The following is a 54,942-nucleotide window of genomic DNA, read 5'->3' as shown; positions in this document are numbered from 1 at the left end:
ATCGGGCCTCTGCTGGTCGTGATCATGATGTGGTGTCTAGATCACTAGCAGAGGCCCGACCCATACCCACCATCGGGATCACAGACAGGCTCTAAGAGCCGACAGTGCTTTAGGTGCCTACAGCGAGCAAGTCGGGACCGGGTGTCCGTGAAGGACTCCTTGAGGGACTCTGGGTCCCTCAAGGAGTCCTTCACGGATCTGGAAGGGCGCCAGTGACCGTTGGCTGCAGAGCCCGAATCGCCACTCACGAGCCATTTCACTCAGTAGAGCGTGTAGCCGCCGTCCACCGCGAGCGTCACGCCGGTGACGTAGGACGCCGCGTCCGAGAGCAACCACATCGCGGCCTGCGCCTGCTCGACCGGCTCACTGCCGCGGCGCAGCGCGTGCGTCGCCTCGACCGTCTTCACGTAGTCCGGATTGAGCTTGATGTACTCCAGGTACATCGGCGTCATGGACGTCGAAGGACCGATCGCGTTGACTCGGATTCCCCGCTCACCGTATTCGGCCGCGGCCGCCTTGGTGAGCCCCATCAGCGCGTGCTTCGACGCGGTGTACTCCGCCGCCTTGGGGATGTAGACGAACGCACCGACGGAAGCGGTGTTGACGATCGAACCCCCGCCGGTTTCGAGCATCGCCGGAATCTCGTGCTTCATGCACAGGAACGGCCCGGTGACGTTGATGGCGAAGATCCGGTCGAAATCGGCACGGTCGATGTCGGCGAGCAGTTTGCCCGTGTTCGGGACACCCGCGTTGTTGAACGCGCCGTCGAGCCTGCCGTAGGCGGACACGGCGGCGTCGACCATCGCCTTCACCTGGTCCTCGTCGGTCACGTCCGTCGCGACGAACTGGACCTCGTGTCCCTGGCCCTTCAATTCCTTCGCCAGGGCTTCCCCCGCGTCCTCCGTGCGGTCGGCGATGGTGACCTTGGCGCCGTTCTCCGCGAAAAGCCGTACGGCGGCCTCGCCGATGCCACTGGCCCCACCGGTGACGATGACGGATCTGCCCGCGATTCCGGACATGTCGTGCTCCTTCTGCCTTACCGGGCGGGACTTCAGACCGCGAGGTCCGTCTCGGGACCGATGTACTCCTCGGCCTGGACGACCTTGCCGCCCTCGACGGTCGCGATCTGGATGAGGTGGACCTTGACCTCGGGCCCGTCCTCCCCCTGCGGCTTGAGCACACCCGAGGTCTGGGCGAAGAAACCCTTCTCGGTCAAGGTCACGCGGGAGTTGATGAATTCCGGTAGACCGCCGCGGTCGTGCACCGCGTCGATGGCCGCCTTGAGCGACATCCACTTGTCGTCGGCGCTGTGCCACACCCGGCAATCCGGTGCGCAGATCTCGTAGAAGTGATCGACATCGGTCAGGGCCTTGAGCCAGCCCTGTGCGAGTTCTTCCTTGGTGGCTTCGGACATCGTCGTCCTCACTTTCCTGGGGTTACGGGGATCTGCTCCGACGATAGGGAGCCGACGAGGGCCTCACTGTCCAAGAATCTGGACACTCAGGACTCGTCCGCGTACAGCACTCCGGCCGTGATCAATTCTTCGATCTCTTCCGCGGTGAGCACTTCACCGGCCACCGCGCGGGTGTCGGCACCGACCTTCGGCGCGCGACCGGGGCGGTCCGGGCGTTCGCCGTCGAACGTCCAGGGTGGACGGAGAAGCGCGAGACCGTCGGCCTGGCGTTCCACGAGATCGAGATGCCTGACCTGTTCGTGGTCGAGGTAGCCGTTCATCGACAGCACCGGGGCGAACGGGACGTCGTGGTCGGTGAGGACCTGTTCCCAGTGCTTCTTCGGCTTGGCCGCGAACTCCGCTTCGACGATGGGCACCAGCTCGAAGTAGTTCGCCTCGCGGGCCCGGTACTCGGCGAAGCGCGGATCCTCCGTGAGATCCAACCGGTCCATCGCCCGGCACAGCGAGGTCCAGAACTTCTGCGACGACGACAGGTGCACGGCCAGATACTCACCGGTCGACGTCGGCACACAGAAGTTCTGCGCCTGCGGGTGACGGCTCGTACGGCTGGGATCGTGGCCGAGCTCGAAGGCCTGGGTCACGCCGTCAGTGATGAGGACGCTCACCGCCTCCATGATGGAGGTCTCCATCCGCTGCGGCTGTCCGGTCTTCAGCCTGCCCACCAGCGCGGCCAGCACACCGGTCGCCGTGCTGAGCCCGGTGACCAGATCCGCGCTCAGACCGCCGGCGAGTTGCGGATGGTCGCCGTCGCTGAACAACGAATAGAGGCCGCCGAACGCGTGGCCGATCGTGTCGTAGGCCGGCCGGTTCGCCAGCGGCCCGGAGGTGCCGAAACCCGTGACGGAGCCGTAGATGACGTCCGGACGCAGGGCCCGGCAGTCGTCGGGCCCCAGGCCCATCGCGGCGACCTTGCCGGGCCGGAGGTTCTCGAGCACGACGTCGAAACGCGGAACGAGCGCTTTCACCACGGCGACGCCGTCGGCCGATTTGAGATCGACCGCCAGACTGCGTTTGCCGGTGTTGTACTGACGGAAATATGAGCTGCGGTCGTTCTGGTGGCGGCGGAAGTCCTCGCCGGAGCCGGGGCGTTCCACCTTGACCACCTCGGCGCCGAGCGCGCAGAGCATCGAGGTCCCGAACGGAAGCGCGATGTAGCCGCCGATTTCGAGGATCCGGATGCCGTCGAGCGGCTTGTGCTGCATGCTTCCTGCCTTCCGGAGAATTCTACATATTTTATATAATCTACGGTAGGGTCGGTCAAGGCAGCGAACGACAAAGGAGCCGAACGCGATGAGTACGCCGACCGAACTCTGGCAAGGCCAGTACGACAAGTTGTTCATCGGCGGCCAGTGGGTGACGCCCGTGTCCGACCGGATCATCGAGGTGGTCTCCCCCGCTACCGAGCAGACGGTGGCGCGCGTACCGGAAGCCGTCGAAGCGGACGTCGACGCCGCCGTGGCCGCGGCGCGCGAAGCGTTCGACAACGGTCCTTGGCCCCGGCTGCCGCTCGACGAGCGCATCGCCGTTCTCCGCAAGCTCAGTGCGGAACTCGCCGCCCATGAGACAGAGGCTGCTCACCTGGTGAGTACCGAAATGGGCTGCCCGATAACGCTGTCGACCAAGATGCAGGCGATGGGCCCGCGCCTGCTGCTGGATTCCTTCCTCGACCTGGCTCCCACGTACCCCTGGTCGGACACCCGGCGGTCCGCCACCGGGCACGCCCTCGTCACCCGCGAGCCCGTCGGCGTCGTCGCGGCGATCGTCCCGTGGAACGCGCCGCTGCTGATCACCATGATCAAACTCGCCCCGGCCCTGCTCGCCGGCTGCACCATGGTCGTCAAACCGTCGCCGGAGACACCGCTCGACGCGTACCTGCTCGGTCACCTCCTGGAGCGGGCGGGACTGCCTGGGGGCGTGGTGAACATCGTGCCGGCACAGCGGGAAGTCAGTGAACATCTCGTGCGCCATCGCGGCGTGGACAAGGTGTCCTTCACCGGGTCCACGACGGCGGGTCGCCGGATCGCCGCACTGTGCGGGCAGGACTTGCGGCGCGTGACGCTCGAACTGGGCGGCAAGTCGGCCGCCGTCCTGCTCGAGGATGCCGATCTCGACGCCGCGATCGGCGCCGTCCGCGCGGTTTCGCTGCGCAACAGCGGCCAGGTGTGCAGCAACAAGACGCGGATCGTGGTAGCCCGGTCGCGGCGGGACGAACTGCACGACCGGCTCGTCGACCTCATCTCCTCGATGCCCGTGGGCGAGCCGCTCGACCCGGCCACCGAGGTGGGCCCGATGGTGAGCGCGGCCCAGCGAACCCGCGTCGAGGGTTACATCGCCGAGGGCAAGGCGTCGGGCGCGTCCGTCCTCGTGAGCGGCGATCGTCCCGAGGGCCGTGGCTGGTACGTCGCGCCGACGGTCTTCGCCGACGTCGACCCCGACGCGAAGATCGCGCAGGACGAGATCTTCGGCCCGGTGCTCACCGTGCACACCTTCGACACAGAGGCCGAAGCGGTCGCCATCGCCAACAACTCGGAGTACGGCCTCAACGGCTCGGTGTTCGCCGCCGACCCCGAACGCGCGCTGTCGGTCGCGCGGCGGATCCGGACCGGGACCGTGGAGGTCAACGGCAATCCGGTGGGCTTCACCGCGCCCATCGGCGGTTTCAAGAACAGCGGCATCGGCCGTGAGGCGGGCCTCGAAGGGTTCGACGCGTACGTCGAGCTGAAGTCCTACGGCCTCCCCCACTGAAAGGCGGCAAGCATGGGAAACCTCGAAACCGCGGTGGCGCGGCTCGTCACCGGACTCACTTACGACCGGATCCCGGCGGACGCGCTCGCCGGTGCCCGGCGCCTCCTGCAGGACCAGCTCGGGCTGCAGGTCGGCAGTGCGGCTCTCCCGTGGAGCCAGGCGATCCTCGACGTCACCCGCGCCGCGCACGTGCCGGGCACCGCGCATGTCACCGCGACCGGGGACGCGATGGGCGCCGCCGACGCCGCCTTCGTCAACGCGACGTTCGGGCACGGCTTCGAGTACGACGACGCGCACCGCGCGAGTTCGTCCCATCCCGGGAGTTGCGTCGTCTCCGCGGCGCTCGCCGTCGGTGAAGAACTGGGCGCCACTCTGGGCGAGGTGGTCACCGCCGTCGTCGCCGGGTACGAGGTCTACACCCGGATCGGAAACCTCGCCGCCCCCGAACTGCTGGAGCGAGGCTTCCACCCGCACGGACTGCTGTCGAACTTCGGTGCCGCCGCGGTGACGGCCAAACTGCGCGGGTTCGACGTCGAGACCACGGTGCACGCGCTCTCGATCGCGCTGAGCCACGCCTCGGGCACGACGGAGTACACGTCGTCCGGGGGATCGATCAAACGCGCGCACTCCGGTATCGGGACCCGCAACGGCATCCATGCCGCGGAGCTGGCCGCGGCCGGCATCACCGGCCCGACGACCTTCCTCAGCGGCCGCAAAGGCTTCTTCCAGACTTTCGCCGGACGCTCGGTTCCCGACACCGCCGCCTTCGACCTGGACCAGCCCTTCGAGATCACGCGGGTGTGGATCAAGCCGTACTGCTGCTGCGGGATCAACCACGCCTACATCGACGGCGCTCGCCAGATCGCCTCACACGCCTCGGAAATCGACTCGGTGCTGCTGGGCATCCAGACCGGTGGCGACATCATCATCGGTAACCAGAACGCGAACGCCTACGCGCCGAAGATCATCGAGCATCTGCAGTACAGCCTGCCGTTCCAGTTCGCGTTGTCGGTTCTGGGCTACGGCAACGGCTTCACGACTCATCACGACTACCTGGCTGGACGCCTCGACCTCGGTGAGGACAGCGACATCGCCACGATGGCCCGTCGGGTCAAGATCGAGGTCAAGCCGGAGCTGGACCGGGCGTATCCGGGCCGTTGGGTCGGCGACATCACCGTCACCTACCGGGACGGCGCCACCGAGCACGTGTTCGTCGACAATCCCGCCGGTACGGCGGAGAACCCGATGTCGCAAGAGGATCTGGACGCGAAGTTCCGCGACGTGACCGTGTCCACTATGGGCACCGAGCGGAGCGAAACGCTGCTGAAGGCGATCCGGACGCTGGACCCCGACCAACCGGTCGGCGAGTTCGCCGCCTTGCTGAGGGCCTGAAACGCGTTTAGTCCTCTGGTTGCGATGGAACGAATCGCAACCAGAGGACTAAACGCTAGGCGCGGAAGATCGTCTTGTACTCCAGGTAGGCGTCCACACTCTGCGGACCCAGTTCGCGACCGATCCCGCTCTGCTTCACCCCGCCGAACGGCGTCTCGATGGGCAGTGTCGAGGTGTTCACACCGATGCTGCCGCTCACGATCCGGCGGGCCACCTCCGTCGCCCGGTCGAGATCCGGCGAGAACACCCCGCCGCCCAGTCCGTAGTCCGAGTCATTCGCGATGGCGACGGCCTCGTCGACGCTCTCGTAGGGCATCACCACCAGCACCGGCCCGAAGATCTCCTCACGCGCGATCCGCATGTCGTTCGTGACGCCGCGGAAGATCGTCGGCTCGACGTAGTAGCCGCGGTCGAGTCCCTCGGGTCGCCCACCACCGAGGACGAGCTCGGCGCCTTCGGAACGGCCGAGTGCGATATAGGACTCGACGCGCTCGCGCTGGGTGGCGTTCACCAGCGGTCCGAAGAAGTTCCCGGGGTCCGTCGGATCCCCCTGCGGAATGGCGCTCATCGTCGCGCACAGCATCTCGATGATCTCCTCGTACCGTGACGCGGGTGCGAGCACCCTGGTCAGCGCCCGGCACGTCTGCCCGGTGTTCGGCGCGCACGCCGACATCACCAGCGGCCGGAAGGCGTCGAGGTCGACATCGTCGAGCAGGATCCCGGCGGACTTGCCGCCGAGTTCGAGGGTGACGTGCTTCAGCTGCTTCGCGCATTCGACCGCGATCGCCTTGCCCGCGACCGTCGAGCCCGTGAACGCGACCTTGTGCACACCGGGATGCGCGACCAGGGCGGCGCCGGTTTCACGCCCGCCGGTGACGATGTTGACGACGCCGTCCGGGATCCCCGCGGCGGTCAGGATCTCGGCGAACACGAACGCGTCCAGCGAGGTCTCCGGCGCGGGTTTGATCACCGCGGTGCATCCCGCGGCCAGCGCGGGGCCGAGTTTCCACGCGATCAGCGGCTGCGGGCCGTTCCAGGGAGTGATCGCGCCGACCACGCCGACGGGTTCCCGGCGGACGACGGCGTCTCCGCTCGCGGTCTCGACGTGGCTCTCCGTCTCCAGTTTCTCCGCCAGCGAAGCGAAATACCGATAGGTGATGGGGACCTGGCTCTGCATCGCGCGGGTGATGCTGATCGGTGTGCCGTTCTGGCGGGTGACCAGTTCCGAGATCTCCTCGGACCGGGCTTCGAAGGCGTCCCCGATCGCGCGGAGATACCCGGCGCGTTCGGCGGGCGTCCGGGCAGCCCACTGCTCCCCCGCCGCCGTCGCCGCTCCGACAGCGGCGTCGACGTCGGTCGCATCGCCGTCCACAATGGACGCGAAAGTCTCTTCGGTCGCCGGGTTCGTGACCGGGATGCGATCAGCGGAGTGCGCGGGGGTGAGACTGCCGTCGATGAAATGGTTCGTCATGGGGACTCCAGGGATTTCAGAACTCGATGACGGCTTTGCCGCCGGTCTGCCGGTCGAAGGCCTCGTAGGCCTTGACCGCGTCGTCGAGCCGCCAGCGGTCGGTGAAGACGCGGTCGACCTCGACGTCGTGCGCCGCGATGAACCGGGCGCAGTCGGCCTGCCCGACCACGGAGAACGTGTACGAGCCGAGCACGGTCAGCTGTTTGCGGATCAGATCCGGGCTGACGTCGAGGGTGACGTTCGAGCCCTCGCCGACGAAGGCGACCGTGCCCCACTTGGCCGCCGACTTCACCGCGGCGGCTCGTGCGGGCGGGGCTCCGGAGCAGTCGAGGGCCTTCGTCACGCCCTTGCCACCGGTGAGGTCCCGGATGGCTTCGATGGGATCGGTGGCGCTCGAGTCGACGGTCTCCGCGGCCCCGAAGTCCGTCGCCCGCTCGACCCGTGCGCGCTCGATGTCGACCGCGATCACCCTGGCGCCCATCGCGGCGGCGAGCTGCACCGCGGACTGGCCGACCGGGCCTTGGCCGAACACGGCGATCGAGTCGCCGGCACCGACGCGCAACCGGGTCAGCGCGCCGAAGGCCGTGCCGGTCCCGCAGGAGATCGCCGCCCCGGCGGCGAAACTCAGTTCGTCCGGCAGCGGGACGAGGGTGCGGGCGGGCACTTTGAGGAAGTCGGCGTGCCCGCCGTGCGCGGTCGCGCCGTAGATGACGTTCCCGCGTTCGCACAGTTGCGGCCAGCCGGTGCGGCACTGGTCGCAGAACCCGCAGCCGTCGTAGTGGTGGACCATCATCCGGTCGCCCACGCGGACCGCGCGGGGATCGACGTCCGCGCCCACGGCGGCGACCACACCGCAGGGTTCGTGTCCGCCGATGATCCCGGCGTCGTCGCCGGTCAGGCCGAACGCGGCGAGTGCCTGTCCGGCCGGGGCCCGGTAGAAGTGCAGGTCGCTGCCGCACATCCCGGACGCCTTGATCTCCAGCACCGCTTCGTCGCGGCCTGGAGCGGGGTCGTCGAAATCCTGGATCTCGACGACCCGGTCGCCCTTGAAAACAACTCCACGCATGTTCTTTTCCTTGCGCTAGAAGGGGTCAGTGCACGGCGGCGAAGATCAGGCTCTCCTCGTCCGCTTCCTCCGGGGAGAACTCGGCGGCGATGCTGCCCGCCCGCGCCACGAGCACGCGGTCGGACATCGCCTGGATCTCCGGGAGATAGGACGAGATGACCACGACCGCGACGCCGTCGTCGGCGAGTGCGCGGATCATCGCGTGGATCTCGGGAATGGTGCCGAGGTCCACGCCACGCGTGGGTTCGTCGATGATCGCGACGAGCGGTTTGCGGGTCAGCCCCTTGGCCAGCACGACCTTCTGCTGGTTGCCACCGCTCAGTTCTTCGACGGTCGCCTCGCCAGGTTGCAGGGTGCGCACCTGGAAACGTTCGACGAACCGTTTCGCGACCGACCTGCGGTCACCAGGGCGGTAGAAGAACGGCAGGCGCGGCGCGCTGCACAGGTGCCCGAGGTAGATGTTGTCCGCGATCGTGAGATGGCTGAAGAACCCCGAAGCCTTGCGGTCTTCGGTGATGTACACGATCCCGGCCTTGCGGGCGTGGCGAGGTGTGCGGAAGCGGACCGGTTTCCCGTTCAGCCGTACCGTTCCGCCGCGCAGCCGTCGCCGTTTCATGACACCGCTGACGATCATCGCGGTCTCGCTGCGGCCGGCGCCGACCAGCCCGTAGATGCCGACGATCTCGCCCGCGTACGCCGAGAACGCCATGTTGCGCACCACGGGCAACAGCGTGACGTCCTCCACCTGCAGCGCCGGGACGGGTTCCGGCGCGCGGCCGGGCGCCACGCGCCCCATCTCGACGGTGCGGCCGACCATCATCTTGACCACGCGTTCCCGGGTGAATTCGGGACGCGACAAGGTTCCCTGTGCGACGCCGTCCCGCAGCACCGTGATGCGGTCCGCCTGCTCGAACGCCTCGTCGAGCATGTGCGTGATGAAGATGACGCCGATCCCGCGGCGCTTCAGCCGCTGCATGGACAGGAACAGCTGGAGCCGTTCCTCGGGCGTGACCGAGGACGTCGGCTCGTCGAGGATGACCAGTTTCGCGTTCCGGTGCACCGCCCGCGCGATCTCGACCATCTGCTTCTGGCCGATGCCGAGCGCCCCGGCGGGGACGTCGGGCCGGATGTGGAAGTTGTGCGACTCCAGCAGTTCACGGGCGACGACGTTGAGACGCCCGAGGTTGTTGAACACCTTCTCGTCGCCCATGAACAGGTTCTGCGCCACCGTCATCGACTCGACGAGCGAGCCCTCTTGGTAGACCATCGCCACCCCGGCCTCGACCGAGTCGCGCGGGGTGGTGAAGGACCGCTTGCTTCCCTCGATCTCCAGCGTGCCGGAGTCGTGCGCGACCGCGCCGGAGATGATCTTGACCATCGTGGACTTGCCGGCGCCGTTCTCCCCCAGCAGTGCGTGGATCTCTCCCGGCTCCACGTCGAAGTCGACGCCGTCGAGGGCGTAGGTCCCGCCATAACGCTTGCTGACGTCGGTCAGCCGGATCACGGGTGTCACGCTCGCACCTCCAGAAGATTGCCGAAGCCACGCGCCGCCGCGAGCACGCGGCCGTCGCGCACGGCCACGCCGGTGACGCCGTGTCGCGCGCTGTCGACGCGGGCGTGGGCGCTTTCGGCCACCCGGCCCGCGCCGTCCACCCGGAACACGAGGCCGCAGGATCGGGCGGGCGCCCAGCTCTTCACCACGCCGAGTACGCGCAGCTGGCCCATCTGCATGGTTTCCGTGAACGGGCTCCCGCCGCGCAGACGGGGCACGAACCACTCCGCCGGACTGATCGTCCCGGTCATCTCGGCGAGTACTTCGGGCTCGTCGAGGAGCATCTCGGTGACCCGGTTGCGGATGTACGGCGCGGCGAACCACCGTCCGGAGATCCGGCCGGGATAGACGGGCAGGTTCGCGATCAACTCCCGGCCAGGCTTGCCGAGGGCGTCCGGCGTCCGTACCTCGACACGGTGCTCGAGACTGAGCGACACCAGCACTTCTTCGCCCGACGCCTCGATCCCCGACGGCCAGGCCAAACCTTCGGCCACCACCTCGGCGCGCTGGCCGTCAATCCGCACGATCGCCCCGGACCGGTCTCCCGTGACCAGCGCACGAGCCCAGTCCCGCTCCGCCGTCGATCCGACGGTGACGAGCAGCGAACCGTCCGGTGCCACGGTCAGATCGGTCACGCAGGATTCGACCGGTGCGGCGGTGCACACCTCCTCCGCAGTGCCGGCTGAGACGATCCCCACGCCGTCCACCGCGGCGAGGACCTCGTTGTCGCGGACCGCGAGAGCCGCGACACGGCCGCCCAGCTCGGCGACGCGCACCACGTCGCCCCCGCGCAGAGCGAGAACCAGGTTTCCACTGCTGAACACCACCTCACCGGCGCCGGTGATCACGACGTCGTCCGGCTCGAAAGCACCGGACGGCAGCAGCTCGGCCGCTTCGTCGAGCCGGAGATTCGGCCGCAGCCCGGTGTCCATCGGCGGCACACCCCGGCGCCGTGCCCAGTTCGGATTGATCAGTTCCTTGAGCGTGGAAAGACTCATCGGGCCACCTCCGAGACCTGGCGCGCGCCCGCCGTACCGGGTACGGCAGAAGGATCGATGTCGCCGATCTCGGCCGGGTCCAGCGGCAGCCGCCCGATCCGGTTGTTGCTGACCCCGCAGAGGTACAGGTATCCGTCGCGTTCCTTGACCGCGGTGACCATCGGGTAGTTCTCCATCGTCTCGTCCCACAGCACCGCGAGGATCTCCCCGCTGTCGCTGAACTTGATCGCGCACGACACGTTCAGCTGTGGCACCACCCAGTTGTCGACGGACACCTCTCGGGTCATCCGCCGTCGGACCGACGGGTACCGGCCGAGCAGGTCCGACATCTGAGTCCGCATGGCGCACAACGGCATCCAGTAGTTGCCGTCCGAGGAGCGGTTGATGTTGTCCGGGTAGCCGGGCAGGTTCTCCAGCACCGGTTCGAACTGTCCTTCCTTGGGCCCGGAGATCCACAGCCGGTCGACGCGGCACAGGCCGGTGCTGGCGATGAGGATCGACTCGCCGTCGTGAGAGGTGCAGACCCCGTTGGGGAACACGTAGTTCGACACGACCACCTCGGTGGTCCCGTCCGGTTTCACCCGCACGATCCGCCCGTTGGGCCGGAACTCGACCAGTTCGAGCAGGAAGTCCGCGGTGTTGGTCCGAGTGGAGAAGTCCGAGGCGTAGATCGACCCGTCGGGCGCGATGTCGAGGTCGTCGATCGCGCGCAGGCCCGAATCGTCGATCAGCGACAGCGGGCTGCGTTTGACCTGGTTGGCGACCAGTTCCGGTTCGCCGTCCTGACCGATGCGGTAGATCCCCATGCCGCCGACCGCGACGACGAGCCTGCCCTCGGCGTCCCAGACGTGTCCGCAGGGGAAGCCACCGGTGCGGGAGAAGACCTCGCCCTCGGTGTCCTCCAGCCCGCGGAAGCGCCACACCCAGCCACGCTGGTCACCGCAGTACACGTTGCCCTCGGCGTCGACGGCGCAGTCCTCCGCGCCGCGGATCTTCCCGAGTCCGACCGGCGGCGCGTCGGTCAGCCGCCGGTTCGGGGACCAGACGGTGCCCGGTTCGGTGACGTCGAGAAGCGGACCGAGCGAGAGCCGGGCGGGGTCGATCTTCAGCTTCTCGACCGCGCGCTGCCGGTACTTGCCCCATTTCAGGTCCAGGATGGTGAACACGGCGAGCACGGCCGCGAGCACGACGGTGTAGAAGGAACCCTGGGCGCCGTCGGAGACGGTCGCCTGCTGGATGATCGCCACCACCGCGACCCCGACGGTCGCCCGCAGCACCGAACCGCGGCCACCCTGGATGCTCACCCCGCCGAGGACGACGGCAGTGAGCACGATGATCTCCCACCCGTGTCCCACGTTCGGGTCGGTCCGGGCCAGCCGCGCGGAGGTCAGGATCGCTGCCGTGCCCGCCAGCGCGCCGGAGAGCACGTAGGTCCAGAACGTCACCGCGGTGACCGGGATGCCGTTGCGCCGTGCCGAACGCCGGTCCGAGCCGGTCGCGGTGACCCACCAGCCCCAGCGGGACCGGGTCAGCGCGAGATGCACGACGAGCAGCACCACCGCGAAGAGGAACCAGGCGGCTGGGACACCGATGATCCGGCCGTTGCTCAGGAAGTCCCACGCCAGGGAGTCCTTGGCGATCCCGATCCGGGTGCTGTTCGCGTTCTGCAGGACCGACGCGGCGCCGCCGAAGGCGATGAGCGTGACCAGGGTGGTGATGAACGGGCGCATCCGCAGGATTGCGATGAAGAACCCGTTGACCGCCCCGAGGAGGGCGCCGGTCACGATCGCCGCCGGGACGACCACGGCCGTCGGCCACAGCCACACCCGGTCGGCGACCAGCGCGCCGAGCGCGCAGACCCCGACCATGGAGCCGACCGACAGGTCGATGCCGCCGCCGACCAGGACGACCGTCAAGCCGATCGCCAACAGGCCGAACTCGGCCATTTCGTCCAGCACCAGCGGCGCGTTGTCGGCGCCGACGTTCGTGGTCATCAGGACGTACAGGCACAGTGCGAGCGCCAGTACCAGCGGGACGGCGCCTTCCATCCACCGTTTCTCGAACAGATCGGAGATCGTGCGGAACCGCGCGATCCTTTCAGTGGGCCGTCCGCCGGTCATGCCGAAGGCGTCGAGCCCGCGCCGCAGCGGGGAGAACCCGCGAGACGAAGTCGTCATCGGTGCTCGTCCCTACTGGCTCTCGTAGCAGGCGATGGTGGTCTTGTCGATGTTGGTCTTGTCGACGATCGTGTCCGACACGTACGCGACCGAGTGCGTGCTGCCGGGCTGCGCGCCGTTCATGATCAGGTTCTGCGCGGCGACCGCGCCTGCCGCGCCGATGCCCTGGACGTCGTAGGCGGCCGAGGCGGTCACCAGGCCCTGCTTCAGGGCGGCACACCAGTTGCTGTCGGCGTCAAGGGTGTAGACGCCGACCGAGCCGGGCTGCACCTGGCCGCGCGATTCGGCGGCCTTGACCGTCTGCCCGACGGTGATCGAGTTGAGGTCGAAGGTGACCATGAAGCCGCAGAGCTTGCCCTGTTGCTGCTGGAGCACCGATTCGGCGGCCGCCTGCGCCTGGGCGTTCTGGAACTGCGAGTGGGCGACGAGGACCTTGTAGCCCGCCGGTTCCACGACGTCCTTGATCCCCTGGTTCCACAGGATCGACGCCGGGTCGTTGCCGGGGCCGTCGATGATCGAGATCGTCTTGGGCGCGTTGCGGCCGTCGCAATCGGACATCGCACGTTTGGCGATCGACTGTGCCGCGCCGTAGACGTCGACACCGACGAAGGCGTCGCCGAGCCGGGCGGACATCATGTTGAGCACCACCGTGTAGATACCGGCCTTCTGCGCGCGGTCGATGGCGTTGTCGAGCAGGCCCAAATCCTGGTTCTGCAGCACCAGCACATCAGCGGCCTTGCGGGCGATCAGGTCGTTGATGGTGCTGATCATCCGGTCGCTGCTGAAGTTCGAGTCGTACACCTTGAACTCGGCGCCGACCTTGTCGAAGGTGCGCTGCATCGTCGTGCCCCAGTTCTCCGTGAGCTGGTAGCCCTTGAAGAGAATCGGCACGAAGGCGATCTTCTTGCCCTTCATCGTGTCGAGTGCCTTCTGCCGGGCGGGCATCAGTTCCACAGTGGCCCCGAAGGCCTGGTTTTCGTTGCCGGACTTGGCTTCCGACGAACCGCTGTCGACGGAGCAGCTCGCGACGGCGGTGGCCGTCACCGCGGCCAGCGCGAGGGCGACGATCTTCTTGGTGAGTTTCATGGTTCCGTTCCTGTTCACAGTTCGCCGGATTTCTCGGTTTCGTCGTTGCGCGGATGCAGCCACGCGTCGAACGCGATCGCGGCGGCGAGGACGCCGCCCCGGATCAGGTCCTGCACCGCGGTGCTCAACCCGTGCAGTACCAACAGGTTGTTGAGCACACCGACGAAGAGAGCGCCCGCGAGGACGCCGAGGATGGTTCCGCGGCCACCGGACAGCGACACCCCGCCGATCACGACCACCGTCAACGCGGTGAACAGGATCGGGGCAAAGGACGTGACCGTGGTCTGCACGCTCCCCTGAAGGGACACCGTGACATAGCCGGCGAGCGCGGCCAGCAACGCGGAAAGCACGTAGGTGAGGATCTGCAGCGGCCGGACCGGGGCGCCGGTCGACCGTGCCGTCGCGAAGTTGTCCCCCATCGCGCGGATCAGTCGCCCCGGCGAGGTGTAGGCGACGAACAACCACGCGATCACGAAGACCGCACCGGCGATCAGCACCGGGCGGGGCACACCGAGGACCGAGCCGCCGCTGAGCTCGGCCAGGAACGACGCGGGCGGCACACCGTAGACGTTCTCGGTGAGGAACAGGATGTCGATTCCGCCGATGGCGAGCATGCCGGTCGCGAGCGTCACGAACAGCGCGGGCACCTCGAAAAGAGCGACGAGGATTCCGTTGACCAGGCCGATCGCCAACGCCAGCGCGGTCATCAGGGCGATCGCCTGCCATTCGGGCATGCCCCGGTCGATGAACGCCAGCGTCGCCTGGGCACAGCCGAGACCGATGCCCGCCACGGACAGATCGAGTCCCTTGCCGAGGATCACGATCGCCTGGCCGATGGCGAGGATGCCGAACGCCGCCGACAGGTTCAGGATACTCGCGAAGTTCCCGGTGCTCAGGAAGTTCGCCGTGGTCAGGCCGCCGGCCAGCGCCAGCAGGACGGTGATCGCGAGGACCGGATAGGTCTGGTCGTAGCCACCCAGGCGCGCGCGAAGCGACCCGCGTGGCTTCGTTGCCACAGTAGTCATGGAAAACCCTTATTCGGTCAGGAGGGAAGGACCGGGCGGAGCCGTTTTGTGAACTCGGTGACGTCCGCGACGTTCCGCAGGTCGAAGACGGCTTCGATGACGGCGTCCGCGTCGGCGTCGGTCAGGACGTCCTCGACGTTGTGCCGGAACTTGGCGATCAGTTCGCCGTCGGTCATGAACGTCGCCGGGTCGGGCGACGGACTGCCCTTCGGATAGGCGCGTTCACCGGTGAAAGTGTTGCCGCGGGCTTGCACCTCGACGCGGGATCGCCGCGCCGCCGGGTCGCCGCGCAGGGCAGCGGTGTAGTCCGGATGTTCCCGGAAGGTGGCTTTCTTCGTCAGTTCGAGCACGGACGGGTCGAGCACGGCTTCCGGTGTCTGCCAGTCCTTGCCCGGCGGGATCCGGTGCGCGGCCATCGCCAAACCGTGCGTCATGCCGAACTGGGCGTCACGCGGATTGCGGATGTCCTCGTTGACCCACACCGGCTGCAGCACAAAGCTTTCGCCCCACGCGTCGATGGCGTCGATCTCGTCCGGGCGGATGTCGTGGGTCTCGACGATCTCGGTGAGCGCGTCGAACAGCGCGTGCATCACACGGCAATGCGGATACGGCTTGAAGGACTGGAACGGGGTGAAAGTCCAGTCCGTACCCAGTCCGGCGGTGATCGGCGCCGGTTCCCACCGGGAGGTCCCGATGAAACGCGGGAAGCCGTAGTCACGGTCGTCGAGCATCTCCCGGTCGCCGGTGTGCCCGAGTTCGGCGAGGTTCGCCGCGGTGACCGCCGACAGCGCCATCCCGCCGGCGAGCTGGTACTTGATCGTCGTCGACGGTGCGTGCATCATCCACGCCCGCTGGGTGTTCGTGGGGACCGTGGACCCCATGATCCCGAGCGCGTCGGCCAGGGTCTCGCGGGAGAATCCCTTGACCACACCGATCGCGGCAGCCGCGCCGAACAGCGTGCTGCTGTAGCCGATGACGTCGGGGATGGTGACGACATCGTCCTTGATGTCGCGCAGGTAGTCGGTCGCCTTGCCGATGCGGAAGGACATCTCGTGCGCGACCGCGATCGCGGTCAGGAGCTTCTCCCCGCTGCCCTGCAAGGATTCCGCCGTCGCCAGGGCTCCGGGCAAGACGTACGGCGTCACGTGGCCGGGCGGCAGGACGGCGTCCTGATCGAGGGCGTTGATCAGCTCCGCGTTGGCGAAGGCCGCACCAGGCACCGAGGTCGTGGTCCCCGTGCCCAAGATCGACGCGGGCCCCTCGGTACCACCGAGGTACCTGCCGTAGCCGACGCCGCGTTGAGCGCCTTCGTCGTCGAGCGAGGCGACAGCGCAGCCGAGCGAGTCGAGCAGGATGCGCTGGGACTCGCTCACCACCTCGTCCGGCAAGTTCCGGATTTCGGTATCTGCCGCGAATTCCGCGAGTTGCTCGATGATCGTCGGCATCTTCTGCGCGCTCCCTCGGTGATCTGTGCCACGTTGCGGGAGTCAGTGTGGCCGTCGACCGGGCCAGGCCACATCTGTCGCCGGTCGGAGTTCCTTTCCTACCGGCGGCCGATTTCTCGGATTCGACTGGACAATGGTTCGCGCACTACATACGATGTGCCGCCGCTCAATTGGCGCTCGTCCGGCGAAGCCAGCGGGAGACCGCCTCGGCCCGGTTGGCGGCGCCGAGCTTGCGCAGAATATGGGTGACGTGGGATTTCACAGTCCCCTCGGAGATGAAGAGCCGCCCGGAGATCTGCTGATTCGACGCACCCGCCGCGAGCAACCGGACGATCTCGACCTCGCGCTGAGTGAGCCCGAAGTCCTCCCCCACGACCTCAGACGCCCGCACAGGTGGACGACCGCCCGGCGCGACGAGCCGCTCGATTCCGGCGGCCACTGTGGACAGTCCATCCAGGATGGTCACCCGCGCGAGGACCTGACTGAGCCCCTCGGCGAAGAGATTGAGCATCGCGCGGTCGGTCGCGTCGACGTCGCGGCGCTGGTGATAACAGTCGCCGTGGACCAGACCGACCACCTGCCCCTGGACGGTCAGCGGCGCGATCCCATAGGAGCTACAGCCGGAGATCCGGACCAGGTTCCGCGCGACGCGGGGATTGTTCTGAACGTCGTACACCAGCCCCGGCTTTGCCTGCGAGACAACGTCGGTCTCGACGAGGGTGCCGTCGAGCCGGGGCGGATTCGCCTGCCCTGCCGCGACCATCTCTTCGGCCATCCGCGGATCACGGATGATGCACATGGTGTGCAGCTTCCAGACCGAATCCTCCACACGCGACACCAGAGCGCGGTCGAAGCCGAGACTGCAGCAGGCCTCGGGGGCGCGGGCGAGCAGCTCTTCGACACCGGTGACGTCGCGGACCTCGGCCAGCGCGGCGCGCACCCGGTCGAGCAGACCGGCTCCGGCAGCGAGCCGGAAGTCCGTGACGGCTGATTCCGCCGAACGGATGCGGGCGAGCAGCTCGGTCAGGCGCCGCCGACGCTCCGGCGATACCTCCGCCTCAGCCGAGTGCATCGTCTCCGCAAGGACGGCGTCCCACATGGCCGACAGCGACCGCAGCGCGTTCGCCGCGTTGCCCGCCGGACCGCGCGGCGGGGTGAACTCCCGGTCGAGCACGGCGCCGACCTCGGCGGCCAGCTGTTCGAGCCGGACACCGAGGCCACCGTCGAGTACAGCACCGCCGGGCGACCTGCGAAGACGTTCGAGCGTCATTGCTCACTCCACAACAAGCGGAAAATACACAATATAAATTGCGCTCGCCAGACGGTCAACCCTGAGGGCGACCTCAGTCCCCCACCACGAACACGGTCTCGTCCACCGCGGCGCGCTCAGTCCGGTACTGGTTCACCGAATGCCCTGTGTCCGCGTACCCGAACGAAACAGCGCAGGCGACCAGGCGGTCATCCGGGAGATCCAAGTACTCGCCGACGTGACCGGAGTGCCTTGCGACCGCCGCCTGGGGAATCGTCGCGACGCCGAGGGACTGGGCCGCCAGGAGCAGGTTCGTCACCTAACCGCCGCAGTCGATCGCGCCGTAGGTGCCCTGCTCGCGGTCCATGGTCACGATCGCCACATGCGGCGCGCCGAAGAAGTCGAAGTTCTTCAACCCGCTGCGCCACGCGGGCGTCCAATCCTCCTTCGAGATGCCGAGACTGGCATAGAGGGCGTACCCGGCGGCGCGACGGCGATCGCGGTAGACGCCGTGGTAGCCGCTCGGCATGTCGAGATCCGGCGTTTCCTCGTGGGTCTCGGCATGCGCGGTCAGGCTCTTCGCGAACCGCCGGGTCGCCTCGCCTTTCATCACGTGGACCTGCCAGGGCTGGGTGTTGCACCATGAAGGAGTCCGCTGGGCGATCTCGAACATCTCCCGCATGACTGCGTCGGGCACCTGGTCGGGCAGGTACGCCCGGCAGCTCCACCGCTCGGTGACCAGCTCCCGGAAGTCCACAGCGGTCACCTCAGTACGACCGCGGCAGGCCGAGCACCTGCTGTGAGATGTAGTTGCGCACCATCTCCTGTGAGAACGGCGCGTTGCGCAGCAAACGGACCTCCCGCCACAGCCGTTCGATGTGGTACTCCCTGGCGTACGCGTAACCGCCAAGGGTCGAGAACGCACGGTCACACGCCTCGAAACCGGCCTCCGCTCCGAGGTACTTCGCGGCGGCGGCCTCCGGCCCGCACGGCTTCCCCTCATCGAACAGCTCCGCCGCGCGCATCGCCATGCCCTCGGCCGCTTCCAGCCGGATCCACGAGTCGGCCAGCGGGTGGGCGACCGCCTGGTTCTGCCCGATCGGCCGGTCGAACACCACCCGGTTCTTCGCGTACTCCGACGCGAGCTCCAGCGCGGCCCGGCCGAGACCGATGCCCTCCATGCCCACCACGATGCGCTCGGGGTTCAGGCCGTCGAGCAGGTAGTAGAAGCCCTTGTCGACCTCGCCGACCAGCCGATCCTCGGGCACGAAGAGGTCGTCGATGAACAGCTCGTTGGTGTCGATGGCGGCACGGCCCAGCTTGTCGATCTCCCGCACCGCGATGTGCTCACGATCCATGTCCGCGAGGAAGAGCGACATCCCCCAGAGCGGTTTGTCATCGCGACGGGGTGACGTCCGCGCCAGCAGGAGGATCTTCTGCGCGTTCTGGGCGTTGGTGATGAAGACCTTCTGGCCGTTGACCTTCCAGCCGCCGTCCACCTTGACGGCCTTGGTCTTGATCCGCGAGGTGTCCACACCGGCGTCGGGCTCGGTGACGCCGAACGCCATCAGCAGTTCACCGGAGGCCAGCCGGGGCAGGAACTCGCGCTTCATCTCCTCCGAGCCGTACTTGACGACCGGTGCGGGCGGGAAGACGTAGAAATGGATGGCCGAGCCGCCGCTCATCCCCGCACCCGAGGACGAGATCTCGTTCATCATCACAGCGGCCTCGCGGAGACCGAGACCGATGCCGCCATACTCCTCAGGGATCATCGCGCCGAGCCAGCCGCCCGCGGCGAAAGCCTTGATGAAGTCCCACGGGTACTCGTGCTTGCGGTCCTTGTCCAGCCAGTAGTCGTTGTCGAACTTCCGGGCCAGTTCACGGGTGGCCGTCCGGACGATTTCGACGGTGTTCTCGGCTTCCGCCATTGCTGCTCTCCTAGTCTTCGTCCGCGAGGACGGGGATGTCTTCCAACGGCGTCGCCGGGTCCAAAGAGGACAGGTCGCCCACCGGTGTGCCGGTGAACCGCGACCGGATCGCGCGGCGCATGATCTTGCCGTTCTTGGTCTTGGGCAACGTCTTCACGACGTACACCTCCGGCGCGAACGACCTGCCCGCGTTCGCCAGCGCCGTGGCGCGCAGGTCGTCGAGGTCGACGTCCTGGCGCCGGAGCACGACGAAGGCCACCGCGCGCTGGCCGCGGCGTTCGTCGGGCGCACCGATGACCGCGACCTCCGCGATCCGCTCGTCCTTCAACAGCGCGGCCTCGATCTCGGCCGGGCCGACCCGGCGACCGGCGAGTTTGAGCGTGTCGTCCGAGCGGCCGTGGATGACCCACGAACCGTCCTCGTCCACGCTCGCCAGGTCACCGTGGACCCACACACCGTCGAACCGGGCCCAGTAGGCGTCGAGGTAGCGCTCCCGGTCCCGCCAGAACGCGTGCGTCATCCCCGGGAAGGTGTTGCGGACCGCCAGTTCGCCGATCGCGTCCACGACCGGTTTCCCGTCGTCGTCGAGCACGGTCGCGTCGACGCCGGGCAGCGGCCCGGTGAACGCGGCCGGTGCGGCGGGCAGGAACGGATAACCGATCAGGATGCCGCCGCCGACCTCGGTGCCGCCGCTGTAGTTGACGATCGGGATACGCCGCTTCCCGACCTGGTCGAACAGCCACCACCAGGTCGGCTCATCCCACGCTTCGCCGGTGGAGACGAAAGACCGCAGCGTCGAAAGGGTGTGCGCGGGCCGCTCGTCCGCGGACCGCAGGGCGCGAGCCGCCGTCGGGGCGATGCCCTGCACGGTCACTCCGTTGCGCTCGACGACGTCCCACAGCCGCTCCGCCGTCGGATGAGTCGGCAGTCCCTCGATCATGACGATCGTCGCGCCGAGTTGCAGCGGTCCGGTGATCAGCATGGGGCCGACCAGCCAGCCGAGGTCGGTGATCCAGCAAACGACGTCCTCGGCGTGCACGTCGAAGCCGTAAGCGAAGTCGGTGGCGGTTTTGACCGCGAACCCGCCGTGCGAGTGCACGATGCCTTTCGGCCGTCCGGTGGTCCCGGAGGTGTAGACGATGGTGAGCGGGTCGTTCGATTCCGTCGCCGCGGTCTCGACCGGCTCGGGATCGGCGTCGAGTTCGTCGTAGTAGACGTCGCGGCCGGCCTTCATTGGCACGTCGGTGCCCAGGTGCCGGAGGACGACGACCGCGCGGACGGACGGCGCGTCGGCGACCGCGGCGTCGGCGGTGGCCTTGAGCCCGATTTCCTTGCCGCGTCGGGTGGTGCCGTCCGCGGTGATCAGCGCGACGGCTTCGGAGTCCTGCAGCCGGGTGGCCAGCGCGTCGGCCGCGTAGCCGCTGAAAGCCGGGACCGACACCGCGCCGAGCATCGCGATCGCCAGGAAGGCGACGACGGCCTCGGGAACCACGGGCATGAACAGCACGACCCGATCACCCCGGGACACCCCGAGTGCAGCCAGGTTCGCAGCGAACCGACGCACCTGATCGTCCAGCTCGGTGAAGGTCAACGTCCGGCGCTGTCCCGAGTCGCCTTCGTAGACCACGGCGAGCTTCTCGGACTGCGCGTGACGATGGGCGGCCAAGGTCGCGACGTTGATCCGGCCGCCGGGGAACCACCGCGGGAACGGTTTGCCCTCGGACTCGTCCAACACCCGGGTGAACGGTTCGGCGAACTCGACACCGAGGTCGTCGACGACTTCGCGCCAGAACCATTCCGGGTCCGCGATGGCCCGGCGGTTCAAGTCGTCCACTCCGGCGAAGCCCCATCGGCGCAGCGCGGCCAGCAGGCGGCTGCGTTCCCGGACCGCGTCGTCCGGGACCCAAGCGATGTCAGGCATGGTCAGTCCTGCTTCGCGGGGCGCTTCATCATGAGCCCGGCGCGCAGCGCGTCACAGACGATCTCGTCGCGCTGGTTGATCCCGAAGTGCCGGAACATCACGATGCCGGAGTCGTCCCGGCTCTTGGATTCCCGCTTGCTGACGATCTCGGTGCGCACGTGGATGGTGTCGCCGTGGAAGACCGGCTTGGGGAACTTGATCTGCTCGAACCCGAGGTTGCCGAGAGTGGTCCCCTGCGTCGTCTCCGGCACGGTCACCCCGGACACCAGTCCGAGAATGAACAGGCTGTTGACCAGGCGCTGGCCGTAGATCGAGTTCTTGCTGTACTCGGCGTCCAGGTGCAGTGGCGCGAGGTTCAGCGTCATGACACTGAACAGGGTGTTGTCCGCCTCGGTGACGGTGCGGCGGGTCGGGTGGTCGATGACCATCCCGGGTTCGAACTCCTCGAAGTAAAGGCCTGCCATGGGATGATCCTTTCAAAAATATTATATATGCATTAGGTCACGCGTGAATCGACAAGGCGTCCGCCAGCTCAAGGACGCCCTCGGCCGTCTTCACGTGCGCGATGTCGATGTGCTGTCCCTCGAAGTCGACGGCCGCGCTGCCCGCGGCCTCCGCCTCGCGGAACGCGGCGATCATCCGGCGGGACTGCTCGACCTGCTCCGGCGACGGCGCGAACACCTCGTTCGCCACCGCGACGTGCGACGGGTGGATCGCGACCAGGCCCCGGTACCCGAGCCCGCGGTTGTCCAGGCAGAACCGGCGGCAGCCGTCCAGGTCCTTGATGTCCTGCCACACACCCGCCACCGGGTGATGCAGGCCGTTCGACCGGGCCGCGAGCACCAGCCGGCTGCGCAGGTAGAGCGTCTCCAGTCCGGCCGGCGTGAACTCGAAACCGAGCTCACGTCCGACGTCGGCGTTCGGCCCTGTGGCACCCAGCAACGACGCCACCCGAGGGCTGGCCGCGGCGATCTCCTCGCAGTGCGCCATCGACGTGGCCGTCTCGAAGCTCAGGATCAGCTTCACCGAACCGGGTTCGAGTCCGTCCCGTTGCTCGAGGTGGGTCAGGACGCCGTCGAGGCGGACGACCTCCCGTGCGGTGAACACCTTCGCGAGGAACAGCCCCGCCAGGCCGGGACGGACGACCGCTTCGAGGTCGGCACTCAGCAGGCCACTCACCTCGGGGTTGGCGCGCACCCAGAGGTCGGGGCGCACCCCGTCCGCGGTCAGCCGGTCGATCGTGGCGGCGACGGTCTCGCGAGCCTGATCCTTCTCCGCCGCCGGAACCGAGTCCTCGAGGTCGAGGATCAAGGCGTCCGCTCCCGAGGCGATGCCCTTGTCCGCCCAGGCCGCCTTGTGGCCGGGAACGAAGAGCATCGAGCGATACGGTTTCATCGTGCGTCTCCCTTGACTTCCTCGAAGCTGTTCGCCGTCGTTAAATATAAAATATATACTACGGACCGTGCCGAGGCGAGAGGCGACCGAAATGCTCCAAGAGACGACCACCTTCCGCGGGGCACATGGCCTCCGGCTCAGTGGCGACCGCTGGGAACGACCCGGCTCAGATCGCGGCACCGTGCTGTTGCTGCACGGCGGCGGCCAGACCCGCCATTCCTGGAACCGCACCGCGCGCGCTCTAGCCTCGGCAGGTTGGCAGGCCTGGACGATCGACACTCGCGGCCACGGCGACAGCGAATGGTCACCGGACGGCCGGTACACCCTCGACGACTTCACCGCCGACCTCTACGCGATCGTGGCTCAGCTGGACACGAAGCCCGTGGTGGTCGGGGCGTCGCTCGGCGGGCGCACCGCCCTCGCCGCCGAAGGTGAGCGCCCCGGCACCCTGGCCGGACTAGTGCTGGTCGACATCACCCACCGCACCGAGCAGTCCGGGCAGTCCCGCGTCAAACGCTTCATGACCGGTGCGCCGCATGGGTTCGGCACCCTCGAAGAAGCCGCAGACGCCATTTCCGCCTACCGGCCGGAACGACCTCGTCCCCGCAGCCTCGACGGCCTCAAGCGCAATCTGCGCCGGGGTGAGGACGGGCGCTGGTATTGGCATTGGGATCCCCGGTTCCTCGGCTCCACCGCCGACGCGGGGTACTACTCCCCCGAACGCCTCAGGCGCGCGGCGCGCGCGATCGCGATACCGACCCTGCTCGTGCGCGGCCTGCACTCGGACATCGTGACGGCCGAGTCAGCGGCAGAATTTCTTGACCTCGTCCCCACCGCGCGCGAGGTCGCGGTCGCCGCCGGGCACATGATCACCGGCGACGACAATGACGTCTTCACCACGCACCTGCGAGAGTTCCTGACCCACGACGTGACCTGACCCTCCGGTTGATGGTCCGCGAAGGCCTCCTTCCCTACCCTGAGAGTAGGGAAAGTCAAGTTGCAACTGACCTGGATCCACTGTTGCAACGGAGGGAGGTGGTGGAGTGTGCACACTCCACCACCTACTCACTAGCCTTTCGATCTCGTTGACGCGACGCACGAGTCGCGCGGAGTTCAGCGGTGGCGGATAATCGACGCGGCCGGTCTGACGGAGTTCACCTACGAGGACGTGGCAGCGACGCTACGCCAGGACGTCGGCCTGCCCGCCGACGCGTGGAACGTCGACGGCGTCCGGGCCACCGACAGCCCAATGCGGCGCATGGCCATGTCCACCCACGGCCCGATCCGCCACGACACGCGCAAGATCTCGGCCATCTGGGATTGGCAGATCGCCGACGTCCGGGACGCGCTCACCCGGCACGCCTGTCCGGTGCCGATCGACTACGAGTGGTACGGCCGCTCGTTCGACGGCCTGGACTACCGGTTCATCGAACCGCTGAGCCGTCACGCACCCGAGGACTACGCCCGAGTCCTGGACTGGTTCCCCCTCGCCGAGCTGGAGTTGCTGCGCCATGACCTCACCCGCTGATGACCCGAACGCCGCGCTGCTCGCACAGCTCAAAATGTCGTCGTCCGTGTCCGGCATGAACTCCAACGATGACGTGCTGGCCCTGCTCACGGCCGAGCTGGACCCCGACCCGCTCGCCGGCGTCGAATACACGGGCGACGAAGAGGACGACGCGCGCGCCGAGCTCGACGCACTGCACCGCGGCTTCCGCGAACGCACCGCCCGCGAGCTCGAACGGATGCAGCTCGCGACCGAAAGCGAGTACTGGTTCTGCGTCTGCTTCAAAAGCCAGGACGACAAGGACGCCTTCCTCACCGCCGCCGGTCTCGTCGTCATCGGAGACAAGTACCTCGACGGCTACGCCACCGCGGAACTGCTCGGCGTCACGATGCCCGACACCGACCACACCGAGAGGGGGTGAACTGAATGCCTCCACGCAAGCGACAGACCGCCGCCGCAGCCAAGAAGCGAGGCGCCGCCCGCAAGAAGGCCACCTCCGCCCCCAAGGCGAAGGGGCGCGGCAAGGCGTCCAGCGGCTCCAGCTAGTCGATGCAGCTTAGACCAAGCGGCGTGTGCGGCGCGTTTCACCTGCCTGTCAGCCGCTCGGCCAGGCAGGTGAAACACCGCTCTTTCCCTTGACGCGTACAGCTGCGACGCGAATACAGTGATCATTGGCGATCGACACTGGGGAGGTGTCATCGAGCGGGACTATGTCTATTCGCCGCCCGCATCAACCTACGTCACCAATGCCTCACTTCTTGGGGAAGAGCATGCGTGGAACCATGAGATCGACAGCGATACTACTCTGCACCTTTCTAGTCACATCACTTGCAACCGTCAGTGTCGCGAATGCTGCGACAGTCGAAAGCTCCTGCCTGCAAGCCGCCAAAACGGTAAAGCTTCAGACCCGTACCAACTTCATCTGCTTTGGCGGTATTGCTGACGTATCCACGACCATAGAAGGAAAGAAAAAGACATTTGTGGTCAACGAGGCAACGCATGAATATCGTGAAACCACCGGCAGGAACAAAGAAGAAAGACAGTTGCTGGTCTCGGAAATTAAGAAGGACTATCAGGCACTGATAAAATACGGGACTTACGTTGACTCTCCCTATCGTGGGCGCGCGGAGTATCCAGCTCAGTATGGCCAGTCAGGTGGCGGCATTCCGGCCTGGTCGACCAGCATGTTCCTGCGTGAGATCATCAGCCTTCAGTCGAATAACCACTGGTTTGAGTACTATTGGACCCAGAACGATAATAGGCTGGTAGCCTTCAGTGCGGTTATCCAACTGAAGCGCTACATTTACTGGCCTGGCACTGATGTTGTCGCCGATACTGTCCCCATGGGAAATAGTGTCTTCGCAACCAACGATAAGAAATCCACTTATCTGCAAACCGAATATTCGGATCGACAGTTCTTCTACTTCAACATGACAAATTTCAAGGTCAACGATCTGGACGCTGGAGTGGTATTCGAACTCGGCGGCGATGCACCTGGACCGCTATTCGAGTGCAAGCCAGCCAGCGGCTGCATTTATCCCAACGGGGAAGAAGCCAAACCCTAGTTACAAATTGGCAATATCAAAAGTGTCCGAATTGGGCAGCCAGACGGATGACCAATCGACAACTTCAATGTTGATCCATCCCAAATCCATCTCTCTGATGATCTTATCCGACAGGTCGACGGTCAGCGTTCCTGTGGTCTCGGGTTGATCTATCTTTTCGATCGTCACCACGACAATCGAATTTCCCGCCTCGCGGGCGTTAATGGGACGCCAATCGTCAGTCGACCTGCCGAGAATCGGGGCCTTTTCTGGCAAGATCGGGTAGAGAGGAAAGGGAACAAGGAGACTCGTCTCGGCAGGACGTGAACTCTGACCACCATGCACGGGTAGCGTCCACTCGGTAACGCCGTCGTTAACCCGGATCCCTTGGGCATTTTCTACCCTCCACCGAGCTGGGAAGGGTCGTCGCGTGATGGCAACAGCACTGGTAACCTCAGCTCCGGTCCGCTCCTTGTAAACCACAGTCCCTGCACCGGCAGTTGGTTCGTGGTCTAGCAACGCTCCAAATGCTTCACCCAGTGCGCGCACTCTGTCTCCTCATCTTGTTCATCCACTTGTCAGGGTGAGGATACCGGAACGGGCGGCAGGTAAGCGAATTGGCAGGATGTGGTCACTTCGCCCGAAGTGGCCACATCCTGCCTTTCTCTGACACGCTTGGAGCCCTGGTTGCGGTTGGAGGTCCGCCAAGAGCGAGCGGAATCTGCATTTGAGACGGTGACGATCTGGCGGCCATTCTCCGCAAGGTACCTATTGGGGTTACCTGAAGCACGGCTTTACAGGCATCTGGTAACTCAGATCGGTCTCGAAGGTCAGGTGATGGTCATGGGTAAACGTGGCCCTGCGGGGAAACCGACGTCACTGCGGATCTTGCACGGTGACCGTAAGGACCGGATCAACGATGCGGAGCCGGTGCCGCCTGCGGTGGAGATCGTGCCGCCGGAATGGCTGTCGGAGAAGGGCCGGGCAACGTGGGATCGGCTCGCGCCGAGCATGATTACCCGCAAGGTTCTGACCGCGTGGGACGTCGACGCATTCGGGGTGCTGTGCGAGGCGCTGGCCCGCTACACGGTGGCCACTGCTCTGGTGAACGGCTCGGCGCTGCTGGTTCCTGGTGCCGAATCCGGCGTTGAAGGTGCAGGCGGATTCTGAGCGCACGTTTCTGACGTTCGCGGCGCGGTTCGGGTTGACGCCGTCGGACCGGCAGGCGATCAAGGCCGAGGTGAGCGCCGATGGCGGGGCCTCGGGCGACGCGGGCCGCCTCCTCTCCTAAACCCCGTTCCCGCACGCGGAAACCCAGTTCTCAGACCGGCACGCCGAAGGCTCCGCGGCTTCCGGTGTGCGGCTGGTCCTTCGACGGACGTGCCTGCCGCCAACGCGGCGACCACCTCTGCCATCAGCGCGCCGATCATGCGCAGGCGTTCGCCGAAGAGATCTGCGTGCACACCAAAGACCGGTGGGCACGGACGCCGTTCATCCTGGCCGACTGGCAGCGCGACGACATTGTCCGGCCGCTGTTCGGCGAGGTCCGGTGGGATCCGGAGTGGCAGACCTACGTCCGCCGCTACCGGTCCGGCTGGATCGAGCTCGCCCGGAAGAACGGCAAGTCCGAGCTGCTGGCGTTCGTCGCGCTGTACATGCTCGTCGGGGACGGGGTCGAGTCCGCCGAGGTCTACGGCGCCGCCCGTGACAAGGACCAGGCGCGGCTGGTGTTCAACGTCGCCGCCCGCATGGTCGCGCTGTCCCTGGTACTGTCCAAGCGGCTGCGGGTGGTCGAGCACGCCGCCCGGATCGTGGACGAGAAAACCAACAGCGTGTATCAGGTCGTCGCGGCCGACGCGCTGGGCAACCTCGGCACGAACCCGTCATGCGTGATCTTCGACGAGGTCCTGACCCAGCCCAACGGTGACCTGTGGGCCGCGCTGCGGACCGGCATGGGAACCCGCGTGCAGCCGCTGCTGCTCGCGGCCACGACGGCGGGCAACGACCCCACCAGCTTCGCCAAGTCCGAGCACGACGAGTGCGTGAAGATCGCCGAAGACCCGTCACGCGCGCCGCACCGGTTCGTCTACCTGCGCAACCTCCCGCAGGACGCGGACCCTTGGGACGAAGCGAACTGGTACTACGCCAACCCGGCCCTGGGTGACTTCCTCTCGCTGGCCGCGCTGCGGGAAGAAGCGCTCGAAGCGCGCAACGATCCGGCGCGGGAGAACAGCTTCCGCCAATACAGGCTGAACCAATGGGTGTCGCAGTCCACGCGGTGGATGCCCATGCACCTCTACACCGCGTGCACCGGAACCGAGTTCCCCGAACCCGCACGGTTGCGGGAGCTGGTTGCTCGCCGGCCAGCGTGGGGCGGGCTGGACCTCGCGTCCAAACTGGACCTCACGGCCTGGTGCCTGATCGTGCCGGACGGCATCGACGGCCACGTCTCGGCGCTGTGGCGGTTCTGGCTACCCGAGGCCGGAGTGGACTTCCTTGACGAGCACACCGACCACCGCGTCTCCCAGTGGGTCGAGCAGGGCTGGATCACCACCACGCCGGGCGAGGTCATCGACTACGAGGTGATCGAGGCCGACATCGCCGCCGACTGCGCCGCGCTGCGGGTCGCGGACATCAACTATGACGAGTGGAGCGGGGAGCCCGTCCGCCAACGTCTGGAGCGCGTCACGCGGGTGCCGATGTACCCGGTGCCGCAGACGTTCCGCGGAATGACCCACGGCATGACCGAACTGATGACGCTGACCCGCTCCCGCTCGTGGTCGCACCACGGCAACCCGGTTGCGTCGTTCTGCTTCGACTCGGTGGAGGTGCGCCATCCGCCCGGAGAACCCGACCTGATCCGACCCGACAAGCCCCTACGCGGGAAGACCGGCAAGCGCATCGACGCGGTACCCACCGCCGCTATGGCGGTCTCAGGCTGGCGACTGCGTGGCCAGAAGCCGAAGAAGTCCGGCCGGATGGTCGTCATGGGTTGATGGATTTAATTCCTAGATCTCTGCGGCATGCTGCGACAATCGCATCCAGGAGTTTGCGAAAGTCTCGTTCAAAATCTTCGCGGAGGCCGTCGAACCCCGCTTTCTTTCTAAGGTACTCACCATGTACTGCCTCATCATTTAGGCCGTTGGCAGTCAACTTGGTGACAAAATGAAACGAGTATACATACTCGTTCAGCACGGAAACCTTAGAATTAACCTCATCGGAGCCTAAAACTTGAACTTTTGAGTATGGGGCAGCGATTAGCTGGTACTCGTTTATGGCAGCATCCAGCTGCTTAATGCGCTCAAGCAATGGCAGGTGATCTGCTTCGTTGCGACGCTGTCGGTAAACGTCCAGAATTTCAAATGACCGTTCGGCCCACCTGGCTATCTGGGCGATGTACTCCGAGTATGCGTCGAGTCTCTCGTCGCGCCAGTGGCCCCACTGGTCAAGCTTCTTAGCATCTTCAGCTCGCCTTTTTGTAAATATTCCAGCGACCAGTTGTGCGCCGATGCCGCCTATAAGGGCGCCAGCGCCACCCGCCAACGCGATCCAGAATGCAGTCTGCATCTCTCGATGTTAGAGCAGGAGACAGCTTGAGCCTGAATTTCGACACGCTGAAACCTGCTCAGTGGATCACTCGAATTACCCGTCAGCATGACGCACAGATCCCCGAACTGGAAATCCTCGACTCCTACTACGAGGGCGAACAGTCGCTGTCATACATGCACCCGGAATTGCTGCGCCGCCTGGACACCCGCGTGCGGCAGGTCGTGATCAACTGGCCTGAGCTGGTCGTGGACTCCCTCGACGAGCGCCTGGACGTGACCGGGTTCCGCCTCGGCGGCGAACAGGCCGCTGACCGGGACTTGTGGAATATCTGGGCGGGCAATGAGCTGGGCCTGCACTCCGAGCAGGCCCACATCGACGCCCTAGTGCTCGGCAGGTCCTTCGCGATCATCGGCACCAACGAGGACCGGCCGTCGATGCCGCTGGTGACGGTCGAGTCCCCGTTCGACGTCCATGTGGACATTGACCCGCGTACCCGTGAGGTCCGGGCCGCGCTGAAGCGACAGTTCTCCGAGGACGGCGACGGGGACCAGGCCGAGGCTTACGCAACGCTGTACCTGCCGAACGAAACCATCTGGTACTCGTCCGACAACGGCGGAGGGGTCTGGGAAGAGACCGACCGCGACGGGCACGGTATGGGCGTCGTGCCCGTTGTGCCGCTGGTGAACCGGCCCCGCACGCGGCGGCGGAGCAGCGCACCCCCGCGGCTTGGCCGTTCGGAGCTGGCGAGCGTCCTGCCGCTGTCGGACGCGGCCTGCAAGATCGCCACTGACATGATGGTGTCCGCGGAGTTCCAAAGATGCCGAGGCGGTATGCGCTCGGTTTCGACAAGGACGATTTCGTTGACAGCAAGGGAACCCCGCTCACCCCGTGGGAGGCCGTCGCCGACGTTCTCTGGGCGTCCTCGAAATCGCCGAAGGATGACGGGGTGGCGGTCGGGCAGTTCCCCGAAGCCGACCTGTCGAACTTCCACAACACCCTCAACACCCTGGCCCGTCTCGTCGCCAGCTTGTCCGGACTCCCACCGTACTTCCTTGGGCACAGCACCGAGAACCCCGCCAGCACGGAAGGGATCCGGTCGTCGAAGTCCCGCCACATCAAGCGGGCCGAACGGCGACAGCGCTCGTTCGGCAGCGGCTGGAACCGTGTGGCGCAGCGCATCCTGCACGTGCGCGACGGCAAGGTGCCCGACGAGGCGCTACGGGTGGAAACCCAGTGGGTGGATCCCGCTACGCCAACGTTCGCCGCACAGGCCGACGGCGTGGTGAAGCTGCACCCGGCGGACGCCGAGCCTAGCCGACACAGCACGCAACACCAGGGCAGGGACATGATCAGTGGCGGAGTGCTGGACCCACGAATCCGCAGGTCCAGCACACTTTTTCACTTGGGTTCCGGTCATGAGTTTGGGAACCTAAGCTGAAATGCCACCAAGGAGGCCTTCACGGACTTTCGAGAACGCAGGTCAGGGCGCGTCGAACACCGTGGTCGCCGGGTCCACCGCCGCGCCCCCGCCATCGGCCACCAGTACCTGCCCGGTAATGATCGAAGCGTCCGACGAGGCCAGGAACGCGCACACCGACGCGATCTCCTCGGGCTCGGCGACGCGGCGCAGCGGGATGTGTTCTGCCACCAGCCGGTAGGCCTCGTCGACCGTGATGCCCTCCCGTTGGGCGAGATAACCCATCGCGCCCTCCCCCAACGGCGTGCGGACCCAGCCGGGGCACACGCCGTTGACCCGGACGCCCCGCGGGCCATAGTCCCGTGCCAGCCAGCGCACCAGGCCGATCACACCGGCCTTCGCCGCGCTGTACCCCACGGTGCCGGGCGGTCCGGAGAGCAGACCGGCGGTCGAGGCGAACAACACCAGCGATCCGCGGCTCTCCACCAGATGCGGCAGTACTTCGCCTGCCAGGAAGTATGAGCCGTGCAGGTTCACGTCGAAGGCGCGGAACCACGCGTCGTCCGCCTTGGGGCTGGCGGTGCCGGCGACGGCGGCGCCCTGAGTGGCGATCACCGCGTCCAGCCCGCCGAGCTCGGTGACGGCCTGTCGCACTACTTCGGACAGGGCTTCGCGTTGCGTGCCGTCGGCGGGAAGGGCGATCCCGCCGATCTCGTCGGCCACTTCCTTGAGCCGGTCGGCGTTGATGTCGGTCACCGCGACGCGAGCGCCGTCCGCGGCGAAGCGGCGCGCCGTCGCCGAGCCCACGCCACCCGCGGCTCCACTGATCAGGATGTTCATGTCGTCGTCTTCTCTCTGTCCACTTCGGACTCGATAGCGGCGTGGGTCTCCCGCAGCCGGAACTTGAGGATCTTGCCCGAGGCGTTGCGGGGCAGTTCGTCCGCGAACACGAAGTACTTGGGCACCTTGTACCCGGCGAGACGTTCCCGGCAGAAAGCCCGGAGCGCGTCCGCGTCGACGGCCTGGCCCGTCTCGGTGACGACGACCGCGCAGCCGACCTCGGCGTAGCGCGTGTCCGGGACCGCGACGACCGCGGCCTCCAGCACCTGAGAATGGGTCGCCAGCACCTTCTCGACCTCGGCCGGGTAGATGTTCTCCCCACCGCTGCGGATCATGTCCTTGGCCCGGCCCGCCAGATGCAGGAAGCCGTCGGCGTTGACGTATCCGAGGTCGCCGGTCCGGCACCATCCATCGTGGAAGGTCGCGCTGGTCGCGTCAGGACGGTTCCAGTAGCCCTGACTCACCGCCGGGCCGCGCACCTCGATCTCGCCGACCTCACCGGCCGCGGCCGGTTCACCGAACGGCGTGACGACCCGTGCTTCGGCGAGCGGCAGCGGACGGCCGACGCTCTTCCGCTGCGCGAGGAAGTCCACGTCTTCGAGGGTCGTCGCGATCGCGCCGCCTTCGGTCAGGCCGTACACCTGCGTGAGCTTGACTCCGGGCAACCGCCGTTTGACTTCCTCCGCGGTGGACGGCATGAGCGTGTCCCCGCCGAGGATGAGCCGTCGCAGTGATTTCGGCAGCAGTTCTTCCAGGTCGGGCCGGTGCAGCAGTTCGTTGAGCATGAACGGGAACAGCAGGCAGTCGGTCACCTGTTCCTCGCGCAGCACCTCCAGGAGCCTGTCGACCGTGAAGTTGCCCGAGGGCAGGAACACCCCGCGTCCATGCATGAGCAGCGCGGGCGCGACGACGGCCTCGAACCCGCCGGCGTGGTAGATCGGCCCGGGGACCAGCGCGACGGTGTCCTCGGAGAACTGCCAGCGCAGTGCCTGTGCCGTCGCGACCGCGACGGTGTTGCGGTGCGTCCAGATCGCGCCCTTCGGCGAGCCGGTGGTGCCCGAGGTGTACAGCAGGCTCATCGGGTCCTGCTCCCCCAGTTCCGGGAGGTCGGCGAGCAGCTCACGACCACGCAGGACGTCGAACGGCGATGCCCATTCAGGCACAGGGTCGTCCGTGTCGGCGAGTACCACGTACGTGTCGACACCCGCTTCGTGCCGCACCGGCGCGACCCGGTCGGCCAGGCTGCCGTGGACGATCACCATCGACGCTCCCGAGTCCGCCAGGATGAAGGCCAGTTCAGTGGGTGCGAGCCGGAAATTCAGCCGGACGGTGATCACCCCGAGCCTCGCGGCCGCGAGGAACAGCGGCACGTACTCGGCGTCGTTGAACAACATCAGGCCGAGCCGGTCGCCTTTGCGCAACCCGAGTTCGCCGAGCGCGCGTGCGTACTGCCTTGTCCGCACGTCGAGCTCGCCGTAGGTCATCCGCACGCGGGTGTCGAAGCTGAACGCGACCCGATCCTTGGCGGGTGCGGCCTCGAGAATCCAGTTGAACGTCATCTCGTCCCTCCCCGCTCTTGCAGGATCTGCTTGAGCTCGGTGAATTCGAGAATCCCCTCGGGTCCGGCCTCCCGGCCCCAGCCCGACCCCTTCACCCCGCCGAACGGCGCCGTGAGCGCCGGGCCGAACGCGTTGACGGCGACCGAACCCGCCCGGATCCGGCGGGCGTACTCGACGCCCTTCGCCCGGTCTGCGGTGTAGACACTCGCCGACAACCCGTAGCTCGTGTCGTTCGCCAGCCGAAGCCCGTCCTCGGGATCGGTGTAGGTCAGCACGGCCGTGACCGGGCCGAAGACCTCGTTCTGCGCCAGTTCCGAATCGCGAGCGACGTCGGTGACGAGCGCGGGTTCGAAGTACCAGCCGCCGTCGAACCCGTCCGGCCTCTTCCCGCCGGTGACGATCCGTGCCCCGTCGCCGACCGCGCGAGCGAGGAACCCCTCGGTGCGTTCGACGACCGACGGTGAGGCCAGCGGCCCGAGCTGGGTGCGCGGATCGAGCGGATCGCCGATCGTGAGCCCTTCCCAAGCCTGCCGCAGTACCTCGATGATCTCGTCGTAACGGCGTTCGGGTACGAGGATCCGGGACAGCGCGGCGCAGACCTGCCCGCCGCCGCTGGTCGCGCCCGGCACCAGTGTCTTGAGCACCACGGTCAGGTCCGCGTCGTCGAGGATCAGCGCCGGGGACTTCCCGCCCAGTTCGAGATGCGTGCGGGCGAACCGGTGGCGGGTGGCCTCGATGATCTGCTGCGCGGCCACCCGGCCGCCGGTCAGCGACACCATGTCGACGTACGGGCTCGCCGTCAGGGCGCGGCCGACCTCGGCGTCGCCGCAGAGAATGCTCAACGCTCCCTCGGGGAATCCGGCGCCCGCCGCGCAATCGGCGATGATCCGCATGATCAGTTGCGACTCGATCGCCGCCTTGACGATCACCGGGCAGCCCGCGAGCAGCGCCGGGAGCACCTTGCTCGCGATCGTCACGAGCGGTCCGTTGTAGGCGATGACCGCGGCGACGACGCCCGCCGCCTCGCGCCGCAGCACGACATCACCGAGCGCGGACTCGCGGGAGTCGTCGCACAGGACGTGGCCGGCGCTTTCCAGCAGCGTCCGCCAAGCGGCCACGGCGGCGAACCGGTGCAGAGTGCGGCTGTAGCGGACCGGCATCCCGGATTCGACGGCCCAGACCGCCCCCATGTCCTCGAGCCGCGCTTCCAGCGCCGCGCAGAACCGGCCGCAGATCTCGACCCGCTCCGTGACCGGGAGTTCCGCCCATGTGGACAGTGCTTCGCGGGCGGCCTGGATCGCGGCGAGGGCGTGCTTTTCCGACGGCAGCCCGACCGTGGCGACCGGCTCGCCGGTGCTCGGTGACACGATCTCCCGGCGTCCGCCGTCGGCAGGCACCCAGCCGCCTGCCAGGAACAGCTCGTCCGGATGTGGGACCGCCACGCCGCCGATGGTCACTTCGTTCCCTTCGCCGGGAAGAACGGGCTCACCGGTCGCAGGAACATCGAGCCGAACGGCAGTTTCATGAAGTCCGGCAGGACCATGTCGCCGGAGATCAGCTGCCGTTTGACGTCTTCGCGCATCGGTCCGAGGTCGCCGCTGGTCTCGTAGATGGCCAGGTGGCTCACTTCGGGTGTCACGACACCCGGCAAGGGCTTGACGCTCGAGGTGACGAACCGCTGCGCCCGGACGAATCCAGGTGCCGACAGCACCTGCGGGATGTGCTCCTCGTCGTACCACTTGTCGTATTCGGCGCTGTCCTCCGGACGATCGCTGAAGACGAGCCAAAGGTGGCGGTCGTCGAGGTCTTCGAGCTTGCCGAAGCGTTCCGAGTGGTGCGGTTCGCTGACCGGTTCGAGGAACAACGCCTTGAACGGCTGGATCATGAAGTCCGGCAGCACCATGTCGCCGGACATGAGCATCCGCTTGACCTCTTCACGGAAGCCCGCCGGGCTGCCGTCCAATTCGTACAACGCCGCGTGCCCGTAGTCGATCGGCTCGGTGCCCGACAGCGGCTTGGTGTCCGCGACCACGAACCGTTGTGCGCCCACCATGCCCGGGGAGTCCATCACCTGCGGGATGTGCTCCTCGTCGTACCACCGGTCGAAGGTGGCGCGCTCACCCGTGAACGTCGAGAAGGCGAAGAACAGGGTGCGGTCTCGGAAAGCGGGGATCATTTACCAGTCCTCTTCGTACGGAGTTTCTCGGTCGCCTGCTCGTCGACGCGCAGGCCTTCGGGGTCGTGGTGTGGATCGCCGGTCACCACGACCCCGTAGTCCCTGGCCGCGCCCTCGACGCTGACGTACTCGTTGCGCACGTCGGCGAGCACACGGGCGGGGTCCCGGTCGAACGGATCACCCCAGCCACCGCCACCGTTGGTGACGCAGCGCAGGATCGTGCCGGGCGTCGTCTTCCACACCGGTTCGCTGGCGAAGTAGTGGTAGACGCCGTTTTCGGGGTCGAGCGCCTTGGACTCCGGATCGAGCACACCCGCGACCGGGACACTTCCGGCGTAGACGTCGGCGCCGGTGCCGAGGAGGCGCTGCTCGTCCTCGCCGGGCGGGATGAACCACATCGCCCCGGTGGGGCCTGCCTGGCCGCCGTTGGCTCCGACACCGCTGGGCACCTTGGTACGGAAGGGCGAGAGGTAGTGGCTCGCGTCGGACAGCCAGAGCGTGTCCTTCAGATTCGCCGCACCGCCGCGGAACGTGCCGGCGCCGCCGGTGTCGATCGCGTGTTCCTTGCGGAGCATCACGACCGGGGAATCGTGTTCGATCGTCTCCGTCGCCGGGTCGAGGTTGTTCAGGAAGAACAGCACCGTGTAACTGTCACCGTCGCCGTCCTTGGTGGCGCCCCACGGACCATGCTCACCACCGCATTGGGTGGCACTCGTCCAGGGGGTGCCGTCGGCGGTCAGCCCGGAAGCATTGTGGGTGTTGGTGGAGCCGTAATCGCCCGCCACGCCTTTCTCGCCCAGCACCGGGTTGAGTGCGTCGAAGATGGCCGACACGACGGCCCCGGAGGCCTCCCAGAACATCATGATCCCGCCGTCCGGCGGCAGCGAGGAGACCAGTGTGCCGGGCGGGGTGGCGAGGTCGATGGTGCGCCAGGTCCCCGAAGTGAACGGCACTTCCGGGTCCAGCAACATCGTCAGCGCGACGCCGACCGCGGTCTTCGTGTCCAGCACTCCGCAGTTGATGCAGGTGCGTGCCTGCGGCGAGGTGCCGTCGAGGTCCACCTCGATGTCCTGCCCGCGTTTGCGCAGGGTCACCTTCACCGTGTAATCGACGCTGTCGTCCAGACCGTCGGCGTCGATGACCGCGGAACCGGTGTAGTCGCCGTCGGGGACCAGCGCGATCGCCTCGCGCATCCGCTCGGCGGAGGTGTCACAGGCATAGGTGAGCGTGCCCAGGTAAGCGTCGAGGCCGTACCGCCCGACGTTCTCCAGGACGAGTTGCTCACCGAGTTTGAGCTGCTGGTGGATGCTCTTGAAGTCCGGCAGCAGCATCCCGCCCCAGCGGGTGTTGTCGAAGATCAGACTGAAGGTCGACCGCACGGGTTCGTCCTTGGCCCACAACAGGACCGGTGGGATGACGAGTCCGTTTTCGTACACATTGGACTTCGTGGCGGAGAACCCGCCCGGGACGGTGCCGCCCATGTCGAGCTGATGGGCGCGCATGTTGACGAAGGAGACGATCTCGCCGTCGACGAACACCGGCCGGATGAAGCAGACGTCGTTGACATGCGTGCCCCCGCGATACGGGTCGTTGCAGATCAGCACGTCGCCCGGCGAGAGGTTCTCGGGTCCGTACTCCTCGACCGTGTTCCGCACCGCGTCGCCGAGGGTGCCGAGGAAGACCACGAGGCTGTTGCTGACCACCGCCATCGGGTAGCCGCGGTCCGGCGGGCCGCTGATGGTGCAGGCGAAGTCGTACCAGTCGCGGATGATCGGCGAGAACGCCTCGCGCATGAAGCCAGTGGACATGTGCTCCACCGCGTAGCGCAGGCGATTCAGGATCACCGCCGTGGTGAACCTGTCACTGCCGTAGGCGGCGTTGAACTCGTCGTCGGAGATGTCGCGCAAACGTGTGTCCACTGTGGTCACTTCCTCCGGATGATCAGTTCGCCGTAACGGCCGACGCTCGCGCGCTGCCCCGCGCCGAGGTGCGTGGTCGAGAGGCCTTCGTCCACGATGGCCGGGCCTTCGAGCACGTCGCCCGAGCGCAGCGCGGCGCGGTCGTAGACGGCCGCTTCCTGTCCGGTTTCGCCGTCACCGAGGTAACGCAGCACGGTCGTCCGGACCGGCTCGAGCGGTTCGTCGCCGCGAACCGGGAGTTCCGGGTAGGTCACCTTCGGGGTGTCCAGGACCGCCCGCACGCGGAAGGTCACGCCCTCGACCGGGAGCATCTCGAAGCGGTTGCCCGACCGGCCCTCGTAAGTGTCGTGGAAGGCGCCGATCATGGTGGCGATCGCGGTGTCATCGATCGTGCCGTCGGGCACCGGGACGAACGGCGTCTCCCAGCTCTGCCCGACGAGGTGCGCGTCCATGCTCCGGTGGAAGGTCACGCGAGTCCCGCCGTCGAGCCCTTCTCGCAACCGCGCCTCCATCTCCGCGAACAGCGCGTCGATCTCCGGCGCCACCTCCGGGGTGAGGACGAGGTAGGCACTGCGGTTGACGGTGAAGACCTGGTCGGCCGACAGCAGGCCCAGCGCGGAGAACAGGCCGGGGTTCGGCGGCACGATCACCTGTTTGCAGTGCACGGTGTCGAGCACCGCGGGCAGCAGCATCGGACCGGCCGCGCCGTAGGCGACGAGACTGTAGTCGCGCGGGTCGACGCCGTTCTTGATGGCGATGTTGAACACGCCTTCGGCCATGTTGTTGACGGCCATCTCGTAGGCGTAGCGGACCCGTTGAGCGAGCGTGAATTCCGAATCGAGGCTCTCGAACGCCTGCTTCGCCAAGGCGGGGTCCAGATCGACCTTGCCGCCGGCGAACCGTTCGGGGTCGATGATGCCGATCATCAGGCAGGTGTCGGTCGTGGTCGGTTGCGCACCGCCCCGGCCGTAGCAGGCTGGGCCGGGATCCGCTCCCGCGCTGTCCGGGCCCACCTTGACCTCGCCCGCGGAGCCGATCGCGACGATGCTGCCGCCGCCCGCCCCGATGCTGGAGATGTCGTTGGCGAGCGCGTTGACGACGAGATCGTGTTCCAGCTCGAAGGTCGTGTTGACGAACGGTTCACCCGCCGTCACGACGCTGATGTCGCAGGAAGTGCCACCGACGTCGGCGCACAGGAGGTCCCGCTCCCCGATCAGCGCGCCGAAGTGGGCACAGGCGACCGTGCCGGCGGCCGGACCGGAGAAGACGATGCGGAACGGCTGCTCCATCGCGCGATCGGACGGGACGAGGGTGGCCGCGCAGTCGGCGAAGTTGAGCTGCCCCGTGAAACCCAGGTCGGCGAGCCCCTTCTCCAGTTTCGCGGTGTAGTCGGAATAGATGATCTTCATGAGGGTGTCGACCACCGTGGTGGATGCCCGCGCGTACTCCTTGGCCAGCGGAGAGACCTCGCTGGAGATCGAACAGGGCACGTCGCCGACCACTTCACGGACCAGTTCGCGCAGCCGTAGTTCGTGCGCCGGATTGACGTAGGCGTTGATCAGGCAGATCGCGACCCCGGTGACGCCGCACCGGCGGAGCACCTCCAGTTCGGCCCGTGCCTGCGCTTCGTCCAATTCGAACAGGACGCCGCCGTCGGCCGTGATCCGTTCGCTGATCCCCCGGCGAAGGTAGCGCTCGACCAGCGGACGGGCCGCGTCGCCGAAGCTGCGCCGCCAGCGCGGGTCCAGGATGGCCGACGCGGGCCGCCAGACGCGCCCCATGTCGAGGATGTCGCGGTGGCCCTCGGTGGTCAGGAAACCGATCTTGGGCAGGCGCCGGGTGATCACGGCGTTGAGGCCGTGCGTGCTGGCGTGGTTGAACACCTCGGCGTTCTCCACACCAAGGGTCGCGGCTCCTTCCAGAACCGGCCCGTAGACCTCGGTGTAGGACGTGGATACCTTCGCGGTGCGGATCTCACCGTCCTGCAAGGCCACCACGTCGGTGAACGTGCCACCGACATCGACTGCGATCATCGTTGATTCCTCCGCTACAGCAGGTCGGACAGGAGCTGGATCGGGCCGAGCCGTGACCACGGCGTGCGCTCGATCGACAGCAGGCAGTTCTGGCATTTGACGACTTGGAACCAGCCACCCTCGGAAACGACGGGGTAACGGCGGAGTTCGGCGGCCCCGCAGCGAGGGCAGGGACCGTCCACAGGGGTCCGTTCGAGGACCGGCGTATCGCTCTGTTCACTCATGTCGCACAACTCCACTGGTGTGCTCGGTGCTGCACTGGTGTGGAGAACGTAAGCCCACGTGGCGGCCGTCACCATCCCGTGAGCGAAGCACGGGCATCCACTTTTCGCAGGTCCCAGCCTCGGCGATCCAAATATGATATATTCAAAGGCACGCAATGAGGCGCGAGGAGGCTGTCATGCGCCCGCTCAACTTCCGCACCGGCGACCTCGACGTCGCCCACGAGCAGGTCACGAAGACCTTCGCCAGCCATGAGGTGCACGTGGCCGAAAGCCGCGACCTGAAGTTCCGGCTCGACCTCGCCCCTTCCCTGCGGCTGACGATCGCCCGGATGTCCTACGGCGCGGACACCACCATCCTCGGCCCCGCGATGCGGCTCTGCTACCACGTCAACCTGCCGGTCACCGGGCACAGCACGGTGGAACAGAACGGCGTGGGACGCAGTTTCGCCGCGGGCGAGGCCGGCGTCGCCTTCGTCCCCGAAGCCCCGGTCATGGTGCAGTGGAGCGCCGATTCGTGGCAGTACCACGTCAAGCTGCCCAAGGACCTCCTCGAGGCGCACGCCGCGAAGCTGATCGGTCGGCCGGTGGACGAGGAAATCGCCTTCGACCTGACGTTCCCCTTGGAGTCCAGTTCGGCGCAGGCACTGCTCGCGACCGTGGGCTTCCTTTACACGGAGCTGAGCCGCGAAGGCGGAGTCGCGACCATCCCAGCCGCCTGCCACGAACTGGAATCGGCCCTGATGAGCCAGCTGCTCATGACGGTGCCCAGTCAGCTGAGCGCGGATCTGCACAGCAAACCCGCGCACAGCAGGCACTCGAAGATCCGGGAGATCATCGATCACATCGACCGGTATCCCGAGGAGGAGCTCACGACCGCCGATCTCGCGGCTAAGGCCGGGATCAGCGCCCGTGCTCTCCAAGCGGGGTTCCAGGAGGTGGTCGGCATGTCCCCCACCGCGTACCTGCGCGGCGTCCGTCTCGACCGGGTCCACCTCGAACTGGTGTCGGACACGCGCTGGTCGGTCACCGAGATCGCGGCGCGATGGGGCTTCTTCCATCCGGGACGGTTCGCTCATCAGTACCGCGAGCGCTTCGGGATGCTGCCCTCGGAGACGGCTCGACTGACCAAGCGCTGATCAGCTTCTCCACGTCCAGCACGTCCGCCACCGGCGGCTGCGGCTCACGAGCGGGCGTCCGCCCCAGCCGAGGCGCGGGGTTCGGATGCAAGACACCACCGACCCGGCGGAAGACCTCACGCTCGGCGTTGTGCGGATGTTCCGCGGCTTCGTCGAACGTGAGCACCGGCGTGACGCAGGCATCGGTGCCTTCATAAATCCGGGCCCATTCGTCACGACCTTTCGCCGCGAACGCCTGACCGATCAGTTTCCGCAGGCGCGGCCATTCCGTGCGGTCGTCCTGTTCGGGCCATTCGGAAAGGTCGACGTCGAGCCGCGAGACGAATTCGCGGTAGAAGTCGGGTTCCAACGCCCCGACCGCGACGTATCGCCCGTCGGCGCAGGGGTAGGTGTCGTAGAACGGCGCACCGGAATCGAGGTAGTTGGTGCCGGGCTCGTCGCTGTAGCGACCGGCGGCGCGCAGACCCTGAAGCTTGGCCGTCAGCAACGCGACGCCGTCGAGCATCGCCGCATCGATCACCTGGCCGCGACCCGAGCACCGGGCTTCCAGTACGGCACACACGATCCCGTAAGCCGCCGCCAGCGCGCCACCGGCGTAGTCGCCGAGCAGGTTGATCGGTGGCCGCGGGGCCTCCCCCGCCCTCGCCATCGCGTGCAGGGCACCGGACTGCGCGACGTAGTTGATGTCATGCCCCGCCTGCTGGGCCAGCGGCCCGGTCTGTCCATACCCGGTCAAACGGGCATACACGAGCGCGGGATTGCTCCGGAGAAGGGCGTCCGGCCCGAGACCGAGCCGCTCGGCCACCCCAGGGCGATATCCCTCGATGAACACGTCGGCGGCCTCGGCGAGGCGAAGCACCGAATCGACCCCGGCGGAGCTTTTGAGATCGGCCTCGACCGTGCCCACCCCGCGATTGGCGAGGTCGTGCTCGGGCGCCATCCCCTCGGTCTGCCCCAGCGCGCGACCCCGGCGGTTCGCCGGACGGGCGACCCGCACGACCTCGGCCCCCATGTCCGCCAGCAGCATGCTCGCGAACGGCGTCGGCCCCATTCCGGCGAGCGCGATCACCCGCACCCCGGTCAACGGCCCGCTCACCTCGGTCGTCATCGCACTCCTTCCACGAAATATTATGTTTCAGCCGACGTAATGAGCTGTCGATGCCATGCCATAATCGACAGAACGTTGTATATGATGTTCGCAACCGAATTGGGGAGGTGCCGGGTGGCCGACAACTCGATCAGGCTCCGGAGCAGTGAAGGCCGGCAGCAGCTGCCTGAGGAGGTCGCCACCTACGTGCGCGAACTCATCATGTCCGGCCAAGTCAAGCCGGGCGAGTTCCTGCGCACCGAGCCGATCGCGGAAGCGGTGGGCGTCAGCAACACGCCGGTCCGCGAAGGTCTGCTCTCCTTGCGCAGCGAGGGATTCGTCGAGCTGGTCCCCCGTCGCGGTTTCGTCGTCGCACCGGTTTCGCGGCAGGACATCCGGGACCTCTTCTGGGCGCAGGCCCAGTTCTCCTCCGAACTGGCCGCCCGCGCCGCGAAGAAGATCACTCCCGACCAGATCGCCCGGCTCGAAGCGATCAACGAGGACTTCGAGAAGGCCGTCGAAGCCGGCGACCAGGAAACCCTCGCCCGGCTCGGACACGACTTCCACCGGCAGATCAACCTCGCCGCCGACTCCCACCGGCTGACGCTGCTGCTCAGCTCCGTGGTCAAGCACCTGCCGAACCGTTTCTACGCCTCGATCGAGGAGCACGTCACCGCCACCCGCAACGATCACGCGGAACTGGTCCAGGCGCTGCGCGGCCGGCACGTCCGCAAGGCTCGGACCATCGCGGAGCAGCACATCCTCGAAGGCGCCGACAGTGTCATCAAGGTGCTCGAGGAGCGCGGTCTCTGGGCCGACGAGGAGTAACTCTAGCTGATCACGAGCGGGGCGACGACCTTTCCGGCCGCCGCCCCGCTCGCCGTTTTCCCCGGTGGTCACGCCGCTTCGCCCACGATTCCGGCGGCCGCCACGCCCGCCACGCCCGCCGCGGTCAGCCGGGCCCGGACCCGATGTCCGAGCGGTCCCGGCTGCGCCTGGACGATCAGGGCGCGATGAGCGAGCACGTGCGCGGTGTACTGGTCGCAGCACGGCAACCCGTCGATGAACAGGTCGGGCTCACTGCTGCAGGTGATTTCCGCTCGCCCGGAGGCCACCGCGCGAAGGATCGCCAGCTCCCGGTGACTCAGTTCGTGATCCGGGGTCATGGCGGCCTCCTGCGTCAGCTACTTAATATTTTATATTATGCTTGTTCCTGCTTCGGGTCAAGGAGAGCGTCGCCAACGGGATCAGGCTGAGCACGCAGGCCGCGACGATGTAGCCCGAAACCGCCAGCGTCGTGCCGCTCGATTCGATCAGCGCGACCATGATGAACGGCGCCAGTCCCCCACCCAGGATGTTCGCGAACTGGACACCCAGCGAAGCGCCGGAGAACCGCACGTCCGACGAGAACATTTCGGCGAACATCGTGACCCCGGGCCCGAACATGGCACCCACCGCGATCTGTCCGACGCCGATGGCGAGCAGGATGCACCAGAAGTTCTTCGTGTCCGTCAACGGGAAGAGCGCGAAGGACCAAGCTCCCGCGAGGATCACGCCGGCCAAGTAGACCGGTCGCCTGCCCAGCGTGTCCGAAAGCCGTCCGCAGACGACCGTGCTCACTCCTGTGGCGATCATCGAGAACATCACCGCGGTGAGCATCGTGCCCTTGGCTATCCCGAGGTCCCGTACGCCGTAGTCGAGCAGGCCGGTCGCGGTCGCGTAGAAGGTGATGGTCGCGGGCAAGAAGATGACGATGACCAGCAGCAGCTGCTTCGGCCGCCGCATCACCTCCACCACGGGCGACCGCCGAGGCTTAGCCGCCAGCTTCTCCTCGACGGAACGGAAATCCGGGGAATCCTCGATGTAGCGGTGGATGTAGAGAACGACCGGGAACATCAGGACGCCGAGCAGGAACGGCACCCGCCAGCCCCACGCCGTGAACTCGTCGTGCGTGAGTACCCCGGTGAGCACGACGTAGACCAGGCTGCCCAGCACCATTCCGGCGAAGATGCCCAGCTGCGGCAGGGCGCCGTGCAAGCCTCGACGGTTGGCCGGTGCGTGTTCGACGGCCAGCAACGTGGCCCCGCCCCACACTCCGCCCACCGCGATTCCCTGCACGACACGCAGGAGTACCAGCAACACCGGCGCGAGCACGCCGATCGAGGCGAAGGTGGGCAGCAAGCCCACCAGAGTGGTCGCGACGGCCATCGCGATCGTCGACCCCAGGAGGGCGGGCTTGCGCCCGAAGCGGTCCCCGATGTGCCCGAAGAGCGCCGCACCCACCGGACGGCCGGCGAACCCGACCGCGAACGTCGCGAAGGCGGCCAACACCCCGGCGGCCGGAGTCGTCGACGGGAAGAACTCCCGATTGAAGACCAGAGAGGCGGCGGTGCCGTAGATCAGGAAGTCGTAGTACTCGATCGATTGCGCCGCGATGGCAGCGGTGAGCACCTTGCCGCGGCGCTTCGTTTTGGCTTCGGACGGTGCGGTACGTCCTTGTACGCTCATGTCTTCCTCATCCCGGAATCGTGACCTTGACAGACGCCCCGCGGGTCGGCCGCCAGGTGGCAGCAAAATATAAAATGCTTAACCTGGATAAACAAGGGCCATCCGGTCATCACCTTGGCCCGAGACTTCCAATGCGCTCCCGCAAGATGGCCGACCTTCAGCGGACCAGAGCCGCCGTCGCACCCTTCAACTTGGCGATCGCCGCCCGCACCCCAGCGGCGATCTCCTTCACCGATACCACGCGCCCTCCCAGGCGCCGTCCGATGGGACGGCTACCTCGGAGATCGACATCTGGGCGCGTTTTCGTGACCCAGAAGCAAGGACCTGTGCTACTGGCCGTGTCCTGAGCGGTTCCGCAAGCGTGAAAGCAAAGCAATCGCCTGCTGAGTCCTCGAGTCGTCTTCTCCTAAGACTCTGGCCATGTCTCCGCGTAGAAGCTTTACCGTTTCTAACAACTCGTCGGTCGGGGCTGAATCAGCCAGCCAGGTCGCTATGTCCAGCCGTGTAGCCAGCGTATGCGGGTGCTCGGGGCCGAACCCCGTGTCCGAACCGATACGCAGATACTCAGCGAGACGCTGCGACATGGGTGCATTAACGGGATAGGACCCGTAAGAGCGCTCTGATGGCCCCCCAGGGGTTGGCAAGTACCCGCTGACTTGCCTTCCCTGCCTGGGCGCCCCCATGCTGCCTTCGGCAAGACCGGTCACGAAGGCAACGTCCGACGGCTCGGTCTGCGGCGTTCCATGACCTTCGGGAACTGCGTCAGTGGGGGATTCTTCAACGATCTGGCGGATTAGCTTGGGGGTTTGTCGTCCCAACCTCTCATCGAGCACGACACGCAACTGGGCTGCCGCGATCTGTTCATCAGTGAAGTTCTGTGACTCGCTCACGCTGGCAACCCTCCTTCCTTGCGTTCGCTCGGCAGGTCGTGCAACAGCCTGTCAAGTACACGCCCCTGGAACACGTCTAGCAAGAGAAGCTCGTCTCGCTGTGCAAGATCTGACTGCGCCAGCTTGGTCAAGAGTTTCAGTCCGGCAACCCTCTTGACCGGCGAATCGTCCAGCGCAAGTTCTGACGCCCAGGTGAACCGACGCCACCACTCCTCACGACGTGCGGCCAGCTCCCGCTGCTCAGTCGCCCTGTCATTCGCCCGCGAGCCCAGACGGGCGCCCAGGAATGCGCCGGAGGTGGCAAGGACACCTAGCACAGCGGTTATCGCGATCTGCCAGCCGCTCACTCGACTTCCCGCCAGGTCACCCCAGCAGGCCGGGCACCCCCCGAGGTCACGTAGTCGTGGACAGCCTTACGCACGGCGAACCATGAGATCTCCGAGTTGCTCGGCACCTCGCGTTCATGGGACTGGTAGTCGTAGGCCACCGGCTCCGGCGACGTCCCACCCGACGAGCTGATCACGCTCGCCTGGTCCTTGCCTGCGAAGCCGACGAACCCGCACGTCATATCCGCCGCGCGCACACCGAACTGAAGGATCGACCAGCCGTCCTCCTCCCTGCGGTCGATCTGAGCGACCAGGCCCACGTCAACCTCCGGGGATTCGGCCTCGGCCACCATCCGGTCCAGCAGTTCGTCCACCTCCGCCGGCGTGCTCACCTCGAGCGGTTCCCTCTGCCCAGGGTCGAACCACGCATCGAACGTCACCACTGCTTACCTCCCCGGTACACCTTCGTGAACCCACCCGTCCCGTGGACCGTCAGCGTGCTGCCCTCCGGCAGCACCACGCCCAGCAGATCGTCACAGCTTGCCTGACCGTGACACGGCACGTTGTTGATCACTACCGTGGCGTCCGTGATCCCGCTGTCGCGCATCTCGGCCGCGATCTTCAGTTCGACGTCCGCGGCGGCCGTCAACGGCACGAACGGGCACCCGGCCTCCTTCACGATCTCATTCACGCGGTCCGCGCGGTCGTCCCGTCCGCTGGTCACGGCCGCAGTGTTTCTACCAGGTGCGAACCAGCGGCCATGCGTCTTCGCCCCGCGACCGCGTGTCACCGGCGGCGGCAACTCCCGCCGCGCCTGTTCGGTCAACTCCTCGTCGCTGGACGGAGTGGCCGGACCAGGAGGGCCGGACTGTCCAGAAGCGCCAGCCGAAGTGGGCTCCGCCGGCACTCCTAGGCGAGCGAGGTAGGCGTTGAGCAGGTCGGAGGACCGGCCAATAAGGCCGGTGACCGTCCCCATCGAAGCGGCCACCTCGGCTGCCAGGCCAGATAGGCCATTGATCTCGGGGTCAGATGTACCTTCGGCGCTCCTCGACCAACCCGCACCAGCGTCTTCAAGCTCCTTACCACCGCGGCCGAGCGCCGCCGTGGCCTTCTTCATCAGGGCGAGTGCCTTCCGCACCCCCTCGGCGATTTCCTCAACCGAACCCACAGGCCCTCCCCAGAGCGTCGCTCAACGACGAGGCTACCTCGAAGATCGACTCATGTGAGCATTTTCGCAGGTCAGCGGTGCCAAATGCTCGGTCTACCCCGCATTCGGTGGCGCGCTGCGAGGGTCATCAGACGAAATCATCTCGGCGGCTTGGATATCGCCTAGACCGTCTGCGCTATATGCGGCCAGTAGAGGGCCGCCTTGACGCGAGGCCCGTTCAAAATGCTTCTCAGCCATAGCGATTTGCTGTTCAAGGTCGCTCTGATCCATGGCATCCGAGGCAGCCCGGGTCTTCGCCTCCTCAAGCTGGCGAAGACCTTCAGCCTCAAGCTCGGCAGAGAGCGCCTGGAGACGCAGCGTGCGCTCTGCGATGTCCAACCTGTGCTGCTGCCAAGTCATGACGACATTCAGCAAACGATGCAGTCCATAAAGGCCGGCAAGGCCGTATCCGATCGGGCTAGACACCCGTGCAAGATCCCCCAGCACGGTTACCCACGGACTCGCAAGCGAGACGCGCACGATGGGGAAGTTCGCCCCCGGTACACCACTCCTTGCGAAGTTCATGTCGAGGGCAAAGCGCCCAAGTGCCTCCAGTCCTCGCGTGTTCCGTGAGAACCCAGCAAGGTCTGGATTCGCACCCAGGTCCACCGATACGTACAGGAGGTCACTGGACGTTCGCACGAGCACATCGTCTGAAACGGTCACCCGAGTCATCCTGCCGCAAACGGCTCTTGATCACTGGGATGCGAACGCCGCGGGACGGCCCGAGCCTTGATCACCTGGCGGTGATTCCGCCACCGCCGGCCACCGCCCTGCTGCGAGGGCAACAGCGGCTCGACCACCCGCCCACGCCTTGTCCGTCAACCGCTTACAGGACGGGCCACTCAAGCTAGACGCGATCCCAGAATCCCTGCGCTTCCAGCAGCGCGACGGCCCGGTCGGCGCCATCGGCGAAGTGGTCTTCCACCGTGGCGCGCGCCCGGGCTCCCGAGCGCGCCGACAACGCGTCGAGGATCCGACGGTGATCTTCCCGCGCCTTCGCGGGCCAGTCTTCGTGGGCTTCGTAGAACCCGTGCGAGACCGTCTTGCCGAGGGTACGGAGGATCGAAATGAGCCTGCGTGCATCCGAACCATGATTGATCCGCCGGTGGAACTCGAAGTTGAGCCGTTCCTGCTCGGCGGGATCGGCGCACGATTCCGCGCGGTCGGCGAGGTCGACCAGTCCCTGAAGACTCTCCGGCGACAGGCTCTTCGCGGCACGCTCGGCCGCCAGACCGGAAACCAGCCCGAACACCCTGTACTGGTCCCGGATGTCGTCACGGGTCAACTCGGCGACGTAGGCTCCCCGCCGGGCGATGTGCTCGACGACGCCCTCGTGGTCGAGCGTGATCAGCGCTTCGCGCACCGGAAGCTTGCTGATCCCGAGTACCTCCGCGACTGCGTCCTGGTCGATCTTGGTTCCAGGCCGCAGTTCTCCCGCGAAGATCCGCCGCCTGATCTCCTGGGCGGCGAGCGTCTTCAGATTGCTTCGACTCACCGGATGAAGCTAACCCGTGGACTGTGATCCACACCAGAACTTGATAAAATATATTTTGTACTCGGTGCCGGGATGATGCATAGTGTGGAGCATGTCAGCCGTGACCCCCGAGGACTTCAAGCCGATCCTGACCCTCGTTCGAGACTTCGTCCGCGCGAAGGTCGTGCCGCGCGAGCGGGAGATCATGGAAACCGACGCGATCCCGGACGATCTGCGCGAGCAGGTGGCCGAGATGGGCTTGTTCGGTTACGCGATCCCCGAGGAGTGGGGTGGGCTCGGTCTTGACCTGACGCAGGATGTCGAGCTCGCCATGGAGTTCGGCTACACCGCGTTGGCTCTGCGGTCGATGTTCGGCACCAACAACGGCATAGCCGGACAGGTGCTGGTGAACTTCGGCACCGACGAGCAGAAGGCCGAGTGGCTGGAACGCATCGCCTCGGGCGAAGTCGTGGCCTCGTTCGCACTGACCGAACCGGGCGCGGGATCCAATCCTGCGGGGTTGCGGACCAAGGCGGTCCGCGACGGCGACGACTGGGTGATCGACGGTGAGAAGTGCTTCATCACCAACGCGCCCATCGCCGGCCTGTTCGTGGTGTTCGCCCGCACCCGTCCCGCCGACGCGTCCGGAACGGGGATCGCCGTCTTCCTGGTCCCGGCGGGCACTCCCGGCGTCAAGGTCGCGGCCAAGGACAAGAAGATGGGCCAGGAAGGCGCCTGGACCGCGAACGTCTCGTTCACCGGCGTCCGGGTGCCGGGTTCGAGCCTGGTCGGGGGTGACGAGGACACCGGCTATCGCGCCGCGATGACGTCGCTGGCTCGCGGGCGCGTGCACATCGCCGCGCTGGCGGTCGGTACCGCGCAGCGCGCTCTGGACGAGTCGGTCACCCACGCCGCGACGGCCACCCAGGGCGGGACACCGATCGGGGATTTTCAGCTGGTGCAGGCGATGCTCGCCGACCAGCAGACCGGGGTGCTGGCCGGGCGGGCGCTGGTGCGTGACACGGCGAAGCGGTATGTGTCCGGTGAGGACCGGCGGATCGGGCCGTCCGCGGCGAAGCTGTACTGCACCGAAATGGCCGGGAAGGTCGCCGACCTGGCCGTGCAGATCCACGGCGGCAGCGGCTACATGCGCGAGCTCCCGGTCGAGCGGATCTACCGCGATGTGCGGCTTCTGCGGCTTTACGAGGGCACCAGCGAGATCCAGCGGCTGATCATCGGCGGCGGCCTGGTGCGCGGAGCCCGGCGATGACCACGCGTGCCGAACGTCTGGTGAACCGGGTGCGGGACGCGGCCACGCTGCTGTTCGTGCCCGGCGACCGCCCGGAGCGATTCGCCAAGGCGGAGCGTGCCGAGGCAGACCTCGTCGTGCTGGATCTCGAGGACGCCGTCGCACCCGAGCGCAAGGTGTACGCGCGCGAGCAGATCGTCGCCTGGCTGGGCGAGCACCCGCAGTGCGCGGTGCGGGTCAACGCGGCCGGCACTCCGTGGCACGACGAAGATCTTGCCGCACTGGCCCGGTTCCGGTGCGTGGTCATGTTGCCGAAAGCCGATCCGGTCAGCACCCGTACCGCGGCGGGCGAGCTGGGCGTGTTGCCTGTCCTGATCGCCTTGATCGAAACCGCACGGGGAGTTCTCGACGCGCGGGAGATCGCGTCGGTGCCGAACGTGCACCGGCTGGCGCTGGGCACTTTCGACCTGGCGGCGGAACTGGGGGTCGATCCCGCGGACGTCGACGCGCTCGCCCCGGCGCGCGGGGCGCTCGTCCTCGCGTCGGCGGCGGGCGGTCTTCCGGGTCCGGTGGACGGGGTGACCGGCGATCTGCGGAACACCGAGCGGCTCACCGGTGACGTCCGCTACGCGCGCCAACTGGGGTTCACGGGGAAGTTGTGCGTGCATCCCCTGCAGGTCTCGGCGGCCGCGGCGGCGCTTCGCCCGTCCCGGGAGGAAATCCGCTGGGCTCATTCGGTGGTCACCACGGCAGGGGACGGCGCGGTCGCGGTGGAGGGGCAGTTGGTCGACAAGCCGGTGCTGGATCGCGCGCGGCGCGTCCTCCGGCAGGAAAGGGAAGGGTTGCGGCGATGACGCTGTCCGACGACGAAAAGCAGATGGTGGCCCTGGTGGCGGAGTTCGTCGACGAACGGGTCCGCCCGCGCGTCCGCGAGTTCGAGGAGGACGACGTCTATCCGGCCGAGTTCATCGACGAGATGAAGAAGCTCGGCTTCTTCGGCCTGCTGGCCCCTGCCGAGTACGGCGGTGTCGATGTCAGCACCGCCTGTTTCGCGCGGGTCACTGAAGAACTCGCCCGCGGCTGGATGAGCCTGGCGGGTGCGATCGGCGGCCATTCCGTCATCACCTACCTGATCAAGACCTTCGGCACGCCCGAGCAGCGTGAGAAGTATCTGCCCGCGATGGCCGAGGGCACGATCCGCGCGACCATGGCGCTCACCGAACCCGCCGGCGGCAGCGACCTGCAGGCAATGCGAACCTTTGCCACCCCCGACGGCGACGGGTACTCGATCACCGGAGCCAAGACCTGGATCTCCAACGCCGCCCACTCCGGGCTCATCGGGCTGCTGTGCATCACCGATCGTGACGCCTCCCCCAGCCATCGCGGGATGAGCGTCCTGCTCGTGGAGCCCGGTGACGGTCTGGCCATCTCGAAGAAGCTCCCGAAGCTCGGCTATCGCGGTGTCGAGGCCTGCGAGATCGTCTTCGACGGACGTCGGGTCGGTGCGGACGCCGTACTCGGTGGGACACCGAACCAGGGCTGGGCGCAGATGATGCGCGGTCTCGAGGTCGGCCGGATCCAGGTGGCCTCCCGCGCGCTCGGTGTCGGGCAGGCGGCGCTGAACGACGCCGTGAAGTACGCCCAGGAGCGGGAGTCCTTCGGCAAGCCGATCTGGAAACACCAGTCCGTCGGGAATCTGCTCGCCGATATGGCTACCAAGATGCGTGCCGCACGGCTGCTCACCCTCGACGCCGCGGAGAAACTCGACGCGGGCGAACGCGCCGACATGGAAGCCGGGATGGCCAAGCTCTTCGCGTCGGAGTCGGCGATGCAGGTCGCCCTCGACGCCATCCGCGTGCACGGCGGCTACGGCTACTCCAAGGAATACGACGTCGAACGCTACTTCCGTGACGCCCCGCTGATGATCGTCGGTGAGGGCACCAACGAGATCCAGCGCAACGTCATCGCCGCCCAGCTCATCGCCCGCCACAAGATCTGAGGAACGACAATGTCCTTGCTGACCGATCGGACCGCGGTCGTCACCGGCGGAGCCCAAGGCATCGGGCTCGCCATCGCCGAACTGTTCGCCGCCGAAGGCGCCCACGTGGTGCTCGGCGACCTCGACGGCGACGCGGCCGCGCGTGCCGCCGAGAAACTCGGTGGCGTCGGCGTCCGCTGTGACGTCACCAAAGCGTCCGATGTGGACGAACTGCTCGCAGCAGCCGAAGACACCTTCTCCCCGGTGGACGTCCTGGTCAACAACGCCGGGATCACCAGGGACGCGACTCTGCGGAAGATGACCGAGGACCAGTTCGACCAGGTGATCAACGTGCACCTCAAGGGGAGCTGGAACGGCGTCCGCAAGGCCGCGGCGATCATGCGCGAACGCAGCCGCGGCTCGATCGTCAACATCTCGTCGCTCTCGGGCAAGGTCGGCATGATCGGCCAGACGAACTATTCCGCGGCCAAGGCCGGCATCGTCGGACTGACCAAGGCCGCGGCGAAGGAACTCGCCCACCACGGCGTCCGCGTCAACGCCATCCAGCCCGGTTTGATCCGCACCGCGATGACCGAGGCGATGCCCGCCAAGGTGTGGGACCAGAAGATGGCCGAGATCCCGATGGGCCGGGCAGGTGAGGTCGGGGAGATCGCCTCGGTGGCTCTGTTCCTGGCCTCGGACCTGTCGTCCTACATGACCGGCACGGTGCTGGAAGTGACCGGCGGAAGGTTCATGTGATGGAGCAGTGGGCTCCGCACACCGTCACCACCCGTGAGCTGGTCGATCCGGCGCCGGTCGTGGCACTCGCCGCCCTGTTCGACGACGGGCTGCCCGCCCCGCTGCCCGGCGACGACCTGCCGCCGCTGTGGCACTGGGTCGCACTCCCCCGCTGGCCTGTCTCCTCGGAGCTGGGCAACGACGGGCATCCGGCTCGCGGCACGTTCCTGCCGCCGGTGGACCTGCCGCGGAGGATGTTCGCCGGCGGCGAGGTGACTTTCCACGCCCCGCTAAAGATCGGCGCCACCGTACTCCGTGAATCCACAGTGGATTCGGTGACGGAGAAGTCCGGGCGTTCCGGTCGTCTGGTGATCGTCGTCGTGCGCACCCGTCTGTCCACAGTGGATGGATCGTTGTGCTTGGAAGAGCGGCAGGACCTGATCTATCGCGACCGCGGCACGCCTGCCGAGCCGAAGCCTGCCGACTTCGACCCCGTCGGCGCTCCGTTCCGTCGCGCCGAGGCGGGTTCGTGGGACTTCGCCACCGACCCGACACTGCTGATGCGGTTCTCGGCGGCGACCGCGAACGCGCACCGCATCCACTACGACTGGCCCTACGCCACCCGCACCGAGGGCTACCCCGGCCTGGTCGTGCACGGCCCGCTGATGTCCCTCGCGCTCGCCGAAACCCTGCGCCTGGACCGGCCCGCGGTACGGATACGCCGCCTGAGGCACCGGAATCAGGCACCGTTGTTCTGCGGCGAACCAGCCCAGCTGAAGGCCGCCGGGTCCACGCTGGAGCTGATCGGCCCTGGTGGAACGCCGAGGACCAGCCTGGAAGTCGAATCTCACGAGGAAGGCACTCCCCATGCGTGACGCCGTCATCTGCGAGCCCGTCCGGACCCCGATCGGCCGCTTCGGCGGCTCGCTCAAGAGCGTCCCCGCCGCCGACCTCGCCACCATCGCGCTCACTGGACTGCTCGAGCGCACCGGGATTGACCCCGAAGCCATCGACGACGTTATCCTCGGCCACTGCTACCCCAGCGCGGAAGCGCCCGCGATCGGCCGCGTGGCCGCCCTCGACGCCGGGTTGCCGGTGACCGTGCCGGGCATGCAGGTCGACCGGCGGTGCGGCTCCGGGCTGCAATCCGTGGTCCAGGCCGCCCTCCAGGTGCAGGCCGGGGTCAGCGACGTGATCGTCGCGGGTGGCGCGGAGAGCATGAGCAACGTCATCTTCTATGCCACCGACCTGCGCTGGGGCGCCAAGGGCGGCGGGGTGATGCTGCATGACGCGCTCAACCGCGGCCGCGCCACACCCGGCGGCAAGCACTACCCGGTCGCGGGAGGAATGCTGGAGACCGCCGAGAACCTCCGGCGCGACTACGGGATCACCCGCGAAGAACAGGACCAGCTCGCCTTCACCTCGCACCAGCGCGCGGTCGCCGCGCAGAAGTCCGGGGTGTTCGCCGAGGAGATCATCCCGGTCCCGGTCGAGACCAAGAAGGGGACCGTCGTCGTCGACACCGACGAACACCCCCGCGCCGACACCACCCCCGAGACCCTCGCCAAGCTGCGCCCCGTTCTGGGCAAGCAGGATCCCGAAGCGACGGTGACCGCCGGCAACGCCAGCGGCCAGAACGACGCGGCGGCCGCGTGCGTCGTCACCCATCCCGAGCGCGCCGCCGAGCTCGGTCTGCGTCCGTTGGTGCGGCTCGTTTCCTACGGCGTCGCCGGGGTCGCCCCGAAGATCATGGGCATCGGTCCCGTTCCCGCCACCGCGGCCGCGCTCGCGAAGGCCGATCTGAAGTTCGCGGACCTGGACCTCGTCGAACTGAACGAGGCGTTCGCCGCCCAGGTCCTGGCCTGCACTCGCGAATGGGGCTTCGGTTCGGCCGACTTCGAGCGGCTCAACGTGCACGGTTCCGGTATCTCGCTGGGACACCCCGTCGGTGCCACAGGTACCCGGATCCTCGCCACGCTGGCCCGCGAACTCCACCGCCGGGACGCGCGCTACGCGCTGGAGACCATGTGCATCGGCGGCGGCCAGGGGCTGGCCGCGGTGTTCGAGAAGGTGACATCGTGATGCGGGTCTTCACCTCCACCGACGAGGTCCGCGCCGCACTCGGCGACGAACTCGGCCCCACCGAATGGCTGGTCGTCCAGCAGGATCGGATCGACGCGTTCGCCGACGCCACCGAAGACCACCAATGGATCCACACCGACCCGGCAAAAGCCGCCTCAGGCCCGTTCGGCGCGACCGTCGCGCACGGCTTCCTGACGCTGTCGCTGATCCCACGGTTCGCGAAAGAGCTGTACTGGCTGGATTTCGGCACGGCGCGAATCAACTACGGCCTCGGCAAGGTCCGTTTCCCGTCGCCGGTCCCCGTCGGCTCCCGGCTGCGGGCGAGCGCGACCTTCACCGAGCTCCGGCCCGGAACGGCCGGGGTGACGGTGACGACCCGTTACGTCGTCGAACTCGACGGCGCGGCCAAACCGGCCTGCGTCGCCGAAACCCTGGTCGTCGTCAGCTGAAGGTGGTCGGAATGGCAGTCGCACCTTTTTCCGCACAGCACTGGAGTGCGGTCGAAACCCTCTCCCCCGCTGTTGCCCGCGCCGTCCAGGACGAACGCCTGCGCGAGCAGGCCGCGTACCTGG

The 54,942-nt window shown here is 67.0% G+C and carries 54 protein-coding genes and 2 pseudogenes (1 of these 56 running past the window's edge); 21 read left to right on the top strand and 35 right to left on the bottom strand.

Going from position 1 to position 54,942, the window contains the following annotated elements:
* Positions 1–260 precede the first annotated feature (260 nt).
* The 3 genes from ACZ7KI_RS26875 to ACZ7KI_RS26865 form a co-directional block, all read right to left on the bottom strand.
* Positions 261–1,019: an SDR family NAD(P)-dependent oxidoreductase gene (locus tag ACZ7KI_RS26875; RefSeq protein ID WP_470275843.1), complete on the bottom strand. Its 759-nt coding sequence runs from the start codon at positions 1,017–1,019 to the stop codon at positions 261–263.
* Positions 1,020–1,051: 32 nt separating this feature from the next.
* Complete coding sequence (locus tag ACZ7KI_RS26870; protein ID WP_470217880.1) at positions 1,052–1,414, bottom strand: hypothetical protein; 363 nt, start codon at positions 1,412–1,414, stop codon at positions 1,052–1,054.
* An 86-nt stretch (positions 1,415–1,500) separates the two neighbouring features.
* Positions 1,501–2,676: a CaiB/BaiF CoA transferase family protein gene (locus ACZ7KI_RS26865; RefSeq protein ID WP_470275842.1), complete on the bottom strand. Its 1,176-nt coding sequence runs from the start codon at positions 2,674–2,676 to the stop codon at positions 1,501–1,503.
* Positions 2,677–2,764: 88 nt separating this feature from the next.
* Between ACZ7KI_RS26865 and ACZ7KI_RS26860 the strand changes: the two genes are divergently transcribed.
* Positions 2,765–4,219, top strand: a complete 1,455-nt coding sequence (locus ACZ7KI_RS26860) for an aldehyde dehydrogenase (protein ID WP_470275841.1) — start codon at positions 2,765–2,767, stop codon at positions 4,217–4,219.
* Positions 4,220–4,231: 12 nt separating this feature from the next.
* Positions 4,232–5,611 (top strand): MmgE/PrpD family protein, encoded by a 1,380-nt coding sequence (locus tag ACZ7KI_RS26855; RefSeq protein ID WP_470275840.1) that lies wholly within the window; start codon positions 4,232–4,234, stop codon positions 5,609–5,611.
* Between the two features lie 55 nt (positions 5,612–5,666).
* On the opposite strand, the gene ACZ7KI_RS26850 is transcribed toward ACZ7KI_RS26855, so the two are convergent.
* The 14 genes and pseudogenes from ACZ7KI_RS26850 to ACZ7KI_RS26785 form a co-directional block, all read right to left on the bottom strand.
* The gene (locus ACZ7KI_RS26850) at positions 5,667–7,082 is read right to left on the bottom strand and encodes an aldehyde dehydrogenase (RefSeq protein ID WP_470275839.1); all 1,416 of its coding nucleotides are present in this window, start codon (positions 7,080–7,082) and stop codon (positions 5,667–5,669) included.
* Between the two features lie 16 nt (positions 7,083–7,098).
* On the bottom strand, positions 7,099–8,148 hold the full coding sequence (locus ACZ7KI_RS26845) for a zinc-dependent alcohol dehydrogenase family protein (RefSeq protein WP_470275838.1): 1,050 nt from the start codon (positions 8,146–8,148) through the stop codon (positions 7,099–7,101).
* Positions 8,149–8,173: 25 nt separating this feature from the next.
* On the bottom strand, positions 8,174–9,661 hold the full coding sequence (locus tag ACZ7KI_RS26840; RefSeq protein WP_470275837.1) for a sugar ABC transporter ATP-binding protein: 1,488 nt from the start codon (positions 9,659–9,661) through the stop codon (positions 8,174–8,176).
* Positions 9,658–10,698, bottom strand: coding sequence for an SMP-30/gluconolactonase/LRE family protein (locus tag ACZ7KI_RS26835; RefSeq protein ID WP_470275836.1), 1,041 nt, complete (start codon positions 10,696–10,698; stop codon positions 9,658–9,660). Before ACZ7KI_RS26835 ends, ACZ7KI_RS26840 begins: the two co-directional genes overlap by 4 nt.
* Positions 10,695–12,875, bottom strand: a complete 2,181-nt coding sequence (locus tag ACZ7KI_RS26830) for an ABC transporter permease (RefSeq protein WP_470275835.1) — start codon at positions 12,873–12,875, stop codon at positions 10,695–10,697. Before ACZ7KI_RS26830 ends, ACZ7KI_RS26835 begins: the two co-directional genes overlap by 4 nt.
* A gap of 12 nt (positions 12,876–12,887) precedes the next feature.
* Positions 12,888–13,961, bottom strand: a complete 1,074-nt coding sequence (locus ACZ7KI_RS26825; protein ID WP_470275834.1) for a sugar ABC transporter substrate-binding protein — start codon at positions 13,959–13,961, stop codon at positions 12,888–12,890.
* A 14-nt stretch (positions 13,962–13,975) separates the two neighbouring features.
* Complete coding sequence (locus ACZ7KI_RS26820) at positions 13,976–14,986, bottom strand: ABC transporter permease (RefSeq protein WP_470275833.1); 1,011 nt, start codon at positions 14,984–14,986, stop codon at positions 13,976–13,978.
* Between the two features lie 17 nt (positions 14,987–15,003).
* Entirely contained in the window at positions 15,004–16,431 is a 1,428-nt protein-coding gene (locus ACZ7KI_RS26815) for an MmgE/PrpD family protein (RefSeq protein ID WP_470275832.1), read from the bottom strand.
* Between the two features lie 166 nt (positions 16,432–16,597).
* The gene (locus tag ACZ7KI_RS26810) at positions 16,598–17,701 is read right to left on the bottom strand and encodes a response regulator transcription factor (RefSeq protein WP_470275831.1); all 1,104 of its coding nucleotides are present in this window, start codon (positions 17,699–17,701) and stop codon (positions 16,598–16,600) included.
* 73 nt (positions 17,702–17,774) lie between these two features.
* Positions 17,775–18,437 (bottom strand): annotated as a pseudogene (locus tag ACZ7KI_RS26805) (nitroreductase).
* 10 nt (positions 18,438–18,447) lie between these two features.
* The gene (locus ACZ7KI_RS26800) at positions 18,448–19,608 is read right to left on the bottom strand and encodes an acyl-CoA dehydrogenase family protein (RefSeq protein ID WP_470275830.1); all 1,161 of its coding nucleotides are present in this window, start codon (positions 19,606–19,608) and stop codon (positions 18,448–18,450) included.
* 10 nt (positions 19,609–19,618) lie between these two features.
* Positions 19,619–21,529, bottom strand: a complete 1,911-nt coding sequence (locus ACZ7KI_RS26795) for an AMP-binding protein (protein WP_470275829.1) — start codon at positions 21,527–21,529, stop codon at positions 19,619–19,621.
* A gap of 2 nt (positions 21,530–21,531) precedes the next feature.
* On the bottom strand, positions 21,532–21,993 hold the full coding sequence (locus tag ACZ7KI_RS26790) for a MaoC family dehydratase (protein WP_465504143.1): 462 nt from the start codon (positions 21,991–21,993) through the stop codon (positions 21,532–21,534).
* A gap of 37 nt (positions 21,994–22,030) precedes the next feature.
* Positions 22,031–22,924 carry an HpcH/HpaI aldolase/citrate lyase family protein gene (locus tag ACZ7KI_RS26785; protein WP_470275828.1) on the bottom strand — a complete coding sequence of 298 codons (894 nt, stop codon included), beginning with the start codon at positions 22,922–22,924 and terminating at the stop codon, positions 22,031–22,033.
* Between the two features lie 67 nt (positions 22,925–22,991).
* Here ACZ7KI_RS26785 and ACZ7KI_RS26780 point away from each other — a divergent pair, with 67 nt between their 5' ends.
* The 4 genes from ACZ7KI_RS26780 to ACZ7KI_RS26765 all read left to right on the top strand — a co-directional run bounded on the left by ACZ7KI_RS26780 (position 22,992) and on the right by ACZ7KI_RS26765 (position 25,996).
* Complete coding sequence (locus ACZ7KI_RS26780; protein ID WP_470275827.1) at positions 22,992–23,861, top strand: alpha/beta fold hydrolase; 870 nt, start codon at positions 22,992–22,994, stop codon at positions 23,859–23,861.
* A 231-nt stretch (positions 23,862–24,092) separates the two neighbouring features.
* The gene (locus ACZ7KI_RS26775; protein ID WP_470275826.1) at positions 24,093–24,452 is read left to right on the top strand and encodes a hypothetical protein; all 360 of its coding nucleotides are present in this window, start codon (positions 24,093–24,095) and stop codon (positions 24,450–24,452) included.
* On the top strand, positions 24,436–24,852 hold the full coding sequence (locus tag ACZ7KI_RS26770) for a hypothetical protein (RefSeq protein WP_470275825.1): 417 nt from the start codon (positions 24,436–24,438) through the stop codon (positions 24,850–24,852). Before ACZ7KI_RS26775 ends, ACZ7KI_RS26770 begins: the two co-directional genes overlap by 17 nt.
* 349 nt (positions 24,853–25,201) lie before the next feature.
* Positions 25,202–25,996: a hypothetical protein gene (locus ACZ7KI_RS26765; RefSeq protein ID WP_470275824.1), complete on the top strand. Its 795-nt coding sequence runs from the start codon at positions 25,202–25,204 to the stop codon at positions 25,994–25,996.
* Here ACZ7KI_RS26765 and ACZ7KI_RS26760 read toward each other — a convergent pair whose 3' ends face one another.
* Positions 25,997–26,524: a hypothetical protein gene (locus tag ACZ7KI_RS26760; RefSeq protein ID WP_470275823.1), complete on the bottom strand. Its 528-nt coding sequence runs from the start codon at positions 26,522–26,524 to the stop codon at positions 25,997–25,999.
* Between the two features lie 186 nt (positions 26,525–26,710).
* On the opposite strand from ACZ7KI_RS26760, the gene ACZ7KI_RS26755 reads away from it, so the two are divergent.
* The 3 genes from ACZ7KI_RS26755 to ACZ7KI_RS26745 are packed head-to-tail and all read left to right on the top strand — an operon-like array spanning position 26,711 to position 28,971.
* Positions 26,711–27,145, top strand: coding sequence for a P27 family phage terminase small subunit (locus ACZ7KI_RS26755; protein WP_470275822.1), 435 nt, complete (start codon positions 26,711–26,713; stop codon positions 27,143–27,145).
* Positions 27,108–27,266, top strand: a complete 159-nt coding sequence (locus ACZ7KI_RS26750; RefSeq protein ID WP_470275821.1) for a P27 family phage terminase small subunit — start codon at positions 27,108–27,110, stop codon at positions 27,264–27,266. The genes ACZ7KI_RS26755 and ACZ7KI_RS26750 overlap by 38 nt, the downstream gene beginning before the upstream one ends.
* Positions 27,226–28,971, top strand: a complete 1,746-nt coding sequence (locus tag ACZ7KI_RS26745; RefSeq protein WP_470275820.1) for a terminase large subunit — start codon at positions 27,226–27,228, stop codon at positions 28,969–28,971. The genes ACZ7KI_RS26750 and ACZ7KI_RS26745 overlap by 41 nt, the downstream gene beginning before the upstream one ends.
* On the opposite strand, the gene ACZ7KI_RS26740 is transcribed toward ACZ7KI_RS26745, so the two are convergent.
* Entirely contained in the window at positions 28,961–29,542 is a 582-nt protein-coding gene (locus tag ACZ7KI_RS26740) for a hypothetical protein (protein WP_470275819.1), read from the bottom strand. The genes ACZ7KI_RS26745 and ACZ7KI_RS26740 overlap by 11 nt on opposite strands.
* Between ACZ7KI_RS26740 and ACZ7KI_RS26735 the strand changes: the two are divergent.
* Positions 29,530–30,273 (top strand): annotated as a pseudogene (locus ACZ7KI_RS26735) (phage portal protein); the annotation flags it as partial. The gene ACZ7KI_RS26740 and the pseudogene ACZ7KI_RS26735 overlap by 13 nt on opposite strands.
* Positions 30,274–30,341: 68 nt before the next feature.
* Positions 30,342–30,962: a phage portal protein gene (locus tag ACZ7KI_RS26730; protein WP_470275817.1), complete on the top strand. Its 621-nt coding sequence runs from the start codon at positions 30,342–30,344 to the stop codon at positions 30,960–30,962.
* A gap of 42 nt (positions 30,963–31,004) precedes the next feature.
* Here ACZ7KI_RS26730 and ACZ7KI_RS26725 read toward each other — a convergent pair whose 3' ends face one another.
* The 7 genes from ACZ7KI_RS26725 to ACZ7KI_RS26695 are packed head-to-tail and all read right to left on the bottom strand — an operon-like array spanning position 31,005 to position 39,692.
* Positions 31,005–31,781, bottom strand: a complete 777-nt coding sequence (locus tag ACZ7KI_RS26725) for an SDR family NAD(P)-dependent oxidoreductase (RefSeq protein ID WP_470275816.1) — start codon at positions 31,779–31,781, stop codon at positions 31,005–31,007.
* Positions 31,778–33,340, bottom strand: coding sequence for a class I adenylate-forming enzyme family protein (locus ACZ7KI_RS26720; RefSeq protein WP_470275815.1), 1,563 nt, complete (start codon positions 33,338–33,340; stop codon positions 31,778–31,780). The genes ACZ7KI_RS26725 and ACZ7KI_RS26720 overlap by 4 nt, the downstream gene beginning before the upstream one ends.
* Complete coding sequence (locus tag ACZ7KI_RS26715; protein WP_470275814.1) at positions 33,337–34,782, bottom strand: aldehyde dehydrogenase family protein; 1,446 nt, start codon at positions 34,780–34,782, stop codon at positions 33,337–33,339. The genes ACZ7KI_RS26720 and ACZ7KI_RS26715 overlap by 4 nt, the downstream gene beginning before the upstream one ends.
* Positions 34,783–34,793: 11 nt before the next feature.
* The gene (locus ACZ7KI_RS26710; RefSeq protein ID WP_470275813.1) at positions 34,794–35,516 is read right to left on the bottom strand and encodes a hypothetical protein; all 723 of its coding nucleotides are present in this window, start codon (positions 35,514–35,516) and stop codon (positions 34,794–34,796) included.
* A complete protein-coding gene (locus ACZ7KI_RS26705) occupies positions 35,513–37,435 on the bottom strand; it encodes a hydantoinase B/oxoprolinase family protein (RefSeq protein WP_470275812.1) in 1,923 nt (640 codons plus the stop codon). The genes ACZ7KI_RS26710 and ACZ7KI_RS26705 overlap by 4 nt, the downstream gene beginning before the upstream one ends.
* A 5-nt stretch (positions 37,436–37,440) precedes the next feature.
* A complete protein-coding gene (locus ACZ7KI_RS26700; protein ID WP_470275811.1) occupies positions 37,441–39,468 on the bottom strand; it encodes a hydantoinase/oxoprolinase family protein in 2,028 nt (675 codons plus the stop codon).
* A 14-nt stretch (positions 39,469–39,482) separates the two neighbouring features.
* Positions 39,483–39,692: a hypothetical protein gene (locus ACZ7KI_RS26695; RefSeq protein WP_034307108.1), complete on the bottom strand. Its 210-nt coding sequence runs from the start codon at positions 39,690–39,692 to the stop codon at positions 39,483–39,485.
* 176 nt (positions 39,693–39,868) lie between these two features.
* Here ACZ7KI_RS26695 and ACZ7KI_RS26690 point away from each other — a divergent pair, with 176 nt between their 5' ends.
* The gene (locus tag ACZ7KI_RS26690) at positions 39,869–40,828 is read left to right on the top strand and encodes an AraC family transcriptional regulator (protein WP_470275810.1); all 960 of its coding nucleotides are present in this window, start codon (positions 39,869–39,871) and stop codon (positions 40,826–40,828) included.
* Here ACZ7KI_RS26690 and ACZ7KI_RS26685 read toward each other — a convergent pair.
* The gene (locus tag ACZ7KI_RS26685) at positions 40,716–41,936 is read right to left on the bottom strand and encodes a CaiB/BaiF CoA transferase family protein (protein ID WP_470275809.1); all 1,221 of its coding nucleotides are present in this window, start codon (positions 41,934–41,936) and stop codon (positions 40,716–40,718) included. The two genes, ACZ7KI_RS26690 and ACZ7KI_RS26685, sit on opposite strands and share 113 nt — an antisense overlap.
* Before the next feature lie 114 nt (positions 41,937–42,050).
* Between ACZ7KI_RS26685 and ACZ7KI_RS26680 the strand changes: the two genes are divergently transcribed.
* On the top strand, positions 42,051–42,743 hold the full coding sequence (locus ACZ7KI_RS26680; protein WP_076167327.1) for a GntR family transcriptional regulator: 693 nt from the start codon (positions 42,051–42,053) through the stop codon (positions 42,741–42,743).
* A gap of 68 nt (positions 42,744–42,811) precedes the next feature.
* Here the strand turns inward: ACZ7KI_RS26680 and ACZ7KI_RS26675 are convergent, their stop codons facing one another.
* From ACZ7KI_RS26675 to ACZ7KI_RS26640, 8 genes are all read right to left on the bottom strand, one after another.
* Positions 42,812–43,081, bottom strand: coding sequence for a hypothetical protein (locus tag ACZ7KI_RS26675; RefSeq protein ID WP_470275808.1), 270 nt, complete (start codon positions 43,079–43,081; stop codon positions 42,812–42,814).
* 22 nt (positions 43,082–43,103) lie between these two features.
* Positions 43,104–44,423 carry an MFS transporter gene (locus tag ACZ7KI_RS26670; RefSeq protein ID WP_470275807.1) on the bottom strand — a complete coding sequence of 440 codons (1,320 nt, stop codon included), beginning with the start codon at positions 44,421–44,423 and terminating at the stop codon, positions 43,104–43,106.
* 329 nt (positions 44,424–44,752) lie between these two features.
* Positions 44,753–45,313, bottom strand: coding sequence for a hypothetical protein (locus ACZ7KI_RS26665; RefSeq protein ID WP_470275806.1), 561 nt, complete (start codon positions 45,311–45,313; stop codon positions 44,753–44,755).
* Entirely contained in the window at positions 45,310–45,660 is a 351-nt protein-coding gene (locus ACZ7KI_RS26660; protein ID WP_470275805.1) for a hypothetical protein, read from the bottom strand. Before ACZ7KI_RS26660 ends, ACZ7KI_RS26665 begins: the two co-directional genes overlap by 4 nt.
* Entirely contained in the window at positions 45,657–46,079 is a 423-nt protein-coding gene (locus ACZ7KI_RS26655) for an Imm1 family immunity protein (protein WP_470275848.1), read from the bottom strand. Before ACZ7KI_RS26655 ends, ACZ7KI_RS26660 begins: the two co-directional genes overlap by 4 nt.
* On the bottom strand, positions 46,076–46,807 hold the full coding sequence (locus ACZ7KI_RS26650) for a DddA-like double-stranded DNA deaminase toxin (protein ID WP_470275804.1): 732 nt from the start codon (positions 46,805–46,807) through the stop codon (positions 46,076–46,078). The genes ACZ7KI_RS26655 and ACZ7KI_RS26650 overlap by 4 nt, the downstream gene beginning before the upstream one ends.
* Positions 46,808–46,900: 93 nt before the next feature.
* The gene (locus ACZ7KI_RS26645) at positions 46,901–47,512 is read right to left on the bottom strand and encodes a hypothetical protein (protein ID WP_470275803.1); all 612 of its coding nucleotides are present in this window, start codon (positions 47,510–47,512) and stop codon (positions 46,901–46,903) included.
* A gap of 184 nt (positions 47,513–47,696) precedes the next feature.
* Positions 47,697–48,344, bottom strand: a complete 648-nt coding sequence (locus tag ACZ7KI_RS26640) for a GntR family transcriptional regulator (protein WP_470275802.1) — start codon at positions 48,342–48,344, stop codon at positions 47,697–47,699.
* Positions 48,345–48,435: 91 nt separating this feature from the next.
* Between ACZ7KI_RS26640 and ACZ7KI_RS26635 the strand changes: the two genes are divergently transcribed.
* The 8 genes in view from ACZ7KI_RS26635 to ACZ7KI_RS26600 are tightly spaced (at most 11 nt apart) and all read left to right on the top strand, a layout consistent with a single transcriptional unit that may run on beyond the window.
* Positions 48,436–49,593 (top strand): acyl-CoA dehydrogenase family protein, encoded by a 1,158-nt coding sequence (locus ACZ7KI_RS26635; protein WP_470275801.1) that lies wholly within the window; start codon positions 48,436–48,438, stop codon positions 49,591–49,593.
* Positions 49,590–50,426, top strand: coding sequence for an HpcH/HpaI aldolase/citrate lyase family protein (locus ACZ7KI_RS26630; protein WP_470275800.1), 837 nt, complete (start codon positions 49,590–49,592; stop codon positions 50,424–50,426). The genes ACZ7KI_RS26635 and ACZ7KI_RS26630 overlap by 4 nt, the downstream gene beginning before the upstream one ends.
* The gene (locus tag ACZ7KI_RS26625) at positions 50,423–51,571 is read left to right on the top strand and encodes an acyl-CoA dehydrogenase family protein (protein WP_470275799.1); all 1,149 of its coding nucleotides are present in this window, start codon (positions 50,423–50,425) and stop codon (positions 51,569–51,571) included. The genes ACZ7KI_RS26630 and ACZ7KI_RS26625 overlap by 4 nt, the downstream gene beginning before the upstream one ends.
* 9 nt (positions 51,572–51,580) lie before the next feature.
* Entirely contained in the window at positions 51,581–52,309 is a 729-nt protein-coding gene (gene fabG / locus ACZ7KI_RS26620) for a 3-oxoacyl-ACP reductase FabG (protein ID WP_470217855.1), read from the top strand.
* Positions 52,309–53,163 (top strand): HTD2 family dehydratase, encoded by an 855-nt coding sequence (locus tag ACZ7KI_RS26615; protein WP_470275798.1) that lies wholly within the window; start codon positions 52,309–52,311, stop codon positions 53,161–53,163. Before fabG ends, ACZ7KI_RS26615 begins: the two co-directional genes overlap by 1 nt.
* Complete coding sequence (locus ACZ7KI_RS26610) at positions 53,156–54,370, top strand: acetyl-CoA C-acetyltransferase (RefSeq protein ID WP_470275797.1); 1,215 nt, start codon at positions 53,156–53,158, stop codon at positions 54,368–54,370. The genes ACZ7KI_RS26615 and ACZ7KI_RS26610 overlap by 8 nt, the downstream gene beginning before the upstream one ends.
* On the top strand, positions 54,370–54,819 hold the full coding sequence (locus ACZ7KI_RS26605) for a MaoC family dehydratase (protein WP_470275847.1): 450 nt from the start codon (positions 54,370–54,372) through the stop codon (positions 54,817–54,819). The genes ACZ7KI_RS26610 and ACZ7KI_RS26605 overlap by 1 nt, the downstream gene beginning before the upstream one ends.
* 11 nt (positions 54,820–54,830) lie before the next feature.
* Positions 54,831–54,942: the 5' portion of a phenylacetate--CoA ligase family protein gene (locus ACZ7KI_RS26600; RefSeq protein ID WP_470275796.1), read on the top strand. Its footprint extends 1,220 nt past the window's final position; 112 of the gene's 1,332 nt are visible here — the first part of the coding sequence; it begins with the start codon at positions 54,831–54,833; its stop codon lies beyond the right edge, outside the window.

It is taken from the genome of Amycolatopsis sp. NPDC039088 (genome assembly GCF_055598845.1).
Note: the sequence above shows the minus strand (reverse complement) of the source record. Positions and strands in the feature narration are given on the sequence as shown.

What these genes read in the sequence shown, in the direction of transcription:
- ACZ7KI_RS26745 (WP_470275820.1), top strand. Translation starts at nt 27,226, where the DNA reads ATGGCGGGGCCTCGGGCGACGCGGGCCGCCTCCTCTCCTAAACCCCGT.
- ACZ7KI_RS26725 (WP_470275816.1), bottom strand. Translation starts at nt 31,781, where the DNA reads ATGAACATCCTGATCAGTGGAGCCGCGGGTGGCGTGGGCTCGGCGACG.
- ACZ7KI_RS26845 (WP_470275838.1), bottom strand. Translation starts at nt 8,148, where the DNA reads ATGCGTGGAGTTGTTTTCAAGGGCGACCGGGTCGTCGAGATCCAGGAT.
- ACZ7KI_RS26825 (WP_470275834.1), bottom strand. Translation starts at nt 13,961, where the DNA reads ATGAAACTCACCAAGAAGATCGTCGCCCTCGCGCTGGCCGCGGTGACG.
- fabG (WP_470217855.1), top strand. Translation starts at nt 51,581, where the DNA reads ATGTCCTTGCTGACCGATCGGACCGCGGTCGTCACCGGCGGAGCCCAA.
- ACZ7KI_RS26875 (WP_470275843.1), bottom strand. Translation starts at nt 1,019, where the DNA reads ATGTCCGGAATCGCGGGCAGATCCGTCATCGTCACCGGTGGGGCCAGT.
- ACZ7KI_RS26865 (WP_470275842.1), bottom strand. Translation starts at nt 2,676, where the DNA reads ATGCAGCACAAGCCGCTCGACGGCATCCGGATCCTCGAAATCGGCGGC.
- ACZ7KI_RS26820 (WP_470275833.1), bottom strand. Translation starts at nt 14,986, where the DNA reads ATGACTACTGTGGCAACGAAGCCACGCGGGTCGCTTCGCGCGCGCCTG.
- ACZ7KI_RS26785 (WP_470275828.1), bottom strand. Translation starts at nt 22,924, where the DNA reads ATGAAACCGTATCGCTCGATGCTCTTCGTTCCCGGCCACAAGGCGGCC.
- ACZ7KI_RS26605 (WP_470275847.1), top strand. Translation starts at nt 54,370, where the DNA reads ATGCGGGTCTTCACCTCCACCGACGAGGTCCGCGCCGCACTCGGCGAC.
- ACZ7KI_RS26730 (WP_470275817.1), top strand. Translation starts at nt 30,342, where the DNA reads ATGCCGAGGCGGTATGCGCTCGGTTTCGACAAGGACGATTTCGTTGAC.
- ACZ7KI_RS26860 (WP_470275841.1), top strand. Translation starts at nt 2,765, where the DNA reads ATGAGTACGCCGACCGAACTCTGGCAAGGCCAGTACGACAAGTTGTTC.
- ACZ7KI_RS26610 (WP_470275797.1), top strand. Translation starts at nt 53,156, where the DNA reads ATGCGTGACGCCGTCATCTGCGAGCCCGTCCGGACCCCGATCGGCCGC.
- ACZ7KI_RS26690 (WP_470275810.1), top strand. Translation starts at nt 39,869, where the DNA reads ATGCGCCCGCTCAACTTCCGCACCGGCGACCTCGACGTCGCCCACGAG.
- ACZ7KI_RS26870 (WP_470217880.1), bottom strand. Translation starts at nt 1,414, where the DNA reads ATGTCCGAAGCCACCAAGGAAGAACTCGCACAGGGCTGGCTCAAGGCC.
- ACZ7KI_RS26695 (WP_034307108.1), bottom strand. Translation starts at nt 39,692, where the DNA reads ATGAGTGAACAGAGCGATACGCCGGTCCTCGAACGGACCCCTGTGGAC.
- ACZ7KI_RS26675 (WP_470275808.1), bottom strand. Translation starts at nt 43,081, where the DNA reads ATGACCCCGGATCACGAACTGAGTCACCGGGAGCTGGCGATCCTTCGC.
- ACZ7KI_RS26770 (WP_470275825.1), top strand. Translation starts at nt 24,436, where the DNA reads ATGACCTCACCCGCTGATGACCCGAACGCCGCGCTGCTCGCACAGCTC.
- ACZ7KI_RS26795 (WP_470275829.1), bottom strand. Translation starts at nt 21,529, where the DNA reads ATGCCTGACATCGCTTGGGTCCCGGACGACGCGGTCCGGGAACGCAGC.
- ACZ7KI_RS26685 (WP_470275809.1), bottom strand. Translation starts at nt 41,936, where the DNA reads ATGACGACCGAGGTGAGCGGGCCGTTGACCGGGGTGCGGGTGATCGCG.
- ACZ7KI_RS26855 (WP_470275840.1), top strand. Translation starts at nt 4,232, where the DNA reads ATGGGAAACCTCGAAACCGCGGTGGCGCGGCTCGTCACCGGACTCACT.
- ACZ7KI_RS26635 (WP_470275801.1), top strand. Translation starts at nt 48,436, where the DNA reads ATGTCAGCCGTGACCCCCGAGGACTTCAAGCCGATCCTGACCCTCGTT.
- ACZ7KI_RS26670 (WP_470275807.1), bottom strand. Translation starts at nt 44,423, where the DNA reads ATGAGCGTACAAGGACGTACCGCACCGTCCGAAGCCAAAACGAAGCGC.
- ACZ7KI_RS26615 (WP_470275798.1), top strand. Translation starts at nt 52,309, where the DNA reads ATGGAGCAGTGGGCTCCGCACACCGTCACCACCCGTGAGCTGGTCGAT.
- ACZ7KI_RS26800 (WP_470275830.1), bottom strand. Translation starts at nt 19,608, where the DNA reads ATGGCGGAAGCCGAGAACACCGTCGAAATCGTCCGGACGGCCACCCGT.
- ACZ7KI_RS26720 (WP_470275815.1), bottom strand. Translation starts at nt 33,340, where the DNA reads ATGACGTTCAACTGGATTCTCGAGGCCGCACCCGCCAAGGATCGGGTC.
- ACZ7KI_RS26790 (WP_465504143.1), bottom strand. Translation starts at nt 21,993, where the DNA reads ATGGCAGGCCTTTACTTCGAGGAGTTCGAACCCGGGATGGTCATCGAC.
- ACZ7KI_RS26835 (WP_470275836.1), bottom strand. Translation starts at nt 10,698, where the DNA reads ATGAGTCTTTCCACGCTCAAGGAACTGATCAATCCGAACTGGGCACGG.
- ACZ7KI_RS26710 (WP_470275813.1), bottom strand. Translation starts at nt 35,516, where the DNA reads ATGATCCCCGCTTTCCGAGACCGCACCCTGTTCTTCGCCTTCTCGACG.
- ACZ7KI_RS26815 (WP_470275832.1), bottom strand. Translation starts at nt 16,431, where the DNA reads ATGCCGACGATCATCGAGCAACTCGCGGAATTCGCGGCAGATACCGAA.
- ACZ7KI_RS26830 (WP_470275835.1), bottom strand. Translation starts at nt 12,875, where the DNA reads ATGACGACTTCGTCTCGCGGGTTCTCCCCGCTGCGGCGCGGGCTCGAC.
- ACZ7KI_RS26765 (WP_470275824.1), top strand. Translation starts at nt 25,202, where the DNA reads ATGCGTGGAACCATGAGATCGACAGCGATACTACTCTGCACCTTTCTA.
- ACZ7KI_RS26740 (WP_470275819.1), bottom strand. Translation starts at nt 29,542, where the DNA reads ATGCAGACTGCATTCTGGATCGCGTTGGCGGGTGGCGCTGGCGCCCTT.
- ACZ7KI_RS26700 (WP_470275811.1), bottom strand. Translation starts at nt 39,468, where the DNA reads ATGATCGCAGTCGATGTCGGTGGCACGTTCACCGACGTGGTGGCCTTG.
- ACZ7KI_RS26850 (WP_470275839.1), bottom strand. Translation starts at nt 7,082, where the DNA reads ATGACGAACCATTTCATCGACGGCAGTCTCACCCCCGCGCACTCCGCT.
- ACZ7KI_RS26630 (WP_470275800.1), top strand. Translation starts at nt 49,590, where the DNA reads ATGACCACGCGTGCCGAACGTCTGGTGAACCGGGTGCGGGACGCGGCC.
- ACZ7KI_RS26625 (WP_470275799.1), top strand. Translation starts at nt 50,423, where the DNA reads ATGACGCTGTCCGACGACGAAAAGCAGATGGTGGCCCTGGTGGCGGAG.
- ACZ7KI_RS26810 (WP_470275831.1), bottom strand. Translation starts at nt 17,701, where the DNA reads ATGACGCTCGAACGTCTTCGCAGGTCGCCCGGCGGTGCTGTACTCGAC.